Origin of the sequence: Streptomyces sp. 4N124 (assembly GCF_052245395.1) — a bacterium.
In the GTDB taxonomy this organism is placed as follows: Bacteria; Actinomycetota; Actinomycetes; order Streptomycetales; family Streptomycetaceae; genus Streptomyces.
The window spans coordinates 57,672-115,342 of the sequence record NZ_JBQQBS010000030.1; the positions used below are offsets into that span (position 1 = coordinate 57,672).

Annotated in this window: 51 protein-coding genes (2 of these 51 cut by a window edge); 32 read left to right on the forward strand and 19 right to left on the reverse strand. The window is 70.5% G+C overall.

Features of this window, described 5'->3' with window-relative positions:
• The 6 genes from ACTWQO_RS27565 to ACTWQO_RS27590 form a co-directional block, all read left to right on the forward strand.
• Positions 1-251, forward strand: the end of a protein-coding gene (locus ACTWQO_RS27565) for a helix-hairpin-helix domain-containing protein (RefSeq protein WP_443240057.1). Its footprint begins 865 nt before the window's first position; the window shows 251 of its 1,116 coding nt (coding positions 866-1,116); its start codon lies beyond the left edge, outside the window; it ends in the stop codon at positions 249-251.
• Complete coding sequence (locus ACTWQO_RS27570) at positions 248-2,788, forward strand: ComEC/Rec2 family competence protein (protein WP_443240058.1); 2,541 nt, start codon at positions 248-250, stop codon at positions 2,786-2,788. Before ACTWQO_RS27565 ends, ACTWQO_RS27570 begins: the two co-directional genes overlap by 4 nt.
• Before the next feature lie 4 nt (positions 2,789-2,792).
• Positions 2,793-3,629, forward strand: coding sequence for an arylamine N-acetyltransferase family protein (locus ACTWQO_RS27575; RefSeq protein ID WP_443240059.1), 837 nt, complete (start codon positions 2,793-2,795; stop codon positions 3,627-3,629).
• Between the two features lie 42 nt (positions 3,630-3,671).
• Complete coding sequence (locus ACTWQO_RS27580; protein ID WP_362935445.1) at positions 3,672-3,917, forward strand: hypothetical protein; 246 nt, start codon at positions 3,672-3,674, stop codon at positions 3,915-3,917.
• 251 nt (positions 3,918-4,168) lie between these two features.
• Positions 4,169-5,158 (forward strand): DNA polymerase III subunit delta, encoded by a 990-nt coding sequence (gene holA / locus ACTWQO_RS27585; RefSeq protein WP_443240060.1) that lies wholly within the window; start codon positions 4,169-4,171, stop codon positions 5,156-5,158.
• A 67-nt stretch (positions 5,159-5,225) separates the two neighbouring features.
• Positions 5,226-5,624, forward strand: a complete 399-nt coding sequence (locus ACTWQO_RS27590; protein WP_328364585.1) for a nuclear transport factor 2 family protein — start codon at positions 5,226-5,228, stop codon at positions 5,622-5,624.
• A gap of 180 nt (positions 5,625-5,804) precedes the next feature.
• Here the strand turns inward: ACTWQO_RS27590 and rpsT are convergent, their stop codons facing one another.
• Positions 5,805-6,071: a 30S ribosomal protein S20 gene (gene rpsT / locus ACTWQO_RS27595; RefSeq protein ID WP_301980956.1), complete on the reverse strand. Its 267-nt coding sequence runs from the start codon at positions 6,069-6,071 to the stop codon at positions 5,805-5,807.
• A gap of 222 nt (positions 6,072-6,293) precedes the next feature.
• On the opposite strand from rpsT, the gene lepA reads away from it, so the two are divergent.
• Both lepA and ACTWQO_RS27605 read left to right on the forward strand, forming a co-directional pair.
• On the forward strand, positions 6,294-8,162 hold the full coding sequence (gene lepA, locus ACTWQO_RS27600) for a translation elongation factor 4 (RefSeq protein ID WP_443240061.1): 1,869 nt from the start codon (positions 6,294-6,296) through the stop codon (positions 8,160-8,162).
• Positions 8,163-8,417: 255 nt separating this feature from the next.
• Positions 8,418-10,292, forward strand: coding sequence for an AMP-dependent synthetase/ligase (locus tag ACTWQO_RS27605; RefSeq protein ID WP_443240062.1), 1,875 nt, complete (start codon positions 8,418-8,420; stop codon positions 10,290-10,292).
• Positions 10,293-10,376: 84 nt separating this feature from the next.
• Here ACTWQO_RS27605 and ACTWQO_RS27610 read toward each other — a convergent pair whose 3' ends face one another.
• Complete coding sequence (locus ACTWQO_RS27610; protein WP_443240063.1) at positions 10,377-10,931, reverse strand: response regulator; 555 nt, start codon at positions 10,929-10,931, stop codon at positions 10,377-10,379.
• A gap of 12 nt (positions 10,932-10,943) precedes the next feature.
• Positions 10,944-15,038: a HAMP domain-containing protein gene (locus ACTWQO_RS27615; RefSeq protein WP_443240064.1), complete on the reverse strand. Its 4,095-nt coding sequence runs from the start codon at positions 15,036-15,038 to the stop codon at positions 10,944-10,946.
• 180 nt (positions 15,039-15,218) lie between these two features.
• Here ACTWQO_RS27615 and ACTWQO_RS27620 point away from each other — a divergent pair, with 180 nt between their 5' ends.
• Both ACTWQO_RS27620 and hemW read left to right on the forward strand, forming a co-directional pair.
• Entirely contained in the window at positions 15,219-17,096 is a 1,878-nt protein-coding gene (locus ACTWQO_RS27620; RefSeq protein ID WP_443240065.1) for a SpoIIE family protein phosphatase, read from the forward strand.
• Between the two features lie 28 nt (positions 17,097-17,124).
• The gene (gene hemW / locus ACTWQO_RS27625; protein ID WP_443240066.1) at positions 17,125-18,357 is read left to right on the forward strand and encodes a radical SAM family heme chaperone HemW; all 1,233 of its coding nucleotides are present in this window, start codon (positions 17,125-17,127) and stop codon (positions 18,355-18,357) included.
• 12 nt (positions 18,358-18,369) lie between these two features.
• On the opposite strand, the gene ACTWQO_RS27630 is transcribed toward hemW, so the two are convergent.
• Positions 18,370-19,173 (reverse strand): DUF3097 domain-containing protein, encoded by an 804-nt coding sequence (locus ACTWQO_RS27630; protein WP_443240067.1) that lies wholly within the window; start codon positions 19,171-19,173, stop codon positions 18,370-18,372.
• A 34-nt stretch (positions 19,174-19,207) separates the two neighbouring features.
• The gene (locus ACTWQO_RS27635; RefSeq protein WP_443240068.1) at positions 19,208-19,933 is read right to left on the reverse strand and encodes an MBL fold metallo-hydrolase; all 726 of its coding nucleotides are present in this window, start codon (positions 19,931-19,933) and stop codon (positions 19,208-19,210) included.
• Between the two features lie 139 nt (positions 19,934-20,072).
• On the opposite strand from ACTWQO_RS27635, the gene hrcA reads away from it, so the two are divergent.
• From hrcA to ACTWQO_RS27695, 12 genes are all read left to right on the forward strand, one after another.
• Positions 20,073-21,089 (forward strand): heat-inducible transcriptional repressor HrcA, encoded by a 1,017-nt coding sequence (hrcA, locus tag ACTWQO_RS27640; protein ID WP_443240069.1) that lies wholly within the window; start codon positions 20,073-20,075, stop codon positions 21,087-21,089.
• The gene (gene dnaJ / locus ACTWQO_RS27645; RefSeq protein WP_443240070.1) at positions 21,090-22,229 is read left to right on the forward strand and encodes a molecular chaperone DnaJ; all 1,140 of its coding nucleotides are present in this window, start codon (positions 21,090-21,092) and stop codon (positions 22,227-22,229) included. It begins immediately after the preceding gene.
• A 76-nt stretch (positions 22,230-22,305) separates the two neighbouring features.
• On the forward strand, positions 22,306-23,391 hold the full coding sequence (locus tag ACTWQO_RS27650; protein WP_443240071.1) for a nitronate monooxygenase: 1,086 nt from the start codon (positions 22,306-22,308) through the stop codon (positions 23,389-23,391).
• Complete coding sequence (locus ACTWQO_RS27655) at positions 23,391-24,131, forward strand: 16S rRNA (uracil(1498)-N(3))-methyltransferase (RefSeq protein WP_443240072.1); 741 nt, start codon at positions 23,391-23,393, stop codon at positions 24,129-24,131. Before ACTWQO_RS27650 ends, ACTWQO_RS27655 begins: the two co-directional genes overlap by 1 nt.
• A gap of 16 nt (positions 24,132-24,147) precedes the next feature.
• Complete coding sequence (locus tag ACTWQO_RS27660) at positions 24,148-24,540, forward strand: VOC family protein (protein WP_443240073.1); 393 nt, start codon at positions 24,148-24,150, stop codon at positions 24,538-24,540.
• A 90-nt stretch (positions 24,541-24,630) separates the two neighbouring features.
• Positions 24,631-25,164 (forward strand): hypothetical protein, encoded by a 534-nt coding sequence (locus ACTWQO_RS27665; protein WP_443240074.1) that lies wholly within the window; start codon positions 24,631-24,633, stop codon positions 25,162-25,164.
• 74 nt (positions 25,165-25,238) lie between these two features.
• Complete coding sequence (locus ACTWQO_RS27670; RefSeq protein ID WP_443240075.1) at positions 25,239-28,454, forward strand: S41 family peptidase; 3,216 nt, start codon at positions 25,239-25,241, stop codon at positions 28,452-28,454.
• A 92-nt stretch (positions 28,455-28,546) separates the two neighbouring features.
• A complete protein-coding gene (locus ACTWQO_RS27675; protein ID WP_443240076.1) occupies positions 28,547-28,900 on the forward strand; it encodes a histidine triad nucleotide-binding protein in 354 nt (117 codons plus the stop codon).
• Positions 28,901-28,906: 6 nt separating this feature from the next.
• Entirely contained in the window at positions 28,907-29,812 is a 906-nt protein-coding gene (locus ACTWQO_RS27680; RefSeq protein ID WP_443240077.1) for a ribonuclease Z, read from the forward strand.
• 20 nt (positions 29,813-29,832) lie between these two features.
• On the forward strand, positions 29,833-30,825 hold the full coding sequence (locus ACTWQO_RS27685) for an adenosine deaminase (RefSeq protein ID WP_443240078.1): 993 nt from the start codon (positions 29,833-29,835) through the stop codon (positions 30,823-30,825).
• 126 nt (positions 30,826-30,951) lie between these two features.
• The gene (locus ACTWQO_RS27690; protein WP_443240079.1) at positions 30,952-32,241 is read left to right on the forward strand and encodes a glucarate dehydratase family protein; all 1,290 of its coding nucleotides are present in this window, start codon (positions 30,952-30,954) and stop codon (positions 32,239-32,241) included.
• A gap of 200 nt (positions 32,242-32,441) precedes the next feature.
• On the forward strand, positions 32,442-33,554 hold the full coding sequence (locus ACTWQO_RS27695; protein ID WP_443240080.1) for a carbohydrate kinase family protein: 1,113 nt from the start codon (positions 32,442-32,444) through the stop codon (positions 33,552-33,554).
• A gap of 4 nt (positions 33,555-33,558) precedes the next feature.
• On the opposite strand, the gene era is transcribed toward ACTWQO_RS27695, so the two are convergent.
• Positions 33,559-34,509, reverse strand: coding sequence for a GTPase Era (gene era, locus ACTWQO_RS27700; protein WP_443240081.1), 951 nt, complete (start codon positions 34,507-34,509; stop codon positions 33,559-33,561).
• A gap of 159 nt (positions 34,510-34,668) precedes the next feature.
• Between era and ACTWQO_RS27705 the strand changes: the two genes are divergently transcribed.
• Positions 34,669-35,007 (forward strand): P-II family nitrogen regulator, encoded by a 339-nt coding sequence (locus ACTWQO_RS27705; protein WP_443240082.1) that lies wholly within the window; start codon positions 34,669-34,671, stop codon positions 35,005-35,007.
• On the opposite strand, the gene ACTWQO_RS27710 is transcribed toward ACTWQO_RS27705, so the two are convergent.
• From ACTWQO_RS27710 to ACTWQO_RS27750, 9 genes are all read right to left on the reverse strand, one after another.
• Positions 34,901-35,911: a WxL protein peptidoglycan domain-containing protein gene (locus tag ACTWQO_RS27710; RefSeq protein WP_443240083.1), complete on the reverse strand. Its 1,011-nt coding sequence runs from the start codon at positions 35,909-35,911 to the stop codon at positions 34,901-34,903. The genes ACTWQO_RS27705 and ACTWQO_RS27710 overlap by 107 nt on opposite strands.
• 55 nt (positions 35,912-35,966) lie before the next feature.
• A complete protein-coding gene (locus ACTWQO_RS27715; protein ID WP_443240084.1) occupies positions 35,967-37,286 on the reverse strand; it encodes a beta-xylosidase in 1,320 nt (439 codons plus the stop codon).
• Positions 37,287-37,469: 183 nt separating this feature from the next.
• Positions 37,470-37,940, reverse strand: coding sequence for a hypothetical protein (locus ACTWQO_RS27720; RefSeq protein ID WP_443240085.1), 471 nt, complete (start codon positions 37,938-37,940; stop codon positions 37,470-37,472).
• Positions 37,941-38,151: 211 nt separating this feature from the next.
• Positions 38,152-38,505, reverse strand: a complete 354-nt coding sequence (locus ACTWQO_RS27725) for a cytidine deaminase (RefSeq protein WP_210574471.1) — start codon at positions 38,503-38,505, stop codon at positions 38,152-38,154.
• 23 nt (positions 38,506-38,528) lie between these two features.
• Positions 38,529-38,888, reverse strand: coding sequence for an MmcQ/YjbR family DNA-binding protein (locus ACTWQO_RS27730; protein WP_443240086.1), 360 nt, complete (start codon positions 38,886-38,888; stop codon positions 38,529-38,531).
• Positions 38,885-40,183, reverse strand: coding sequence for a hemolysin family protein (locus ACTWQO_RS27735; RefSeq protein ID WP_443240087.1), 1,299 nt, complete (start codon positions 40,181-40,183; stop codon positions 38,885-38,887). Before ACTWQO_RS27735 ends, ACTWQO_RS27730 begins: the two co-directional genes overlap by 4 nt.
• The gene (gene ybeY, locus ACTWQO_RS27740) at positions 40,180-40,677 is read right to left on the reverse strand and encodes an rRNA maturation RNase YbeY (protein ID WP_443240088.1); all 498 of its coding nucleotides are present in this window, start codon (positions 40,675-40,677) and stop codon (positions 40,180-40,182) included. Before ybeY ends, ACTWQO_RS27735 begins: the two co-directional genes overlap by 4 nt.
• A gap of 13 nt (positions 40,678-40,690) precedes the next feature.
• Complete coding sequence (locus ACTWQO_RS27745) at positions 40,691-41,761, reverse strand: PhoH family protein (protein WP_443240089.1); 1,071 nt, start codon at positions 41,759-41,761, stop codon at positions 40,691-40,693.
• A gap of 193 nt (positions 41,762-41,954) precedes the next feature.
• Entirely contained in the window at positions 41,955-42,803 is an 849-nt protein-coding gene (locus ACTWQO_RS27750) for a helix-turn-helix transcriptional regulator (protein ID WP_443240090.1), read from the reverse strand.
• Between the two features lie 132 nt (positions 42,804-42,935).
• Between ACTWQO_RS27750 and ACTWQO_RS27755 the strand changes: the two genes are divergently transcribed.
• Complete coding sequence (locus ACTWQO_RS27755; RefSeq protein WP_443240091.1) at positions 42,936-43,790, forward strand: NAD-dependent epimerase/dehydratase family protein; 855 nt, start codon at positions 42,936-42,938, stop codon at positions 43,788-43,790.
• 82 nt (positions 43,791-43,872) lie between these two features.
• Here the strand turns inward: ACTWQO_RS27755 and ACTWQO_RS27760 are convergent, their stop codons facing one another.
• From ACTWQO_RS27760 to ACTWQO_RS27775, 4 genes are all read right to left on the reverse strand, one after another.
• On the reverse strand, positions 43,873-45,114 hold the full coding sequence (locus tag ACTWQO_RS27760; protein WP_443240092.1) for an MFS transporter: 1,242 nt from the start codon (positions 45,112-45,114) through the stop codon (positions 43,873-43,875).
• Positions 45,111-46,427, reverse strand: coding sequence for a GH1 family beta-glucosidase (locus ACTWQO_RS27765; protein WP_443240093.1), 1,317 nt, complete (start codon positions 46,425-46,427; stop codon positions 45,111-45,113). The genes ACTWQO_RS27760 and ACTWQO_RS27765 overlap by 4 nt, the downstream gene beginning before the upstream one ends.
• A gap of 68 nt (positions 46,428-46,495) precedes the next feature.
• Positions 46,496-46,762, reverse strand: a complete 267-nt coding sequence (locus ACTWQO_RS27770; RefSeq protein WP_301980906.1) for a protealysin inhibitor emfourin — start codon at positions 46,760-46,762, stop codon at positions 46,496-46,498.
• A gap of 20 nt (positions 46,763-46,782) precedes the next feature.
• Positions 46,783-47,856 (reverse strand): M4 family metallopeptidase, encoded by a 1,074-nt coding sequence (locus ACTWQO_RS27775; protein ID WP_443240094.1) that lies wholly within the window; start codon positions 47,854-47,856, stop codon positions 46,783-46,785.
• Positions 47,857-48,206: 350 nt separating this feature from the next.
• On the opposite strand from ACTWQO_RS27775, the gene leuA reads away from it, so the two are divergent.
• The 8 genes from leuA to ACTWQO_RS27815 form a co-directional block, all read left to right on the forward strand.
• Entirely contained in the window at positions 48,207-49,928 is a 1,722-nt protein-coding gene (gene leuA / locus ACTWQO_RS27780) for a 2-isopropylmalate synthase (protein ID WP_443240095.1), read from the forward strand.
• A 208-nt stretch (positions 49,929-50,136) separates the two neighbouring features.
• A complete protein-coding gene (locus tag ACTWQO_RS27785; RefSeq protein ID WP_362935334.1) occupies positions 50,137-50,832 on the forward strand; it encodes a tellurite resistance TerB family protein in 696 nt (231 codons plus the stop codon).
• A 143-nt stretch (positions 50,833-50,975) separates the two neighbouring features.
• Entirely contained in the window at positions 50,976-53,063 is a 2,088-nt protein-coding gene (locus ACTWQO_RS27790; RefSeq protein WP_443240096.1) for an MMPL family transporter, read from the forward strand.
• Entirely contained in the window at positions 53,060-54,343 is a 1,284-nt protein-coding gene (locus ACTWQO_RS27795) for a sensor histidine kinase (RefSeq protein WP_443240102.1), read from the forward strand. The genes ACTWQO_RS27790 and ACTWQO_RS27795 overlap by 4 nt, the downstream gene beginning before the upstream one ends.
• Positions 54,340-55,005, forward strand: a complete 666-nt coding sequence (locus ACTWQO_RS27800) for a response regulator transcription factor (protein WP_443240097.1) — start codon at positions 54,340-54,342, stop codon at positions 55,003-55,005. Before ACTWQO_RS27795 ends, ACTWQO_RS27800 begins: the two co-directional genes overlap by 4 nt.
• 33 nt (positions 55,006-55,038) lie before the next feature.
• Entirely contained in the window at positions 55,039-56,217 is a 1,179-nt protein-coding gene (locus ACTWQO_RS27805; protein ID WP_443240098.1) for a sialidase family protein, read from the forward strand.
• Positions 56,218-56,449: 232 nt separating this feature from the next.
• Positions 56,450-56,959: a sigma-70 family RNA polymerase sigma factor gene (locus tag ACTWQO_RS27810; RefSeq protein WP_443240099.1), complete on the forward strand. Its 510-nt coding sequence runs from the start codon at positions 56,450-56,452 to the stop codon at positions 56,957-56,959.
• On the forward strand, positions 56,956-57,671 hold the 5' portion of the coding sequence (locus ACTWQO_RS27815; RefSeq protein WP_443240100.1) for a hypothetical protein. Its footprint extends 505 nt past the window's final position; 716 of the gene's 1,221 nt are visible here — the first part of the coding sequence; the start codon lies at positions 56,956-56,958; its stop codon lies off the right edge, out of view. The genes ACTWQO_RS27810 and ACTWQO_RS27815 overlap by 4 nt, the downstream gene beginning before the upstream one ends.

The window sequence follows — 57,671 nt, forward strand, 5'->3', positions numbered from 1 at the left end:
TCTCGGGCGGTACGGCGGCCGGCGGCACGATCGGCTCGGTGGCGGGGGCGGCTCCCGTGGCTCCGGTCTCGCTCAACACCGCAACCGTGGAGCAGCTCGACACCCTGCCGGGCGTGGGACCGGTGCTGGCGCAGCACATCATCGACTACCGCACCCAGCACGGCGGCTTCCGCTCGGTGGACCAGCTGCGCGAGGTGAACGGCATCGGTGACCGCCGCTTCGCCGATCTACGGGATCTCGTACAGCCATGAGTGCCACCCGTGGCCGCAGTGTGGCCGCCCCCGATATCTCCGGCGAGGCCGGCGCTGCCGGTCCCCGCGCCTCGGTGCACACCGCCTCCGGCAACCGGCTCGGCGCTGCCCACCCCCGCCAGGAAGGACCGACGGACCTACGACTTGTTCCGCCCGCGCTCGCTGCCTGGGCGACGGCCGCGCTGGCGCTGGACGCGCCGCCGGAGTGGATCATCGGCATCACGGGAGTGTGCCTGGTCGCGGCGGGTGTGCTGTTGGGGATGCGGCGACGGTGGTCACGTGTCTCGGTCGGCGCGGTCCTCCTCTGTGTCGCGGCGGGCGCGGCCTCCGCCGGGCTGCACGGGGCCGATCTGCGGCGCGGGCCGGTGCCAGGGCTGGCGCGGGAGTACGCGACCGTGACGGCCGAGGTCGAGGTGACCGCCGATCCCCGGCTCACCCGGCCCCGGATCAGAGGGAACCACGCGGCGCCGAGTGCCGTGCTGATCGGCGCGGACGTGCGGCACGTCGAGAAGGTGGACGGGACGGCGGTGGAGACGCGGGCGCCGGTGCTGTTGATCGTCGACGCGGGGCCACGCCCCACCGCCGAGGGACCGAAGGCCTCGCCGTGGCTCCGGCTGCTGCCCTCCACGCGGCTGCGCGTCACCGCACGGCTGGCCCCTGCTCTGGTGGGCGGGGACCGGGTCGCCGCCGTGGTGCGGGTGCGGGACCAGGCGGTGCCGCGGGTCGTGGGGGAGCCGTCGGCGGCGCAGCGGTTCGCGGGGCGGTTGCGGGCCGGGCTGCGGGAGGCCACGGACGGGTTGCCGGCGGATGCGCGGGCCCTGTTGCCGGGGCTGGTCGTCGGGGACACCGCACGGATCACTCCGGAGCTGGACGAGGCCTTCAAGGAGACCGACCTCGCGCACACGCTCGCCGTCTCCGGAAGCAACCTCACGATCATCCTTGCCCTGCTCATCGGACCGCCCGGTCTGGCCCAGCGCGTCGAGCGGCGCGGACTCGCGCCCCGCCTCGGCATCCCGCTGCGGACGACCGCGCTGTTCGGCGGCGTACTCACGCTCGGGTTCGTGGTGGTGTGCCGGCCTGACCCGAGCGTGCTGCGGGCCGCGGCCTGCGGGGCGGTCGTGTTGCTCGCCCTCGCGACCGGACGCCGCAGATCACTGATCCCGGCGCTGGCGACGGCCGTCCTGCTGCTGGTGCTGTACGACCCATGGCTGGCCAGGAGTTACGGCTTCCTGCTGTCCGTGCTGGCCACCGGCGCCCTGCTCATACTCGCGCCCCGCTGGAGCACCGCGCTGCGGCGCCGCCGAGTGCCGCCGCGGCTCGCCGAGGCGCTGGCCGCCGCTGCCGCCGCTCAAGCGCTCTGCGCGCCGGTCGTCGCGGTGCTGTCGGCACGGGTGAGCCTGGTGGCGGTGCCGTGCAACCTGCTGGTGGAGTTCGCGGTCGCACCCGCCACGGTGCTGGGCTTCGCCGCGCTGGCGACGGCTCCGGTGGCGATGCCGGTGGCCGAGGCGCTGGCGTGGTGCGCGAGCTGGCCGGCCGGGTGGATCGCGGACGTGGCCCGTACCGGGGCGGCGCTGCCCGGGGCGGGCGTGGACTGGCCGGGCAGCTGGACCGGGGCGGCGCTGCTGGCGCTCGTCACGGTGGTGGCCTTGCTGGTCGGTCGCCGGCTGCTGCGGCATCCCTGGTGGTGCGGGGCCTGCGGGGTGCTGCTTCTGCTGGTGGTCGTGCAGCCGCCGCCGCTGGCCAGGGTGATCACGGGGTGGCCGCCGCCGGGCTGGCGGCTGGCGATGTGCGATGTGGGACAAGGGGACGCACTGGTGCTCGCGGCGGGTGAGGGCGCCGGTGTGGTCGTGGACGCCGGGCCGGATCCCCGGCTGGCCGACCGCTGTCTGCGCACACTCGGCATCACCCGGGTCCCGCTGGTGATCCTGACCCATTTCCACGCGGATCATGTGGCCGGTCTGCCCGGGGTGCTGCACGGGCGCGCGGTCGGTGCGATCCAGACGACGGGGCTCGAAGAACCGGAGGACCAGGCGGAGTTCGTACGGAGAGAGGCAGCGGCGCGGCACATTCCGATGACGAGAGCCGTCGCCGGGGAACAGCGGCGCAGCGGGGCGCTCAGCTGGCAGGTGGTCTGGCCGCCACCGCATGCTGCGACGGTGCCGGACACGGAGGGGCCGAACGACGCCAGTGTCAGCCTGCTCGTCCGGTCGGCGGGGCTGCGGCTCCTGCTGCTCGGGGACCTCGAACCCCCGGCCCAGCAGGCGCTGCTGAGGTCACCGGCGGGGGCGTGGCTGGGCGGCGTGGACGTGCTCAAGGTGGCCCACCATGGCTCCGCCTATCAGGACCCGGAGCTGATACGCCGGGTCGCGCCCTGGCTGGCATTGATCTCCTGCGGTGCGGACAACCCGTACGGGCACCCCGCACCCGGTACGGTCGCGGCGCTGCGGGCGCAGGGAGCGGTGGTGCTGCGGACGGACCAGGACGGGGCCCTGGCTGTCGCGGGTACGGGCGGAGAGCTGCTCGTGGCGCGAGACTGAGGGCATGAATTCCGCAGAGGTTGATGCCTATCTCCGTCGCCTGGGAGTGGAGCAGCCGGCGTGGCCCACCGTCGACGTCCTGCGCGAGCTGCATCTGCGGCACCTGCAGAGCGTTCCGTTCGAGAACCTGTCGATCCATCTCGGCGAGGAGATCGTGCTGGAGGAGAAGCGGCTGCTGGACAAGGTGGTGGGGGCGCGGCGGGGCGGGTTCTGCTACGAACTCAACGGGATGTTCGGGGCGTTGCTGACCGCGCTGGGCTACGACGTCACGCTGCTGGCGGCCCGGGTGTACGGCGAAGAGGGGCGGCCGGGGATCCCGTACGACCATCTCGCGCTGAAGGTGCGCACGGTGGACGGGGGTGAGTGGCTGGCCGACGTCGGGTTCGGGGCGAACAGTCACTATCCGCTGGCGTTCGAGGCGCGGGCGGAGCAGAGGGATCCCGGGGGAGTCTTCCGGATCGTCGAGGCGGGGCCGGATGCGGCCGGGGTGCGGGGTGATTCGGCCGAGGCGCTCGATCTGGACGTCGTCGGCGACGGCAGCCCGCAGTATCGGCTGGAGATGCGGCCGCGGGTGCTCGGTGACTTCGTGGCCGGGGCGTGGTGGCACAGCACGTCTGCGGCTTCGCACTTCGTGCGGTCGCTGGTGTGCTCGCGGCTCACGGAGGACGGAGGGAGGGTCACGCTCAGCGGGCGGGCGCTCACGGTGACGGCGGCGGACGGGGCGCGGGAGGTGCGGGAGCTGGGGTCGGATGCGGAGGTTCTCGCGGCGTATCGGGAGAGGTTCGGGATCGGGCTGGCGGCTGTGCCGGTGGTTGGGGGGCTGGTCGGGAGGGCTGGCTGACCTGGTGCTTCGGGGGTGGGGTGGGTGCCGGAAAATGGGGGCGTGAGTGATGTGAGACATGTGCTGGTGCTGCCTGATCGGGATGCCGCGGAAGAGGTGGTGGAGGCGCTGGGGGAGCGGTTCGGGGTGCGTGAGGAGCCGCAGGTGGTGCGGGATGCGTTGGCCGGTGAGGACGATGCGGAGGATGCGCAGTGGCTTGTGGTTCTGCGGGATGAGGAGGGGCGGTTGGATGCGGGGGAGTTGGATGCGTTTGTGGGGGAGTGGGAGGGGTGGCGGGAGGAGCCGTGATGCTTCGCTGCGTTGCCGGGTAGTGCTGGGCTCGCTTTGAGGGTGCGCGGCGTGGGGGCTGGGCGGGGGTGGGTCGCGCGGCCCGGCGCTGACGGGGTGCCGCCTGCGCCCACCCGTGCCGCCCTAGGCGGCACGAATGCCCGCAGCTTTGCGGCGCGTGGTGCCTCGCAGCTGGGCGGCACGTGGTGCCCGCAGCTGGGCGGGACGAGGTCTCGGCCCCGTTGTCAGTGGCCCATGACATGCTTGTCGCAATGGCCAGGAAGAGTGTTGATGATGACCCGCTCGTGCCTGTCACGCTTGCTGTCGGGCAGGAGGATCTGCTGCTTGACCGGGCTGTGCGGGAGGTGGTGGCTGCGGCCAGGGCGGCTGATGCCGATACGGATGTGCGGGATCTGACGCCGGAGCAGTTGCAGCCGGGGACGTTGGCGGAGTTGACGAGTCCGTCGCTGTTCGCGGAGCGGAAGGTCGTGGTCGTGCGGAATGCGCAGGATCTGTCCGCGGACACGGTCAAGGATGTGAAGGCGTATCTCGGGGCGCCCGCCGAGGAGATCACGCTGGTGTTGTTGCACGCGGGCGGAGCCAAGGGCAAGGGGCTGCTCGACGCCGCGCGGAAGGCCGGGGCGCGGGAGGTCGCGTGTCCCAAGATGACGAAGCCGGCGGATCGGCTGGCCTTTGTCAGAGGTGAATTCCGGGGGCTCGGGCGGTCGGCCACACCCGAGGCCTGCCAGGCGCTCGTCGACTCCATCGGGAGTGACCTGCGGGAGCTGGCCTCGGCGGTCTCCCAGCTGGTCGCCGATGTCGAGGGGACCATCGACGAGGCGGTCGTCGGGCGGTACTACACCGGGCGGGCCGAGGCTTCCAGCTTCACCGTCGCCGATCGCGCCGTGGAGGGGCGGGCCGCGGAGGCGCTGGAGGCGCTGCGGTGGTCGTTGGCGACCGGCGTGGCTCCGGTGCTGATCACCAGTGCGCTCGCCCAGGGCGTACGGGCGATCGGAAAGCTGTCCTCGGCGCGCGGTGGGCGGCCGGCCGATCTGGCGCGTGAGTTGGGCATGCCGCCGTGGAAGATCGACCGGGTGCGCCAGCAGATGCGGGGATGGACTCCGGACGGAGTGGCCGTGGCGCTGCGGGCCGTCGCGGAAGCCGACGCCGGGGTGAAGGGCGGCGGGGACGATCCCGAGTACGCGCTCGAGAAGGCGGTTGTCACGATCGCGCGGGCCGCTCGGTCCAGGGGGCGTGCGTAGCCCGAAGAGAGGAGAATCGGGCGTATCGGCCGTAGATCGCCGATATGACGGAAAGGTGGCGACTGTCATGGCTGAACACCCGCACGCGGCTCTCGTCCGCAAGGGCTACGAAGCCTTCCAGCGCGGAGACATGGACACCCTGCGCGGCTTGATGACCGGCGACTGCACGCACCACGTACCCGGCTCGCACCCGCTCTCGGGGGACTTCAAGGGGATCGACTCGATCCTCGACGGGTACTACGCCCGGCTCTACTCGGAGACGGGCGGGTCGTTCCAGGTCGAGCTGCGCAACATATTCGTGGACGGCCGCGGGCACGCCATCACCGTGCACCGCTTCACCGCCGACCGGGGCGACAAGCACATCGACGAGGACGGGGGCATCGTCTTCCGGATCGTCGGCGACAAGATCACCGATCTCGACGAGTGCCTCGCGGACCTCGACAAGTCCAACGACTTCTGGACCTGACGCAGGCAGACCGAAGGCCCCGGCTCCCGCCCTGGGGAAGGGCGAGGCGCCGGGGCCTTCGGTTCAAGACGGTGAGCCCGTACCCGCGTGGCGAACGCAGGCCGCGTACAGGCTCGGGGGGCCGGACGGGAGCGGATGAGAGAGGGCCCGCTCGATTCCCTCCGGCGATCAAATCAAGTGTCAGCCCTTGAGGGAAGCGACCTTCGAAGCCAGCGCCGACTTCTTGTTGGCGGCCTGGTTCTTGTGGATGACGCCCTTGGAGACGGCCTTGTCGAGCTCACGCGCAGCAGCGCGCTGGTACTCGGTGGCCTTCTCGACGTCACCCGCGGCAGCTGCCTCACGGGCCTTGCGGATCGCGGTCTTCAGGGAGGACTTGACGGCCTTGTTGCGCAGCCGGGCCTTCTCGTTGGTCTTGATCCGCTTGATCTGGGACTTGATGTTCGCCACGAATGAGCCTCTACAGGTTCTGGCACGGGGCCGCACGGGTCCCGCACCGGTGATTTTTCTTGGGGTGTGCCTCGCGCTGAGAGGGCATGAGACACAGCCACCCAGACTACCAGTGGCCGGGCCCACGGCCCAAAACGGTGTCCGGTCGCCGCCCGTGGGACCATGGAGCCTACGTATCGATCCGACCCGAGGCATAAGGCGCCTCAAGAGACAGGACCCTGCGTGCCCGCGACCCCTAACAATGTGCCCGAGCCGAGCCGTACCGCCCCGGCTCTGATCCGCAATTTCTGCATCATCGCGCACATCGACCACGGCAAGTCCACGCTCGCCGACCGGATGCTCCAGCTGACCGGGGTGGTCGAGCAGCGGCAGATGCGCGCTCAGTACCTCGACCGTATGGACATCGAGCGCGAGCGCGGCATCACGATCAAGTCCCAGGCGGTGCGGCTGCCGTGGGCCCCCACCCACGACAAGAGCAACACGCACATCCTCAACATGATCGACACCCCGGGGCACGTCGACTTCACCTACGAGGTCTCGCGGTCGCTCGCCGCCTGCGAGGGCACCGTCCTCCTCGTCGACGCCGCCCAGGGCATCGAGGCCCAGACCCTCGCCAACCTCTACCTGGCGATGGAGAACGACCTCAAGATCATCCCCGTACTGAACAAGATCGACCTGCCGGCCGCCCAGCCGGAGAAGTTCTCCGAGGAGCTCGCCAACCTCATCGGCTGCGACCCGGACGACGTCCTCAAGGTCTCCGCCAAGACCGGTGTCGGCGTCGACGCGCTGCTCGACCGGGTCGTCCGTGAGATCCCGGCGCCGGTCGGTGTCAAGGACGCTCCCGCCCGCGCGATGATCTTCGACTCGGTCTACGACTCCTACCGCGGCGTCGTGACGTACGTGCGTGTCATCGACGGTCAGCTCAGCAAGCGCGAGCGCATCAAGATGATGTCGACGGGCGCCACGCACGAGCTGCTGGAGATCGGGACGAACTCGCCGGAGATGCTGTCCGCCGACGGCCTCGGTGTCGGCGAGGTGGGTTACCTGATCACCGGTGTGAAGGACGTCCGCCAGTCCAAGGTCGGTGACACCGTCACCAGCCAGCAGAAGGGGGCGACGGAGGCCCTCGGCGGCTACAAGGACCCGAAGCCGATGGTCTTCTCCGGTCTGTATCCGCTGGACGGCTCCGACTATCCCGAGCTGCGCGAGGCCCTGGACAAGCTGCAGCTCAACGACGCCGCCCTCGTCTACGAGCCGGAGACCTCCGCCGCCCTCGGCTTCGGTTTCCGCGTCGGCTTCCTCGGTCTGCTGCACCTCGACGTGATCCGCGAGCGCCTTGAGCGCGAGTTCGGGCTCGACCTGATCGCCACCGCGCCGAACGTGGTCTACCGGGTGGTGATGGAGGACGGCACCGAGCACACCGTCACCAACCCGAGCGAGTTCCCCGAGGGCAAGATCAACGAGGTGTACGAGCCCGTCGTACGCGCCACGATCCTCGCTCCGACCGAGTTCATCGGCTCGATCATGGAGCTGTGCCAGACCAGGCGCGGCACCCTCCTCGGCATGGACTACCTGTCCGAGGACCGCGTCGAGATCCGCTACACGCTGCCGCTCGCCGAGATCGTCTTCGACTTCTTCGACCAGCTGAAGTCGAAGACGCGTGGCTACGCGTCGCTGGACTACGAGCCCACCGGCGAGCAGACCTCCAGCCTGGTCAAGGTCGACATCCTGCTGCACGGCGACAAGGTGGACGCCTTCTCGGCGATCACCCACAAGGACGCGGCCTACGCGTACGGCGTGCGGCTCGTCGCCAAGCTGCGCGAGCTGATTCCCAGGCAGGCCTTCGAGGTGCCGATCCAGGCCGCCATCGGCTCCCGGGTCATCGCCCGCGAGACCATCCGCGCCATCCGCAAGGACGTCCTCGCCAAGTGCTACGGCGGTGACATCTCCCGTAAGCGGAAGCTGCTGGAGAAGCAGAAGGAGGGCAAGAAGCGGATGAAGATGGTGGGTTCCGTGGAGGTTCCTCAGGAGGCATTCATCGCCGTCCTGTCCAGTGACGAGAACGCGGGATCGGGCAAGGGCAAGAAATAGCCACCTGTCACCCGCGAAAATTGGGGCTCGTCGCGTCACAGCGCGACGGGCCCCTGCGCGTCCGTACGGTCGCCCGATCGGGGAAGTGACAGGCCGCAGCCCCTTACGCACCGGCCGGTCGCGCTCTACTCTGATCTCTGCTCGGTAGTTACTCGCGAGTTAAACAACCGATCGGCAACCGCTCGTGAGTGAAACAGCAGCAGTGAAAACAGCCGCAATGAGCCAGCCGCGCAGCCGCGGGCCCCGGAGGATGTCGTGAGCGACACACAGACTTTGATCGAGAACCGTCCGCCGTCCGTGGCGGGCCTCTTCCTGGACCGCGTGGCCGCCACGCCGGATGCCGAGGCCTACCGATACCCGGTACCGGCCGCGTCCGGGCAGGGCCCGGACGACTGGAAGTCGCTGAGCTGGGCGCAGACCGCCGAGCGGGTCAACGCGATCGCCGCCGGGCTGATCGAACTGGGTGTGCAGCCCGAGCAGCGCGTCGCGCTCGCCTCCGCCACCAGGATCGAGTGGATCCTCGCCGACCTGGGCATCATGTGCGCGGGCGCCGCCACCACCACGGTCTACCCGCAGACCAACGCCGAGGAGTCGGCGTTCATCCTCGCCGACTCCGGCAGCCGGGTGCTCGTCGCGGAGAACGCCGAGCAGCTGGCCAAGGCGCGGGAGAAGCGCGCCGAGCTGCCCGAGCTCACCCACGTCGTGGTCATCGACCCGGAGGGTGTGGAGACCGGCGACTGGGTGCTCACCCTCGCCGAGCTGGAGAGCCGGGGCGCCGCGTATCTGGAGAAGAACCCCGACGTGGTCAAGGAACGGGTCGGCGCGATCACCAAGGACCAGCTCGCCACCCTCATCTACACCTCCGGCACCACCGGCCGGCCCAAAGGCGTCCGCCTCCCGCACGACAACTGGTCGTACATGGCGAAGGCGATCGCCGCGACCGGGCTGATCAACGCCGAGGACGTGCAGTACCTGTGGCTGCCGCTCGCGCACGTCTTCGGCAAGGTGCTCACGTCCGGCCATATCGAGGTCGGGCACGTCACCGCCGTCGACGGCCGGGTCGACAAGATCATCGAGAATCTGCCGGTGGTGCAGCCGACGTACATGGCGGCGGTGCCGCGGATCTTCGAGAAGGTCTACAACGGGGTCGTGGCCAAGGCCCGTGCGGGCGGTCCCGCCAAGTACAAGATCTTCCAGTGGGCCGCCGGGGTCGCCCGCGAGTACGCCAAGGTCACCCAGGACAACTTCCGCCGCACCGGCAACCACTCCGCGCCGTTCGGGCTCGCCGCCAAGCACAAGGTCGCCGACGCGCTCGTCTACGCCAAGCTGCGGGAGGCCTTCGGCGGCAATCTGCGGGCCTGTGTCTCCGGCTCGGTCGCCCTGGCGCCGGAGATCGGGTACTTCTTCGCCGGCGCCGGCATTCACATCCTCGAGGGCTACGGCCTCACCGAGTCCTCCGCCGCGTCCTTCGTGAACCCCGGCGAGGCGTACCGCACCGGCACGGTCGGCAAGCCGCTGCCCGGCACGGAGGTCCGGATCGCCGACGACGGCGAGATCCTGCTGCGCGGCCCCGGCATCATGGAGGGCTACCACGGGCTGCCCGAGAAGACCGCCGAGGTGCTGGAGGCGGACGGCTGGTTCCACACCGGCGACATCGGCGAGCTGTCGCCCGACGGGTACCTGCGGATCACCGACCGCAAGAAGGACCTGTTCAAGACGTCCGGTGGCAAGTACGTCGCGCCGACCGAGGTCGAGGGCAGCTTCAAGGCGGTGTGCCCGTACACCTCGAACATCGTGCTGATCGGCGCGGACCGGAACTTCTGCAGTGCCCTCATCGCCCTCGACGAGCCGTCGATCATGGCCTGGGCGAAGGACAACGGCCTGGAGGGCAAGTCGTACGAGGAAGTCGTCGCCGCGCCCGCCACGGTGGCCCTCATCGACGGGTACGTGAAGGAGCTCAACGAGGGGCTTCAGCGGTGGCAGACCGTGAAGAAGTTCCGGCTGCTGCCGCGGGATCTCGACGTCGAGCACGGTGAGCTGACGCCGAGCCTGAAGCTGAAGCGGCCGGTTGTCGAGCGGGAGTACAAGTACCTCATCGAGGAGATGTACGAAGGCTCTCGCGAGGCGTAGCGCGGGAGCGGAGGGGTTGTGGGGGACTGCTTGCGGCTGCGGGTTCGTTGTGGCTGGTCGCGCAGTTCCCCGCGCCCCTTTAGGTCAGTTCGCGCGGCCTCTGTTCACCAGTTGGCGTAGCTCCACTACCTGCCTCAGGAGCGCTGCCTTGTCTAGTGGGTTGGCCCCCGTCAGATGTTCCTCCAGTACGGCCAGTCTTGTGCTCATCTCCCCGCTCAGGCGCTCCAGTTGCCGGTTCTTTCGGTGCAGGTCCAGGAAGACGCTCACCTTGGCCCGTAGCACCCAAGGATCGAACGGCTTCGTCAGGTAGTCCGCGGCGCCGGTCGCGTAGCCGCGGAAGGCGTAGCCGGAGTCGTCCTCCGCGCCGGTGAGGAAGATGATGGGGACGTCCTTGGTCTGGTCGAGCCGTTTGATGTTCGCGGCGGTCTCGAAGCCGTCCATGCCCGGCATACGGACGTCGAGGAGGACGAGGGCGAACTGCTGCCGTAGCAGTGCCTTCATCGCTTCCTCGCCCGAACGTGCCCGCACGAGCGGTTCGTTGAGGGACCCCAGGACGGCCTCCAGCGCTATCAGGTTGTCCTCCATGTCGTCCACCAGGAGGATGTTCGCGCGCTCGTCGGTCGTTGCCTCAGCGCTCATGATGACTGTGCCTCACTCAGTGGTAGGCGGAACCGCGGCCTCCCCTGCCGGGTCCGGTTCCGGTACTGCTGTCTCCGTGTCGCCGTCGGTGTGCTCCGCGCCCGCGCCCTCCGGATCCAGGAGGGCGCAGACGACGGTCAGTAGCTGGTCGACGTCGACGGGCTTGGGTACGTAGCCGTTGGCGCCCCGGGCGATGGACTTCTCACGGTCTCCCGGCATCGCCTTCGCGGTCAGCGCGACGATGGGCAGGCCTGTCCAGCGGGGGGTGCGGCGGATGACGGCGATGGTCTCGTAGCCGTCCATCTCCGGCATCATGATGTCCATCAGGACGAGTTCGACGTCCGGGTTGCGCTCCAGGGTCTCGATGCCCTCGCGGCCGTTCTCCGCGTACAGCACCGGCATTCCGACCCGGCCCAGGACATGGGTGAGGGCGAAGACGTTGCGGATGTCGTCGTCCACGATCAACACCCGTCGTCCGGGCAGGACTTGACCCGCGCGACCGGATTTCCACTCCTCCAGTTTGGTGGGTGCCGGCCAGCTGTCGTCGGGCTCGTGCGCGGTGTAGGGCTCGGCCGACAGCTGCTCGGGCACCGGCAGCGGGCGCTGCTCGGGCACCGGGCCGGTCGCCGAGTGGCCGGGGCTGACGACCGGGACGTACAGGGTGAAGGTGGACCCCTTGCCGGGTTCGCTCTCGGCGGCGATACGGCCGCCCAGCAGGCCGGCGATCTCGCGGCTGATCGACAGTCCCAGTCCCGTGCCGCCGTACTTGCGGTTGGTGGTGCCGTCGGCCTGCTGGAACGCCTCGAAGATCACCGGGAGTTTCTCCGGCGCGATGCCGATGCCGGTGTCCGAGACGGTGAAGGCGATCACTTCGTCGGTGTCGCGGACGTAGTGGTGCTGGGGGTCCTTGACCCGGCTGACGCGGAGTTCGACCCGGCCCGACGCGGTGAACTTGATCGCGTTGGAGAGCAGGTTGCGCAGGATCTGCTGCAGCCGCTGCTCGTCCGAGTACATCTCGCGCGGCACGTCCTCGCCGACCGCCACCTCGAAGGCGAGCCCCCGGTCGAGGGTGAGTGGCCGGAAGGTGGCGTGGACGTAGTCGAGGAGCTTGATGAGCGGGAGCTTCTTCGGGCGTACGTCCATCCTGCCCGCCTCGATCTTCGACAGGTCCAGGATGTCGTTGATCAGCTGGAGCAGGTCCGAGCCCGAGCGGTGGATCGTCGTCGCGAACTGCACCTCCTGGTCGGAGAGATGGCCGTCGGGGTTGTCCGACAGCAGCCTCGCCAGGATCAGCAGGGAGTTCAGCGGGGTGCGCAGCTCGTGCGACATGTTGGCCAGGAACTCCGACTTGTACTGCGAGGAGGTGGCCAGCAGGGCGGCCTTCTCCTCCAGTTCGGCGTTCGAGCGCTGCAACTCCGCCTGCTGCTCCTGGAGTTCGTCCGAGCGTTCCTGGAGCTGCATCGCCAGCCGCTGGGACTCGCCGAGCAGGGACTCGGTGCGGGAGTTGGCGATGATGGTGTTGATGGCGACGCCGATGGTGTTCACGAACTGGTCGAAGAACGCCAGGTGGACGTCGGAGAAGCGGGAGAACGAGGCCAGCTCGATCACGCCGAGGAGCTTGTCCTCGAAGGGGATCGGGATGATGACGACGCTGGTGGGCGCCGCCTCGCCGAGCCCGCTGTTGATCTTGATGTAGTCCGGCGGGGCCTCCTCCACCAGGATCCGCTTCTTCTCGCGGGCCGCCTGCCGCACCAGGCCGTGTGTGGGGAGGCCGCCGGTCTCGACGGTCGCGCCCTGTGCGGCGCCGTATCCGGCGATGAACGCCAGGCCCTTCGACGGGATGGTGGTGCGCAGCGCGGCGCCGTCCTCGTCCGGATCGGCCAGGTAGAAGGCGCCGTACTGGGCGTTCACCAGCGGGGTCAGCTCGCGCAGGATCAGGTCGGCGACCTCCATCAGGTCGCGGTGGCCCTGCATCAGCGCGGCGAGGCGGGCCAGGTTGGACTCCAGCCAGTCCTTGGCCCGGGTGGTCTCGCGGAGGTTGGCCACCATCAGGTTGATGTTGTCCTTCAGCTCGGCGACCTCGCCCTGGGTCTCCACGGTGATCGAGCGGGACATGTCGCCCTGGGCCACCGCCGAGGCGACCTCGGCGATCGCGCGGACCTGGGTGGTCAGGTTCGAGGCGAGTTCGTTCACGTTCGTCGTCAGGCGCTTCCAGGTGCCGTAGACGCCCTCCACCCGTGCCTGGCCGCCGAGTTGGCCCTCGGAGCCGACCTCGCGGGCCACCCGGGTGACCTCGGAGGAGAAGGAGGACAGCGTGTCCACCATGGTGTTGATGGTGGTCTTCAGCTCCAGGATCTCGCCGCGCGCGTCCACGTCGATCTTCTTCGACAGGTCGCCCTGCGCCACCGCCGTCGCCACCTGCGCGATATTGCGGACCTGCGAAGTGAGGTTGTCGGCCATGTAGTTGACGTTGTCCGTCAGGTCCCGCCAGACGCCGGAGACGCCCAGCACCTGCGCCCGTCCGCCGAGCCGGCCGTCGGTGCCGACCTCCCGGGCCACGCGGGTCACCTCGTCGGCGAAGGCGCGCAGCTGCTCCACCATCGTGTTGACGGTGTCCTTCAGTTCGAGGATCTCGCCGCGGGCGTCGACGGTGATCTTCTTCGACAGGTCGCCGTTGGCGACGGCGGTGGTCACCTGGGCGATGTTCCGCACCTGCGAAGTCAGGTTCAGCGCCATGAAGTTGACGTTGTCGGTGAGGTCTTTCCAGACGCCGCTCACACCCCGTACCTGCGCCTGCCCGCCGAGGTTTCCTTCGGTGCCGACCTCGCGGGCCACGCGGGTGACCTCGTCGGCGAAGGCCGAGAGCTGGTCGACCATGGTGTTGAAGGTGGTCTTGAGCTCCAGGATCTCGCCCTTGGCCTCGACCGTGATCTTCTTGGACAGGTCGCCCTGGGCGACGGCGGTGGACACCAGCGCGATGTTGCGGACCTGCGAAGTGAGGTTGTCCGCCATGAAGTTGACGTTCTCGGTGAGGTCCTTCCAGACGCCACTGACACCCCGTACCTGCGCCCGGCCGCCGAGGTCTCCTTCGGTGCCGACCTCGCGGGCCACGCGGGTGACCTCGTCGGCGAACGCGGACAGCTGGTCGACCATCGTGTTCACGGTCGACTTCAGCTCCAGGATCTCGCCCCGGGCGTCGACGGTGATCTTCTGACTCAGGTCGCCGTTGGCGACGGCGGTGGTGACCTGGGCGATATTGCGGACCTGCGACGTCAGGTTCGAGGCCATGAAGTTGACGTTGTCGGTGAGGTCCTTCCAGACCCCGGACACGCCACGCACCTGTGCCCGCCCGCCCAACTGCCCTTCCGTGCCGACCTCGCGGGCCACGCGGGTGACCTCGTCGGCGAAGGCGGAGAGCTGGTCGACCATCGTGTTCACGGTGAGCTTCAGCTCCAGCAGCTCACCGGTCGCCTCCACCGTGACCGTGCGGGTCAGATCGCCGCGGGCCACCGCCGTGGTCACCAGGGCGATGTCGCGCACCTGAGCGGTGAGCCGGGACGCCATCGTGTTGACCGCCTCGGTGACATCCCGCCAACTGCCGGACAGGCCCGTCACTTTGGCCCGTCCGCCGAGCCGTCCCTCCGTGCCGACCTCACGGGCGACCCGGGTCACCTCGCCGGTGAACAGCGAGAGTTGGTCCACCATCTTGTTCACGGCCCGACCCAGCCGCCGTAGGTCACCGCGCAGCTGCCGGTTCCCGTCGTGCAGGTCGACCCGCTGGGTCAAGTCGCCGCCCGCCACGGCATCGAGCACGCGCGTGGCGTTCGCGGCCGGGGCGACCAGGGCGTCGAGCAGTTGGTTCACATCGTTGACACGGGACGTCCAGTCGCCCTGGCCGGGGCTGGCCGAGAGGCGTTCGTCGAGCCGGCCGTGCCGGACCAGCTCGCGTCGTACGCGCTGCACCTCCGTGTTGAAGTGGTTGCTGCGGTCCATGATCTGGTTGAAGACGGCGGCGAGTTCGGCCACCAGGCCGTGGCCGTCGCCATGACCGGACCCCTGGCGGGATTCCGCCACCCTGGAAAAGTCCCCGTCGCGGGCTGCGGTCATCGCGGCGAGCAGAGGGCGCAAATCCGATGCTCGAATCTGTCCGTCTTCGAGCACACGTGTAGCACTGTTCTCACTCATGGCGGCCCACTTCGGTAACTCGGCGCTTATGGGCGTGGCCAGTCTGTCACTCTGTCCGCATCGACCGAGGTGTATTCGTCCGATCTGCTCGGGGAGCTGGACATGGGGGCCATTCCGATGCAACGGGAGACCGATCCCCGTGCCTCTGGTGCACCTGCGCACGAGAGCGGGCACCGGAGCGCGGAGGTGAGTACGACCCTCTGCGGAAGCCCCCTCGCGCCCGGATCCGCCCGCGCGCTCCTGCACGCCGCACTCGCCGAATGGACCGAACTGGCCCTGCCCGGCACCGAACACGTCACGGAGCGGCTTGCCGACGACGCGCTGGTGGTCGTCAGCGAACTCGTCACCAACGCCGTCGTGCACGCGGGCACCGACGTCGGGCTGGTGTGCCGACTGGAGGCGCCCAACGGCGACCTGGTCGTCGAGGTGACGGACCAGCACCCCTCGCGCGCCCCGCGCGACAGCGACAGCGAACCGCCGTACGAGACACCGGAGTACGGCCGCGGCCTGCGCCTCGTCGCCACGCTCGCGGAGGACTGGGGTGTCACCTACCGCCGGGGCGCCAAGACGCTGTGGGCGCGACTGCCCGCCGAGGCGCCCGGCGCGTACGCCGCGGAGTGCAGCCTCCGCGTCGCCGACTTCCTCGCCCCCGAACCGCAGCAGGCCGAGCGGGACCGGGAATGGCTCAATCGCGGCGCCCTGTCCTTCCTCGCCGAGGCCTCCGACCTGCTCGCCGGACAGCTCGACGAGGATCTCGTCGCCGCGCTCACCGGACAGCTGATCGTGCCGCGTCTCGCCGAATGGTGCGCGGTGTGGCTGGAGGACGAGGTCATGGGCCGCGGAGGCTGGTCCGAGGGCGTCGCCGGAACCGGGCCCCGGCTCGCCCGCGTCTGGCACAGCAGCGAGAACCGCATCGAGGAGCTGCGCCGGGCCCTGGAGAAGGACCCACCGCGCGCCCCCGACCCGGTCCGCTCGGGCCCCGTCCCCTACCCCTGGCCCGGCGACGCCCTCGGCCCGCGCGCGGAGCACGGCTCGGCACTGGCGTACCGGCTGATCGCGGGCGGCCGTCCGCTGGGCACCCTCGTCATCGGACGATCCGGGCTGCTCCGCTTCCCCGACGAGATCACCGGGCTCATCGAAGACCTCGGCCGCCGGGTGGCGCTCGCCATCGGCGCGGCCCGCCAGTACGCCCGCCAGGCCACCATCAGCGCCGTACTCCAGCGCGGACTGCTGCCCGGCGCGGTCGCCGAGATCCCCGGCGTGCACAGCGCCCTCGTCTACGAGCCCTGCGACAAGGGCGGACCCAGCGGCGACTTCTACGACCTCTTCCCGGCCGGCGACGGCCGCTGGTGCTTCGCGCTCGGCGACGTACAGGGCAAGGGCCCCGAGGCCGCCGTAGTGATCGGCCTCGCCCGCCCGTGGCTGCGGCTGCTGGCCCGCGAGGGCTACCGCGTCGCCGACGTCCTCGACCGTCTCAACCAGCTCCTCCTCGACGACGCCACCGAGGCTGCGGACGCGGCGGCGCGCGTGCTGGTCGCGGCGGGCGGCCGGCCCGGCGACGGCCCGCAGACCCGCTTCCTCTCCCTCCTGTACGGCGAGCTGGCCCCCTTCGACGGCGGCGTACGCTGCACGCTCGCGTCCGCGGGCCACCCGCTGCCCCTGCTGCTCGGCCCGGACGGTTCCGTCCGCACGTCCGCCCGGCCGCAGACCCTCCTCGGCGTGGTCGAGGACGAGACGTACACCAGCGAAACCTTTGAGCTGCTCCCCGGCGACACGTTGCTGTGCGTGACGGACGGGGTGACGGAGCGGCGCTCGGGCTCCCGCCAGTTCGACGACGGCGACGGGCTGGCGGAGGCTCTGGCGGGGTGCGCGGGGCTGAGCGCGGAGCTGATCGCGGAGCGGATCCGCAGGCTGGTGCACGAGTTCGGCGGGAGGCCGCCGGAGGACGACCTGGCGCTGCTGGTGCTGCAGGCGGAGTGATCCCTACGGGTGCTGGACAATGGAAGGCATGCCTTCCGCACTCCCCGACGGCGAGCCCGTCCCCGACGACGGCGCGCTCCCCGCACCCGCGCTCGCCGACGCGGCCACCCGCCCCCTCGGGTTCTATCTGCACGTCCCGTACTGCGCCACCCGCTGCGGCTACTGCGACTTCAACACCTACACCGCGACCGAGCTGCGTGGCACGGGCGGCGTGCTGGCGTCCCGTGACAACTACGCGGACACGCTGATCGACGAGGTCCGCCTGGCCCGCAAGGTCCTCGGCGACGACCCGCGTGCCGTACGGACGGTCTTCGTCGGAGGCGGTACGCCGACACTGCTGGCCGCGGACGATCTCGTCCGCATGCTGGGGGCGATCCGCGACGAGTTCGGCCTGGCACCCGACGCCGAGATCACGACCGAGGCGAACCCGGAGTCGGTGGATCCGGCGTATCTGGCCACGCTCCGCGAGGGCGGCTTCAACCGGGTGTCCTTCGGCATGCAGAGCGCGAAGCAGCATGTACTGCGCGTGCTGGACCGTACGCACACGCCGGGACGGCCTGAGGCCTGCGTCGCGGAGGCCCGGGCGGCGGGCTTCGAGCACGTCAACCTGGATCTGATCTACGGCACGCCGGGGGAGTCGGACGACGACTGGCGGGCCTCGCTGGAGTCGGCGATCGGCGCCGGGCCGGACCATGTCTCGGCCTACGCCCTGATCGTCGAGGAGGGCACACAGCTGGCCCGGCGCATCCGCCGGGGCGAGGTTCCGATGACCGACGACGACGTCCATGCGGACCGGTATCTGATCGCGGAGTCGGTGCTGTCGGGGGCCGGCTTCGAGTGGTACGAGGTGTCGAACTGGGCGACGTCTGATGCGGGGCGGTGCCTGCACAACGAGCTGTACTGGCGAGGGGCCGACTGGTGGGGGGCCGGGCCGGGAGCGCACTCGCACGTGGGCGGGGTGCGGTGGTGGAACGTGAAGCATCCGGGCGCTTATGCGGCGGCGCTGGCCGCTGGGCGCTCACCTGGGGCGGGGCGGGAGATCCTGACGGACGAGGACCGTCGGGTGGAGCGGGTTCTGCTGGAGCTGCGGTTGCGCGAGGGCGTGCCGCTGGCTCTGCTCCGGGAGGAGGGCCTCAAGGCGTCCCGGCGGGCGCTGGGAGAGGGGCTGCTTCAGGAACGGCCGTATGAGGAGGGGCACGCGGTGCTCACGCTTCGGGGGCGGTTGCTGGCGGATGCGGTGGTGCGGGACCTGGTGGACTGAGGCGACGCCGCGCTACGCCGGTGTCGTGACGAAGTCGATCAGTTCCTCGACCCGCCCCAACAACTCCGGCTCCAGATCCCGGTAGGACCGCACCCGCCCCAGAATCCCCTGCCAGGCCGCACCGGTGTTTTCCGGCCAGCCCAGCGCCCGGCACACGCCCGTCTTCCAGTCCTGCCCGCGCGGCACCCGCGGCCACCCCGCGATCCCCAGCGAGGACGGTTTCACGGCCTCCCAGATGTCGATGTACGGGTGGCCGACCACCAGGGCATGCTCACTCGTCACCGCCTCCGCGATGCGCCACTCCTTCGTGCCCGGCACCAAGTGGTCGACCAGCACCCCCAGCCGCGCGTCCGGACCGGGTGCGAATTCGGCCACGATGGACGGCAGGTCGTCGACGCCCTCCAGGTACTCCACGACCACGCCCTCGATGCGCAGGTCGTCGCCCCAGACCTTCTCGACGAGTTCCGCGTCGTGCCGGCCCTCGACATAGATGCGCCCGGCGCGGGCGACACGCGCGCGTGCGCCGGGGACGGCGACGGAACCGGATGCGGTACGGGTGGGACGTACAGGACCGGCGGCAGGCTTCACCAGGGTCACCACTCGGCCCTCCAGGAGGAAGCCCCGTGGTTCCAGGGGAAACACGCGGTGCTTGCCGAAGCGGTCCTCCAGGGTCACCGTGCCCGCCTCGCAGCGGATCACCGCGCCGCAGAAACCGGTGCCGGTTTCCTCGACCACCAGGCCGGGGTCCGCCGGGACCTCGGGGACGGGCTTGGGCTTCTTCCACGGCGGGGTCAGGTCCGGAGAGTACTGGCGCATTCGGATGACGATAGGAGAAGGCGGAGGGGTGTGGTCACGACACGCCGAATTCGCGCGCGAGCGCGTTCCGCTGCGCGCGGACGAACGCCGCGTCGACCACCGCTCCGTGACCGGGCACATACAGTGCGTCCTCGCCGCCGAGGTCCAGCAGACGATCAAGTGCCGCGGGCCAGTGGGTCGGTACGGCGTCGGCGCCCGCCTGCGGCTCTCCGGACTCCTCGACCAGATCGCCGCAGAACACGACCTCCGGATCGCCGGGGACGAGGACCGCGAGGTCGTGGGCGGTGTGGCCCGGGCCCACGTTGGCGAGGAGAACCTGCCGGCCGCCGCCCAGGTCGAGGGTCCACTCGCCGGAGACGTGATGGCGGGGCGGGGCGAGTGCCGCCACCGCCTCGTCCGCCAGGCCGGCGTCCAGACCGTGGCGTACCGCGTCCGTACGCAGTTCCTCGCGCCCGGTGTGCGCGTACGCCGTGTCGATTCCCACCGCGCCGTACAACTCCGCGCCCGCGAAGGCTCCCGCCCCGAAGACGTGGTCGAAGTGCGGGTGGGTGAGCGCGAGATGAGTCACACGGTGGCCGGCGAGCTCCTGCGCCCCGGCACGCACGCGTGCGCCCTCGGGGAGGCTCGACCCGGCGTCGATCACCAGGGCCGCGCCGGCCCCGACGACCAGCCCCACCGTGCAGTCCCACACCGGCAGCCGGCACCGCCCCACCCCGGCCGCCAGCGGCTCCCACCCCAGCTCTTCCCAAGTCACGCTCATACGGCGACGCTAGCCGTACGACCCCGTCCTTGCCCCGTGAGTACCTCACCGCCGTACACTGGGCCGGGGAACTCTGGCACTCGGAAGTGAAGAGTGCCAGGCGAGGCGCCGAGAGGACGACTTCTGGAGGTGTGCGCGGATGCTGAGTGAACGCAGGCTTCAGGTGCTGCGCGCCATCGTCCAGGACTACGTCGGCACGGAGGAGCCGGTCGGCTCCAAGGCGCTCACCGAGCGGCACAACCTCGGTGTCTCCCCGGCGACCGTGCGCAACGACATGGCAGCCCTGGAGGACGAGGGGTTCATCGCCCAGCCGCACACCAGTGCCGGGCGCATCCCCACGGACAAGGGCTACCGCCTCTTCGTCGACAAGCTGGCCGGCGTCAAGCCGATGAGCGCGCCCGAGCGGCGTGCCATTCAGAACTTCCTCGACGGGGCCGTCGATCTCGACGATGTGGTGGCGCGGACCGTGCGGCTGCTCGCGCAGCTGACACGGCAGGTCGCCGTCGTGCAGTACCCCTCGCTCACCCGCTCCACCGTGCGGCACGTGGAACTGCTCTCGCTCGCACCCGCGCGCGTGATGCTCGTGCTGATCACGGACACCGGGCGGGTCGAGCAGCGGATGGTCGACTGTCCGGCGCCGTTCGGCGAGGCCTCTCTCGCCGATCTGCGCGCGCGGCTCAACAGCCGGGTCGCCGGACGCCGGTTCACCGATGTCCCGCTGTTGGTCGAGGACCTGCCCGAGGGCTTCGACCACGAGGACCGCGGCACGGTCTCGACGGTGCTCTCCACGCTTCTGGAGACCCTCGTCGAGGAGAACGAAGAGCGGCTGATGATCGGCGGCACCGCCAATCTCACCCGCTTCGGGCATGACTTTCCCCTCACGATCCGGCCGGTGCTCGAGGCGCTGGAGGAGCAGGTCGTGCTCCTCAAGTTGCTTGGTGAGGCCGGGGATTCGGGCATGACCGTACGCATCGGTCATGAGAACGCCTACGAGGGACTCAACTCCACGTCCGTCGTGTCGGTCGGCTACGGTTCGGGCGGCGAGGCAGTCGCCAAGCTCGGCGTGGTCGGACCGACCCGCATGGATTACCCGGGAACGATGGGAGCGGTACGCGCAGTGGCACGGTACGTCGGACAGATCCTGGCGGAGTCGTAAGTGGCCACGGACTACTACGCCGTTCTCGGCGTGCGCCGCGACGCGTCGCAGGAAGAGATCAAGAAGGCCTTCCGGCGGCTCGCACGCGAGCTGCACCCGGACGTCAATCCGGATCCGAAGACCCAGGAGCGGTTCAAGGAGATCAACGCCGCTTACGAGGTGCTGTCGGACCCGCAGAAGAAGCAGGTCTACGACCTCGGCGGCGACCCGCTGTCCCAGGCCGGCGGCGCCGGTGGCGCGGGCGGCTTCGGCGCGGGTGGCTTCGGGAACTTCTCGGACATCATGGACGCGTTCTTCGGTACGGCGTCCCAGCGCGGCCCGCGGTCGCGTACGCGGCGCGGCCAGGACGCGATGATCCGGCTGGACGTCGAGCTGGACGAGGCGGCCTTCGGCACGACCAAGGACATCCAGGTCGACACGGCGATCGTCTGCTCGACCTGTAACGGCGAGGGCGCCGCGCCGGGGACGAGTGCCCAGACGTGTGACATGTGCCGCGGTCGCGGTGAGGTGTCGCAGGTCACCCGGTCCTTCCTGGGCCAGGTCATGACGTCCCGGCCCTGCCCCCAGTGCCAGGGCTTCGGCACGGTCGTGCCGACGCCGTGCCCGGAGTGCGCCGGTGACGGCCGGGTCCGCTCCCGTCGCACCCTCACGGTCAAGATCCCGGCCGGTGTCGACAACGGCACGCGGATCCAGCTCGCGGGTGAGGGTGAGGTCGGCCCCGGTGGCGGTCCCGCCGGTGACCTGTACGTCGAGATCCACGAGCTGCCGCACTCGCAGTTCCAGCGGCGCGGCGACGACCTGCACTGCACGGTCACGCTTCCGATGACGGCGGCCGCCCTCGGCACCAAGGTTCCGCTGGAGACCCTGGACGGCCTGGAAGAGGTCGACATCCGCCCGGGCACCCAGTCCGGCCAGTCGATCCCGCTGCACGGCCGCGGCGTCACGCACCTGCGCGGCGGCGGACGCGGTGACCTCATCGTCCACGTCGAGGTCCAGACCCCGAACAAGCTCGACCCCGAGCAGGAGCGACTGCTGCGCGAGCTGGCGAAGCTACGCGGCGAGGAACGGCCTACGGGGCAGTTCCAGCCGGGGCAGCAGGGGCTGTTTTCTCGGCTGAAGGATGCCTTCAACGGGCGTTAGCTCTGCCATGCCGGTGGCCTATGCCAAGGGGAAGGCCGGATTCGGACTTGTTCGGAGGACGTGACAACATGCCGTCATGTCCTCCGCACTGACCGATCTCTTCCCTCATCCGATCGTGCAGGCCCCCATGGCGGGCGGAGTCTCCGTCCCGCATCTCGCTGCCGCCGTGTCCGAGGCCGGCGGGCTCGGGTTTCTGGCCGCCGGGTACAAGACCGCCGACGGCATGTACCAGGAGATCAAACAGCTGCGGGGGATCACGAGCCGCCCCTTCGGCGTGAACCTGTTCATGCCGCAGCCGGAGTACGCGGACGCCGCAGCGGTCGATGTCTACGCCCATCAGCTCGCCGGTGAGGCCGCCTGGTACGAGACCGAGCTGGGCGACCCCGACAGCGGCCGCGACGACGGCTACGACGCCAAGCTCGCCGTCCTGCTCGACAACCCGGTGCCGGTGGTCTCGTTCCACTTCGGCGTGCCCAGCCGGGACGTGCTGGACTCGCTGCGCCGCGTCGGCACCCTCACGCTGGTCACCGCGACCACCGCCGAGGAGGCCCTCGCCGTGCAGCGGGCCGGTGCCGACGGAGTGATCGTGCAGGGCATCGAGGCGGGCGGCCATCAGGGCACGCACCGGGACGTCCAGGAGACGGACGGCGGCGGCATCGGCCTGCTGTCGCTGATCGCGCAGGTCCGCGAGACCGTGTCGCTCCCGCTCGTCGCCGCCGGCGGCATCATGCGCGGCAGCCAGATCGCCGCCGCCCTCGCCGCCGGCGCCGGCGCGGCCCAGCTCGGCACGGCGTTCCTCGCCACCCCCGAGTCCGGCGCCAACGCCCTGCACAAGCGGGCGCTCACCAACCCCCTGTTCGTCCGTACGGAGTTGACGCGCGCGTTCTCCGGCCGCCCGGCCCGCGGCCTGGTCAACCGCTTCCTGCGCGAGCACGGCCCGTACGCGCCCGCCGCCTACCCGGAGATCCACCACCTCACCTCGCCGCTGCGCAAGGCGGCGGCCGAGGCGGGCGACGCGCAGGGCATGGCGCTGTGGGCGGGACAGGGCCACCGGATGGCCCGCGAACTGCCCGCCGGACAGCTGGTGGAGGTGCTGGCCGCGGAGATCGCCGCGGCGAAGACAGCGTTGTCGGCCGCTCCGTCCATGGGAGGCGGTGCCTGATGACCGCCCCGGTCTTCGTGGTCGAGCACCTCGACGCGGACAGCGGCGGGCGGTACGTCCTCGACGGCCCCGAGGGGCGGCACGCGGTCTCGGTGAAGCGGCTGCGGCCCGGCGAGGACGTGGTGCTCACCGACGGGGCGGGCCGCTGGGCGGACTGCGTGGTGCTGGACACCGAGGGCAAGGACCGGCTGATCGTCCGGCTGGACTCGGTGGCCGAGCAGCCGCAGGCCGAACCCCGCATCACGATCGTCCAGGCGCTCCCCAAGGGCGACCGCGGCGAACTCGCCGTCGAGACGATGACCGAGGTCGGCGTGGACGCGATCGTGCCGTGGGCCGCCTCCCGCTGCATCACGCAGTGGAAGGGCGACCGCGGACTGAAGGCGCTGGCCAAGTGGCGGGCCACGGCGCGTGAGGCGGGCAAGCAGTCCCGCCGGGTGCGCTTCCCCGACGTCGCGGACGCCGCAACCTCCAAGCAGGTCGCGGCACTTCTCGCGAAGGCCGACTTCGCCGCCGTACTGCATGAAAGCGGTGCGGAACCCCTCGCCGGTGTCGAACTGCCCGCCGAGGGTGAGATCGTGCTGGTCGTCGGGCCCGAAGGGGGCGTCTCTCCCGAGGAGTTGACGCTGTTCGCGGAGGCCGGTGCGCAGGCGTACCGGCTCGGGCCCAGTGTGCTGCGTACCTCCACCGCCGGTACCGCGGCGGCGGCGCTTCTTCTCGGCCGCACCGGCCGGTGGTCCTGAACACCCGGGAGTGGTCATGGAACTCGCCCAAGTACGGCTGCTCGTCACCGACTTCGCCGCCTGCTACCGCTTCTACTCCGAGGTCCTCGGCCTCAAGCCGCAGTCGGGGGCGGCCGAGGGGCCGTACGAGAAGTTCAGTCCCGCCACCGGCTCGGCGGGGATCGCCCTCCAGGACCGGGCGATGATGGCGGAGGTGCTGGGTGAGCTGGGCGACGCGGCGACTGGTCACCGTTCCCTGGTCGTCCTGCGCGTCGACGACCTGGACTCCTACTGCGAGCAGATCGCCGCGCGCGGCGCCACGCTGATGCACGGGCCGACCCATATGGCGGCCCGTATGCGTGTCGCCCACCTCAAGGATCCGGAGGGCAACCTCGTCGAGCTCCAGGAGTGGCTGCTGCTGCGAACCTGAGCCGGGCTTCACTCGGCTTCGACTTGAGGGAGGCGTGAGTGGCCGTATGCGCTCTTCCGCGTCGGGCGGGACAGTGGGAGGCTGCCGTCCATGGGGGCATTACGGTGGGTTTGGGATCGCCCGCGCGGGGCGAGGGTGGTTGCCGTGCTCGGAGTCGTCGGGCTGGCCGTCGCCTGTGATCCGGCCGGGCTGAGTTCGGCGACGGTGGCGTATACCACCGACCAGACCGTCACCAAGGAACTGGAACGGCAGAACGCGAAGGTGAGCTGGCTCAGCTGCACGGCGTCCTTCGGTGACGGCAACAAGGCCTCTACGCCGGGGAGTTCGAGCCCGACCGAGAACGCCGTCGCCGATGTCGACTGCCAGGGCCGCACCGACCAGGGTCAGGACATCACCGTCACCGGCAAGGTGACCCGTGCGGTCAACGGCAAGTGTGTACGCGGGGACCTCACCGCCAAGATCGACGGCAAGGAGTGGTTCCACGTCGAGGGTCTCGGCGACTGCGACGCGGCGAACACCCCGCCGGTCGACAACCCGCAGCAGCCCGGGGCCACGGTCACGGTCACCGAGACGAAGACCCTGTGGTGCAAGGAGCAGCCGAACTGCTGGCCCGAGGGCAAGTGAGCCATGGTCCCCGCAGAGCGGGCAAGTGATCCAAAGGCCTGTCCAGCGGCGCCGCGCCTGCATAGGGTGATCGGGTGACAGAGCCCGTATCCGCCGCGTATCTCCGCTTCCCGCACCTGCACGGCGACCTGGTCGCCTTCACCGCCGAGGACGACGTCTGGCTCGCGCCTCTCGACGGCGGCCGGGCCTGGCGGGTCAGCGCCGACAATGTGCCGGTCACCCTGCCGCGCATCTCGCCCGACGGTACGACGGTGGCGTGGACCTCCACCCGCGACGGCGCCCCCGAGGTGCACATCGCCCCCATCGACGGCGGACCCGCCAAGCGCCTGACGCACTGGGGCAGTTCACGCACCCAGGTGCGCGGCTGGACCCCCGACGGCCAGGTCCTCGCCATCACGACCTACGGCCAGGCCAACCTCCGCCGCAGCTGGGCCCACGCCGTCCCGCTCGACGGCGGACCGTCGACCGTCCTGCCGTACGGCTGGGTCGGCCATGTCGCCTACGGCCCGAGCGCGGTGCTGCTCTCCTCGCCGATGGGGCGCGAGGCGGCGTGGTGGAAGCGGTACCGGGGCGGTACGGCGGGCAAGTTGTGGATCGATCGTGGCGCCGAAGGTGAAGAAGGTGCCGGGGAGTTCGTACGGCTGCATGAAGAGCTGGACGGCAACATCGAGTACCCCGTGTGGGCGGGGGAGCGGATCGCGTTCCTGTCCGATCACGAAGGGGTCGGGGCGCTGTACTCCTCCCTCGGCGACGGGTCGGATCTACGGCGGCACACTCCCGTCGAGGGCTTCTACGCCCGGCACGCCTCCGGCGACGGCACCCGCGTCGTGTACTCCTCCGCCGGTGAACTCTGGATCCTGGACGACCTCGACGGCGCCGAGCCGCGCAAGCTCGACATCCGGCTCGGCGGGCAGCGCACCGACCGGCAGCCGTACCCGGTGAACGCCTCCCGCTGGTTCGGGTCGGCGTCCCCCGACCACACCGCGCGCGGCAGTGCGGTCGCTGTGCGCGGCGCCGTGCACTGGGTCACCCACCGCTCGGGACCCGCCCGCGCGCTCGCCGCCGAGCCCGGTGTACGGGCCCGGCTGCCGCGCACGTTCCGCGCGGAGGGCGAGGAGTGGGTGGTGTGGGTGACGGACGCCGAGGGCGACGACGCCCTGGAGTTCGCGCCGGCGACCGGTCTGGCTCCGGGGGCGACTCCGCGCCGGCTCGCCGCCGGGCAGCTCGGCCGCGTGCTCGGGCTCGCGATGGCGCCCGACGGGAGCAGGGCCGCCGTGGCCTCGCACGACGGACGTGTGCTGCTCGTGGAGCGCGAGACGGGCGAGGTGCGCGAGGTCGACCGCAGCGAGGACGGTGACGCCTCCGGGCTGGTCTTCTCGCCCGACTCGGCATGGCTGGCCTGGTCGCATCCCGGCCCGCGCCCGCTGTGCCATCTCAAACTCGCCAACACCACCGACCTGTCGGTGACCGAGGCGACCCCGCTGCGTTTCCAGGACTACGCGCCCGCGTTCACCCTCGACGGCAAGCACCTCGCCTTCCTGTCGACGCGGGCCTTCGACCCGGTCTACGACGAGCACGTCTTCGACCTGGCCTTCGTCGTCGGCTCCCGCCCGCACCTGATCACGCTGGCCGCGACGACCCCGTCCCCGTTCGGGCCGCAGCGGCACGGCCGCCCCTTCGACGCGCCGGACAAGGACGAGACCCCGGACAGCGAGGGCGCCCCGACCACCCGCGTCGACCTGGAGGGTCTCGCCGACCGGATCGTGCCGTTCCCGGTCGAGGCCGCCCGCTACTCCGGGCTGCGCGCGGCGAAGGACGGCGTGCTGTGGCTGCGCCACCCGGTGCGCGGGGCGCTGGGCGCCACCCGGGCCAACCCGGACGACCCCGACCCCAAGTCCGAGCTGGAACGGTACGACCTCGTCCAGCGGCGCGTCGAGCATCTCGCGGACGACGCCGACCACTTCCGGGTCAGCGGCGACGGCAAGCGGGTCCTGCTGTGGACCGACGGCCGGCTCAAGGTCGTCCCCAGCGACCGGCGGGCCGCCAACGACGACGAGAGCGACACCAACATCACCGTCGACCTCGGCCGGATCCGCCAGACCGTCGACCCGGCGGCCGAGTGGCGGCAGATGTACGAGGAGAACGGCCGCATCATGCGGGACAACTTCTGGCGTCCCGACCTGGGCGGCACGGACTGGAACGGTGTCCTCGACCGTTACCGCCCCCTCCTCGACCGCGTCGCCACCCACGACGACCTCGTCGACCTGCTGTGGGAGGTGCACGGAGAGCTGGGCACCTCCCACGCGTACGTCATGCCGCGCGGCGGCCACGGCAGTGGGGACCGGCAAGGGCTGCTCGGCGCGGACATCTCCCGGCACGCGGACGGCAGCTGGCGCATCGACCGGATCCTGCCCTCCGAGACGTCCGACCCGGATGCCCGTGCCCCGCTCGCCGCGCCCGGCGTGGCGGTTCGCGCGGGCGACGCGATCGTGGCGGTGAACGGCGTCCCGGTCGACCCGGTGACCGGGCCCGGCCCCCTCCTCGTCGGTACGGCGGGCAAGCCGGTCGAGCTGACCGTGTCGCCCTCCGGCGGCGGCGAGCCCCGGCACGCCGTCGTCGTCCCCGTCGCCGACGAGGAGCCGCTGCGCTACCACGCCTGGGTCGCCGACCGGCGCGCGTACGTCCACGAACGCTCCGGCGGCCGTCTCGGCTACCTCCACGTCCCCGACATGCAGGCGCCGGGCTGGGCCCAGATCCACCGCGACCTGCGCGTGGAAGTCGCCCGGGAGGGGCTCGTCGTCGACGTCCGGGAGAACCGGGGCGGCCACACGTCCCAGTTGGTCGTCGAGAAGCTGGCCCGCCGCATCGTCGGCTGGGCCTCCCCGCGCGGGATGCGGCCGTACAGCTATCCCGAGGACGCCCCCCGCGGTCCCGTCGTCGCCGTCGCCAACGAGTTCTCCGGGTCCGACGGGGACATCGTCAACGCGGCGATCAAGGCGTTGGGGATCGGGCCGGTGGTGGGCACGCGTACGTGGGGTGGCGTGATCGGCATCGACAACCGGTACCGGTTGGTCGACGGCACGCTCGTCACTCAACCCAAGTACGCGTTCTGGCTGGAGAACTACGGCTGGGGTGTGGAGAACCACGGGGTGGATCCGGATGTGGAGGTCGTGCAGCGCCCGCAGGATTACGCGGCGGGGAGGGATGTCCAGTTGGACGAGGCGGTGAGGATCGCTTTGGAGGCGTTGGAGAACAGTCCCGCGAAAACGCCGCCGACTCTGCCGACCTAGGGGCGCGGGGAACTGCGCGACCAGCCACGATGCACCCGCAGCCGACGACGATACGATGCACCGTGTAAACCGCCGCGCACCCCGGAGGGACCATGGCAGGGGAACCGCAGGACGACTGTCTGTTCTGCAAGATCGTCGAGGGGCACATCCCGGCGACGATCGTCCGAGAGACGGAGACGACCGTCGCGTTCCGTGACATCAACCCCCAGGCACCCGTTCACGTCCTGGTGATCCCCAAGGCCCACTACGCGAACGCCGCCGAACTGGCCACCGAGGCCCCGGAACTCGCCGCGGACATACTGCGCGAGACGAAGGCGGTCGCCGACGAGGACAAGCTGGAGAGCTACCGCATCGTCTTCAACACGGGACCCGGCGCCGGTCAGACCGTTTTCCACGCGCACGCCCATGTCATGGGTGGTCGCGGCATGCAGTGGCCGCCCGGCTAACTCACCGTGTCCGTACGTGAATTGGTGGTCCTCGGCACGGCCAGCCAGGTCCCGACCCGGCACCGCAACCACAATGGCTATCTGCTCCGCTGGGACGGCGAGGGCATCCTGTTCGACCCGGGCGAGGGCACACAGCGCCAGATGCTGCGCGCCGGGGTCGCCGCGCACGACCTGAACCGGATCTGCGTCACCCACTTCCATGGGGATCACTCCCTGGGCCTCGCCGGTGTCATCCAGCGCATCAACCTCGACCAGGTGCCGCACGAGATCACCGCCCACTACCCGAAGTCGGGCCAGCGCTTCTTCGACCGGCTGCGGTACGCCACCGCCTACCGGGAGACGGTCCAGCTCACGCAGGCACCCGTGACCGCCGACGGGGAGCTCGCCACCACGCCCGCCTACACGCTGGAAGCCCGCAAGCTCTCCCACTCCGTCGAGTCGTACGGCTACCGTCTCGTCGAGCCCGACGGGCGGCGGATGCTCCCCGAACGACTCGCCGCGCATGGCATCAAGGGCCCGGACGTGGGCCGCATCCAGCGCGAGGGCGCTCTTGGCGGCGTCACGCTGGAGGACGTCAGTGAGGTCCGGCGCGGACAGCGGTTCGCGTTCGTCATGGACACCCGGCTGTGCGACGGGGCGTACGCCCTCGCCGAAGGCTGCGACATGCTCGTCATCGAGTCCACGTTCCTCGACGAGGACGAGGAACTCGCCGTGGAACACGGTCACTTGACGGCCGGTCAGGCGGCGCGGGTGGCGAAGGAGGGGGGCGTACGGCATCTCGTGCTCACCCACTTCAGCCAGCGGTACACCGAGCCCGACGAGTTCGAGCGGCAGGCGCGGGCCGCGGGGTTCGAGGGGGAGCTGACCGTGGCGCACGATCTGCTGAGGGTGCCGGTTCCGAAACGGCGGTAAAGCGACCGTACGATATTTCGATGCCCCTCCCCACAGCAGAACTGCACCTCCATATCGAAGGCACGCTGGAGCCCGAGCTGGCCTTCGAGCTCGCCGCGCGCAACGGCGCCGAGCTGCCGTACGCCGACACGGACCAGCTCCGCAAGGCGTACCAGTTCGAGGACCTCCAGTCCTTTCTGAACCTGTACTACGAGCTCATGGCCGTTCTGCGCACCGAGCGGGACTTCGAGGATCTCGCCAACGCCTACCTCGCGCGTGCCGCCTCGCAGGGTGTGCGGCATGCGGAGATCTTCTTCGACCCGCAGGCGCACATCGCGCGGGGCGTGGGCATGGGCACGGTCGTCGAAGGGCTGTCCCGCGCGCTCGACCGCAGTGTGGAGGCGCATGGCATCTCCACGCAGCTGATCATGTGCTTCCTGCGCGACGAGTCCGCCGAGTCGGCGATGGCGACGCTGGAGGCCGCGAAGCCGTATCTCGACCGGATCGTGGGCATCGGGCTGGACTCCGCCGAGGTCGGGCATCCGCCGGCGAAGTTCCGCGAGGTGTATGAGGCGGCGGCGGAGCTGGGACTGCGGCGTGTCGCGCATGCGGGGGAGGAGGGGCCGCCGGAGTACATCACCGAGGCGCTGGACGTGCTGGGCGTCGAGCGGATAGACCATGGGCTGCGGTGCGTGGAGGACCCGGCTCTCGTCGAGCGGCTGGTCCGTGAGCGTGTGTCGCTGACTCTGTGTCCGCTCTCCAACGTCCGGTTGCGCACGGTGGATGTCCTCGCTGACCATCCGCTGCCGGCGATGCTCGATGCGGGGTTGCTGTGCACGGTCAACTCTGACGATCCGGCGTACTTCGGCGGGTATGTGGGGGACAACTACGACGCGGTTCGGTCGGCGCTGGGGCTTGGGGAGGATCGGCTGCGGGAGTTGGCGCGTAACTCGTTCCTCGCGGCTTTCCTGGAGCACGATGAGGAGCGGCGGGCGGGGTATTTGGCTGAGGTGGAGGCGTACGAGTTCGGCTGAGCAGGTGGGTTTGCTGCGGGCCCGGTGGGGGCTGGTCGCGCAGTTCCCCGCGCCCCTAAAGGGGCGCTGCAGTGCCGCGCCCGTCGCCTGGATGCTCACCCGACTCGATCTCGTAGGAGCCGCCCCGTGAACCTCGTCATCACCGATGTGCGCCTCACCCCGATCCTCGTCGCCGACCCGCCCCTGCTGAACACCCAGGGCGTCCACCAGCCGTACACGCCCCGGCTGATCGTCGAGGTCGTGACCGCCGACGGGATCACGGGAGTCGGCGAGACGTACGGCGACACGAAGTACCTGGAGCTGGCGCGGCCCTTCGCCGAGAAGTTGATGGGTCGTCAAGTCTCCGAGCTGAACGGCCTGTTCACGATTGCCGACGAGGTCGCCGTCGACCAGTCACGGGTCTTGGGCCAGGCCGATGTCGGTGGGCTGCGGGGTGTCCAGACCGCCGACAAGCTGCGGCTGTCCGTCGTCTCCGGCTTCGAGGTGGCCTGTCTGGACGCGCTCGGCAAGGCGCTCGGGCTGCCGGTTCATGCGCTGCTCGGCGGCAAGGTGCGGGACGCGGTCGAGTACAGCGCGTACCTGTTCTACAAGTGGGCCGATCATCCGGAGGGTGTGGTCTGCGAGAAGGACGAATGGGGTGCCGCCGTCGATCCGGCCGGGGTCGTCGCGCAGGCAAGGCTGTTCAAGGAGCGGTACGGGTTTACGTCGTTCAAGCTCAAGGGGGGTGTCTTTCCGCCGGGGGAGGAGATCGCCGCCGTACGGGCGCTGGCGGAGGCGTTTCCCGGGCATCCGCTCCGTCTCGACCCCAACGGGGCCTGGTCCGTGGCGACTTCGCTGAAGGTGGCGGAGGAGGTGGGGGACGTCCTGGAGTATCTGGAGGATCCCGCGCTGGGGACGTCCGCGATGGCCGAGGTCTCCGCCGGGACGGAAGTCCCGCTCGCCACCAACATGTGTGTGACGACGTTCGGTGAGATCAAGGAGGCGTTCGCGAAGGACGCCGTGCAGGTCGTCCTCTCCGATCACCACTACTGGGGCGGGCTGCGGAACACGCAGCAACTCGCCGCGATCTGCCGGACGTTCGGCGTCGGTGTGTCCATGCACTCCAACACCCACCTGGGGATCAGCCTCGCCGCGATGACCCATGTGGCCTCGACGGTCCCGAACCTTCACCACGCCTGCGACTCCCACTACCCCTGGCAGTCCGAGGACGTCCTCACCGAGCGGCTGACCTTCGAGGGCGGCAAGGTCGCCGTCCGTGACGCCCCCGGCCTCGGCGTCGAGCTCGACCGCGACAAGCTGCGGTTCCTGCACCAGCGGTGGCTGGACGACGACGGTGCGCTGCGCGAGCGTGACGACGCGGCCGCCATGCGCGTCGCCGACCCGGGCTGGGTCACCCCGGCGGTGCCTCGCTGGTGATGCGCAATGACCGGATCCGTACGCGGTCGGCGAAGGCTCCCACGGTGACCGCGCCCGAGGTGGCGCCGGGGTGGCGCCCGCACCGTACGGCCGGGACGTGCGGCGGGCTGACGCGGGGCGGTGGCTGCCGGTGAGCGACGGCGCGCTGTCAGTGGTGTGAGGCACACTGGCCTGATCCGCACCATGCCAGGGAGCTCACCGTGATCGTGTTCAACGGAGAGGGACACCGCTGCCAGGCCCAGGTCGACCCCCTGGGCCCCCTGCGCAGGTCCGACGACCCGCCCTGGGACGTGTACCTCACCGGCACCGTCTTCCTCGACATCATCTTCACCGGCCTCGACTCGGCGCCCGTGCGGGGCACCGAGTCCTGGGCCCGCGGGATGGGCTCCAGCCCCGGCGGCGTGGCCAACATGGCGACCGCGCTGGCCCGGCTGGGCCTGAGGACGTCCCTCGCGGCGGCCTTCGGCGACGACCACTACGGCGAGTACTGCTGGGACGCCCTGGCGCACGGCGAGGGCATCGACCTCTCCCTGGCCCGCACCGTGCCCGGCTGGCACTCGCCGGTCACCGTCTCCATGGCGTACGAAGGGGAGCGCACGATGGTCTCCCACGGCCACGAGCCCCCGCCGGAGGAGCCCGCGCCGGACTGCCCGCCCCGCGCGCGTGCCGCCATCGCCTCGCTCACCCCCGGCAAACCCGCCCACTGGGTCGCCCAGGCCGCGGGCAAGGGCGCCCGGATCTTCGCCGACGTCGGGTGGGACGACACCGGTGCCTGGGACCTGGCGGGGCTGACCGACCTCCAGTACTGCGAGGCGTTCCTGCCGAACGCCGAGGAGGCCATGCGCTACACCGGAGCCACCTGCCCGCGCGCCGCCGCCCACGCCCTCACCGAGCATGTGCCGGTCGCCGTCGTCACCCTCGGCAAGGAGGGCGCGTACGCCGTGGACCGGCGCACCGGTGAGACCGCCGAGGTGCCCGCGATCGCCGTGGAGGCCCTCGACCCGACCGGTGCCGGGGACGTCTTCGTGGCCGGCTTCGTCACCGGCACCCTGGCCGGGTGGCCCCTCGCCGACCGCCTCGCCTTCGCCGGCCTCACCGCCGCCCTCTCCGTCCAGGAATTCGGCGGCTCCCTCTCGGCCCCCGGCTGGGCCGAGATCGCCACCTGGTGGCGCGAGGTGCAGTCCCTGGAGGGCCAGGACCAGGCGGCGCTCCAGCGTTACGCGTTCCTTCAGTCCCTGGTCCCGGAGGCGTCGACCCGCCCTTGGCCGTTGGCCCGGGCGGTGCCGACGATCGGCTTCCGCAGGTCGGCCTGAAGGCTCAGAAGCCGAGCTTCCGCAGCTGCTTCGGATCCCGCTGCCAGTCCTTCGCCACCTTCACATGCAGGTCCAGGAACACCGGAGTACCCAGCAGCGCCTCGATCTGCTTGCGGCTCTTGATGCCGACCTCCTTCAGGCGCTTGCCCTTCGGGCCGATGATGATGCCCTTCTGGCTGGGGCGCTCGATGTAGACGAAGGCGTGGATGTCGAGAAGGGGCTTGTCGGCGGGGCGGTCTTCGCGGGGGAGCATCTCCTCGACGACGACCGCGATGGAGTGCGGGAGCTCGTCGCGGACGCCCTCCAGTGCGGCCTCGCGGATCAGTTCCGCGATCATGACCTGCTCGGGCTCGTCGGTGAGGTCACCCTCGGGGTAGAGGGCGGGACCCTCCGGCAGCAGCGGGACGAGCAGGTCGGCCAGCAGGTCCACCTGCTTGTCCTTGACCGCGGACACCGGCACGATCTCCGCCCACTCGAAGCCGAGCTCCTTGCCGAGCTGGTCGATCGCGATCAGCTGCTCGGCCAGGGTCTTGGAGTCGACGAGGTCCGTCTTCGTGACGATGGCGACCTTCGGTGTCTTCTTGATCCCGGCCAGCTCCTTGGCGATGAAGCGGTCACCGGGGCCGAGCTTCTCGTTCGCCGGCAGACAGAAGCCGATCACGTCGACCTCGGCCCAAGTGGTGCGTACGACATCGTTGAGCCGCTGGCCGAGCAGCGTGCGCGGCTTGTGCAGCCCAGGGGTGTCGACCAGGATCAGCTGGGCGTCCTCCCGGTGCACGATGCCCCGCACCGTGTGCCGCGTCGTCTGCGGCTGGTTCGCGGTGATCGCCACCTTCTGGCCGACCAGAGCGTTCGTAAGGGTGGACTTGCCCGCGTTGGGGCGGCCCACGAAGCAGGCGAAGCCGGCGCGATGGGTGGCCTCGGACGGCTCGGATGACTGGATACGCACGCTCATGGCGCCCATTCTCCCTGATCCACAAGCCCCCGCCGCACCAGCGCCCGCCCGCCTCCCTTACGGTGCGCGCCGGGACCGCATACGATCGCGGCGTCCCGGGCCATGGCGCCCCGGTCAGAGCGTCCCCCGTCCCCTCCGCCCAGAAGGTCAAGCCCCGGCATGAAGCTCATCACCGCGATCGTCAAGCCGTACCGCCTCGACGAGGTCAAGAACGCGCTCCAGGAGCTGGGCGTGCACGGTCTGACCGTCACCGAGGCCAGCGGCTACGGCCGGCAGCGCGGCCACACCGAGGTGTACCGCGGCGCCGAGTACCAGGTCGACCTGGTGCCGAAGGTCCGTATCGAGATCGTCGTCGAGGACGCCGCCTCGGACGACGTCGTCGACGCGATCGTCAAGGCCGCGCAGACGGGGAAGATCGGGGACGGGAAGGTGTGGGTGCTGCCGGTGGAGACGGTCGTACGCGTGCGGACCGGCGAGCGCGGTCCCGACGCGCTCTGACACCGAGCACCACCCCGACGACCACCACGACCAGCAGCACCACGCCGATCAGCCACGGCAGCGCGAAGAACGACGCGCTGCCCGATTCGCGCGTGTCCTGCGCACTCGCCGTCAACGTCACGTCGCCCCAGTCGAGTTGGGGCGCGCCGCGCCAGGGCTCGGTGAGGCGGACGCGCTGGCGGGGCAGCAGTTCCGTGGGGACGCGCGACAGATCGCGGGCCAGCAGCGTACGGCCGAACAGGCCCTTCGCGCGCAGTTCCACCTTCGGGTTCAGGGTGACGTTGCCGGTGTTGTGCAGCGTGTAGGAGATCGTCGCCGTGCTGTCGCCGAGGCCCGGGACGAGGGGCTGGTGGTGGGTGACGCGGACGTCCTCGACGGCGATCGCGGGGAGCGTCGGACCGCCGACACGGAGGTAGATCCGGGCGGCGACGGCCCGCTGCACCCCGAGCGCGAGTGAGCCGTCGCCCCGGTCCACGCGTTCGTCGAGCGCGACCAACCCGCCCGGGTGGTCGCCGGGTTCGGCGCCTTCGGGCACGCGGAGCGTGAAGGGGACGGTGACCTTGCCGTGCGCGGGGACGGTCACCCGGGACTTGGCGGGCCTGGCCCACGCTCCGATTCCGCGCTGCTTCTCCTTCACCGTCCGCACCGCGAACCCGCCGTCGCGCGCGGTGTTGTAGGCATCGGCGGCGTACAGCCGGAAGGTCAGCGGCCGACCCGTCTTGTTGGCGACGACGACCTTGTCCTCGACGGTCGTCCCGGGATCGGCGGAGAGGTAGAAGTACGGGCGTGCGGCGACCTTCGAGGCGGCCGGGTAGACGGACCAGCTGCCGTTGTCGGCGGCGTGCGCGGGTGCGGCGACGGCGGTGAGAAGCAGGCCCAGGAGGAGGACGTACAGCTTGCGCATGGGTGCGGACCCCCACGTGGATGAGGTGAACGGGCGGGTGCGGACGCCCGTGCGGTCAGCTGAGCGTGAGGGTGAGCACTCCGGCGTACGAGCCCGGAGGCGTGAACGCCGGTACGTCCAGGGAGAGCCCGGCGTCGACGGTGAACTCACCGCCGGTGAGCGTGCCGTTGGGGGTGGACGCCAGGGTGGCGCCCGCGCTGCCGACCACGCCGGACGAACCGGTCTGGCACGTGCTCGGGCTGCCCGCCTTGGTGGCGCACGCGGGGGTCCACTTCAGCTTCCCGGCGTCGATCTTGGCGCCGGGCCCGGTGAAGTCGGTGACCTTGCCGGTGAGGGACCAGCCTGCGGGCCCGCCCCGGAAGTCCTCGACGGTGACGGTCCGCAGGGCGCCCGTGGAGGCCCCGCCCTCGCCGAAGTCCACCGCCGACAACTGCACGGCGTCCCCGGCCTGGGACATGGACAGCGTCCCCGCCTTCACGGTCGTCGTCACCTTCTGACTGCCGTCGGGCACGGGCGTGTCGTCATTGACGACGTACGCGGCGGGCCCGGCGCCCTTCTCCGCGTTCCAGGCGCTCCCCTCGTACGCCACCACACCGGTCGTGGTCTTGTCGTTGACGACGAGCGAACCGCTGAAGGAGCCGTTCGCTCCGGCGGTGACGGTGGCCTTGTCCGCGGTCTGGGTGGAGCCGGACCGCCCGGCCAGCGTGACCGTCGCACCCGGTGTGAAGTCGCTGCCGCTGACGGTGACGCTGTCGCCCGGGGCGCCGGAGGCCGAACTCAGTGCGATGGCACGGTTGTTGGTGGGGTTGCCGTCCGTCGCGGTGATGGTCTCGGAGACCGGCGCGGGCGGGGTGATCACCGTGCACGGGGTGTCCAGTTCGAGGATGTAGCTGGTGTGGATGTTGTAGTCGCCGGGCGAGAGCGTGATCGATCCCGGCGCGGTGACCCGGAACGTGCCGGTCATGGAGAACGACGGGAAGGGGCCGTTGCCCGGCACCGGGTCGTTCTTCTTCGGCCCGGCGACGGTCACGTCACCGGTCTGCGCCCCGCCGAGGGTGACCTTGCCGGTGGGCGTCATGATGTCGGCCGGCAGGGCGATGGCGGTGGGGTTGTTGGCGGCCGGCTTGACGACCGTGTACGTGACGGTGACGGTGTCGCCGACCTTCGGACTGGCGTTGTCCACCGCGACACTGGCCGTGGTGGTGCCGTCGATCGGCGGGATGCCCGCGATGTCGGGCGGGATGCAGTGCGTGGCGAAGTCCACGTTCGTGGGCGCGGCTTCGGCCGGACAGGCCAGTGCGCCACCCCCGGTGACCGCGAGCGCGGTCGCCCCGATCAGCGATGACCAGCGGTGTCTTCGGGCTCTCGTAGCCATGGGTGCCCCTCCTGAGCTATGGCTGAGGATGCGGGTCGCGGCTGCTGACTCCCGCGCCCGCTTGGGGCATTGATGTGGGGATCGCGTGAGAAGTCAATGGAGATGCCGAAAACAGCTGATGGATCGTCAGTTGCCTTGTGGCTCCAAGGAACTGACGACCCATCGGCTATATGACTGTGACCGTCAGTCGAACACGAACGGACCCGGCGACTGCGGTCCCGTCGCCGTGCAGGTGATGGTGATGCCGAGGACCGTCATCTTCAGCGATCCGCCGAACGCCTCCAGGCTGTCGCCGGAGGCCACGGTCCCGGGAAGCGGACCGACCTGGACGTCGTCGCCGGCCGCCATGGCCGGGTTCTCCGTGGCGGTGAACGTGGTGGTGCCGCCGCCCGCCTTCACGAGGGTGAGGGTGGACTGGATCGAGTCCTCACCCAGCGCGATCGGCGCGGTGACGGCGGACGACTTGAGGGTCATGGTCGCCGCGGTGCCGTCCTGCGTGGCCGTGAGCGTGGCCTCGCCGCCGCCGAAGCTGCCGCAGTCGGCGGTGAGCGTCGCCGTCTCCGGTGTGACGGCGAGGGCGGCTGGGGCGAAGGCCAGGCCGGCGACCGCGAGGGCCCCGACCGTCAGTGCCGCACCCGTTGCTATGCGTTTCATGGGGAATCCGGCTCCCTTCCCTGTGTGGGAATTGCCATGTGGGGATGGATTGGGAGAGCCCGGCGGGGCCGTCGACGCGCGCGGTGCGGGACGCTCGGTGGGGGGTGGGGGGAATGAATCTGACGGTCCGTCGGAACTACCGGACCCATTGATGCGTGTGGGACGCGGGTCGGCAAGGCTGAATTCCGGACGACTCTGAAAAGGGCGGTTTTCAGCCTGCGGGCACAGTCATCCGTACCGTGCCGTCGGGCCCTGCCACCAGCACCGGCGTCCCCGGACCGCCCAGATCCGCGACCGCCGCCCGGTCCTCGGCCGACGCCGACTCGGCCTCCGTGACCACGGCCGCCGCCTCCAGCGACGTCGCCCCGGACGCCACCGCCATCGCCACGGCCGTCCGCAACGCGCTCAGTTTCAGCGAGTCGAGGGCAACGGTCCCGGCGACATAGGTACGCCCGGTGTCGTCCCGTACGGCCGCCCCCTCGGGCACACCGTTGCGGGCCCGCGCGGAACGGGCCAGGGTGACGATCTTGCGGTCCTCGGGGTCAAGCGCGCTGCTGTCGGTCATGCCCTGAGCATACGAAGTGGCCGTCAGGGCCGGTCCAGGCGGAGTCGTTCGGCGCGCGGAAGTCCGGCGACGACGAGGTCGTAGGAGTCCTCGATCAGTTCCCGGACCAGCTGGTCCGGGAGTCCGCCGTCCACAGTGACCGTGTTCCAGTGGCGCTTGTTCATGTGGTAGCCGGGGTTGATCAGGCCTTCGTACTCGCCGCGGAGCCGGATGGCGTCCTCCGGGTCGCACTTGAGGTTGACGGTGAGCGGGCGGGAGTCCAGCCAGCTCAGGGCGAACATCTTGCCCAGGACCTTGAAGACCGAGATGTCCGGGGCGAAGGGGAAGTCCTCCACCGCCGCGTTGAAGGACAGGCAGAAGCCGCGCAACTCCTCGGGGCTCACTCCTCTTCCTCCCCTTCCTTCGTGGCCCCCACCGGCTCCGCCAGCACGGTCACGATCTTGTTCCGGCGTCCCGCGGCGGCCTCCGCGGTCAGCCGCAGCTCACGGCCGTCGGGGAGTTCGACGACGGACGACGCCCCGGCGATCGGTACGCGGCCCAGCGCCTTCGCCAGCAGCCCGCCGACGGTCTCCACGTCCTCGTCGTCGTACGCCTCCAGGCCGTACAGGTCGCCGAGGTCGCCGATGTCGAGGCGGGCGGTGACGCGGTAGCGGTCCTCGCCCAGCTCCTCGACGGGCGGCAGCTCACGGTCGTACTCGTCGGTGATCTCGCCGACGATCTCCTCGAGGATGTCCTCGATGGTGACGATGCCGGCCGTGCCGCCGTACTCGTCGATGACGACGGCGACGTGGTTGCGGTCCTGCTGCATCTCGCGGAGCAGATCGCCGGCGTTCTTGGTGTCGGGCACGAAGGCGGCGGGCCGCATGGCCGTGGAGACCAGCTCGGACTCGGCGTCCCGGCTGATGTGTGTCTTGCGGGCCAGGTCCTTCAGATACACGATCCCGACGACATCGTCCTCGCTCTCGCCGGTCACCGGAATCCGCGAGAAACCGGAGCGCAGCGCCAGCGTCAGGGCCTGCCGGATGGTCTTGTAGCGCTCGATGACGACCAGGTCGGTGCGCGGGACCATGACCTCCCGTACGAGGGTGTCGCCCAGCTCGAAGACGGAGTGCACCATGCGGCGCTCCTCGTCCTCGATCAGCGACTCCTTCTCGGCGAGGTCGACCAGCGCACGCAGCTCCGCCTCGGAGGCGAAGGGGCCGCGGCGGAAGCCCTTGCCGGGGGTGAGCGCGTTGCCGATGAGGATCAGCAGGGGCGGGATGGGGCCCATCACCCGGGCGAGCGGCAGCAGGACGTACGCCGCCGCCGTCGCGGTGTTCAGCGGGTGCTGGCGGCCGATGGTGCGCGGGGAGACGCCGACGGCGACATACGACACCAGGACCATGACGCCGATGGCGGCGAGCAGGGCCCGGGTGGTGCCCTCGATCTCGTTCAGACAGGCGTACGTCACCATCGCCGCGGCGGCCATCTCGCAGGCCACGCGCACCAGCAGTGCGACATTGAGATAGCGGGTCGGGTCGGCGGCGACCTGGGCGAGTTTCTCGCTGCCGCGGCGGCCGGACTTGACGGCCTCCTCGGCGCGGAAGCTGGAGACTCGGGCGAGACCGGCCTCCGCGCACGCGGCGAGCCAGGCGACGACGACCAGGGCGACGGCGCCGGAGATCAGCGGGAGGCTCATGACACGGTCGGGGCCGGGGACGGGCCGGTGAGACCCTTCTCCGCCCGCCAGCCGTCCACGATCGCCGCCTGGAGCCCGAACATCTCGGCCTTCTCGTCCGCTTCCTCGTGGTCGTAGCCGAGCAGGTGCAGCACTCCATGGACGGTCAGGAGCTGGAGCTCCTCGTCCATGGAGTGCTGCGTCTCGGCTTCCTTGCCCTGCTTCTCGGCGACCTCGGGGCACAGCACGATGTCGCCGAGCAGGCCCTGCGGCGGCTCGTCCTCGTCCTTCGCCGGCGGACGCAGCTCGTCCATCGGGAAGGACATGACATCCGTCGGGCCCGGCAGGTCCATCCACTGGATGTGCAGCTGCTCCATGGCTTCGGTGTCCACGACGATCACCGAGAGCTCGGAGAGCGGGTGGATGCGCATCCGCGCGAGCGCGTAGCGGGCGATGTCGAGGATCGCCTGCTCGTCGACCTCGGTTCCTGACTCGTTGTTGACGTCGATCGACATGGTGCTGCTCGGTCTACTTCCCCTTGTGCCCGGACCTGCTCCGGCCGCCCTTGTGGGAGCCGTTCTGGGTGCCGTGCTTGTTGTCGTACTCCTCGTACGCGTCGACGATACGGCCGACGAGCTTGTGTCGTACGACATCGTGGGACGAGAGCCGGGAGAAGTGCACGTCCGGGACGCCGTCCAGGATGTCCTGGACCTGGCGCAGACCGGACTTGGTGCCGTCCGGGAGGTCGACCTGCGTGACGTCACCCGTGATCACGATCTTCGATTCGAAGCCGAGGCGGGTGAGGAACATCTTCATCTGCTCGGGGCTCGTGTTCTGGGCCTCGTCCAGGATGATGAAGGCGTCGTTCAAAGTACGCCCACGCATGTACGCCAGCGGCGCGACCTCGATCGTGCCCGCCGCCATGAGCCGCGGGATGGAGTCGGGGTCGAGCATGTCGTGCAGCGCGTCGTACAGCGGGCGCAGATACGGGTCGATCTTCTCGTACAGCGTGCCCGGCAGGAAGCCGAGACGCTCGCCCGCTTCCACCGCGGGCCTGGTCAGGATGATGCGGTTGACCTGCTTGGACTGCAGGGCCTGCACCGCCTTGGCCATGGCGAGATAGGTCTTGCCGGTACCGGCGGGTCCGATGCCGAAGACGATCGTGTGCTTGTCGATCGCGTCGACGTACCGCTTCTGGTTGAGGGTCTTGGGGCGGATCGTGCGGCCACGGGAGGAGAGGATGTTCTGTGTGAGGACTTCGGCGGGGGTCTCCTCGCCGTCGCTCTCCCCGTTCTCACTCGCCCGGAGCATGGCGATCGAGCGTTCCACTGCGTCCTCCGTCATCGGCTGTCCGGTGCGGAGCACCAGCATCATCTCGTCGAACAGGCGCTGGATGAGGGCGACTTCTGCGGCGTCGCCGACCGCGCTGATCTCATTGCCCCGGACGTGGATGTCGGCCGCCGGGAAGGCCTTCTCGATCACGCGCAGGAGGGCGTCGCCGGATCCCAGGACGGTGACCATGGGGTGCTGGGCGGGGACGGTGAACTGTGCTCGTGCCTGCCCCTGCGCAGGGGTGTGAGCTGTGGGTGTCTGAGTCATGGGCCGGCTCTGTAGGCCTGCACGTCCTCCTCCATACGACTCGCCTGCCACAAGGGCGGCCTGGCGATTTCAAGGGTACGCCGGGAGACTGACATCGCCGTAGGTCTTTTCATCGGCCCGGTTCATGGCCCGGTTCATGGCCCGGTACAGGGGCCGGTTCATGGGCCTCACCCTCCGTGACCGTCCGGTGCGGTCAGGGCTGCCCGACCGACATGTCCTGAAGGCCCAGCACACGCAGCAGCTGCAGGCGCTCGTGGGACTCCGTGCCCGGGCGGGCGGTGTGGATGACCAGGAGCTGGCGGTGTTCGTGGCTGAGCAGGACCTCGCAGTCGAGGTCCAGCAGGCCGACCAGAGGGTGCAGGAAACGTTTGGTCGCCCGGTGGCGCAGCGACACCTCGTGTTCGTCCCACAGACGCGCGAACTCCTCGCTCGACGCACGCAGTTCGGCGACCAGCGCGGCGGGCTCCGGGTCGTCGGGACGGGCGGCGGCCACCGCACGCAGATTGGCCACATGGGCGCGTGCGTGCTCGGCCCGGTCCTCCTCCGGGAACAGGATCCGCGCCCGAGGGTCCAGGAAGTAGAGGCGGAGGAGGTTGCGCTCGGCCGGGGGGCGGGACATCACATCGCGGGTCAGCGCCCTCGCCATGGTGTTCTGGGCCAGCACCTCGCCACAGTCGGTCACCACCTGCGCCGGTGTGTCGTGCAGCCGGTCCAGGATCAGCATCAGGCCGGGCGCGACGTGCGCCGACGCCGGCTCGCGGCGCGGTGGCTCCTCGCCGGCCAGGTGGAACAGATGGTCGCGCTCGTCGGCGGTCAGGCGCAGGGCACGGGCCAGCGCCGCCAGCATCTGCCGGGACGGGCGGGGACCGCGGGACTGCTCCAGGCGCGTGTAGTAGTCCACCGACATGCCCGCCAGCTGCGCCACCTCCTCGCGCCGCAGACCGGCCGTACGGCGCCGGGCGCCCGGCGTCAGGCCCACGTCCGACGGGGTCAGGCGGGCGCGGCCCCGGCGCAGGAAGTCCGCGAGTTCGGCTCGGTTCACGCATCCAGCCTGCGGCACTCCGCCCGCGTTATCCAGGGACTGCCGATCCCCTGATCGACGGGTCTCTCCCGGCCGGCGTGAGTCTCTCCGAGGGTGGTGGCAGCAGAGCATCCGATTCGTGAGGAGCAGATCATGTTGACACTGGTGACGGGTACGACGGGGCAGGTCGGCCGGCGCTTCGTACCGAGGCTGCTGGCGCAGGCGCGGCCGGGCGAGCGGGTGCGGGTGCTGGTGCGTGACGCGGCGCGGGGCGAGCCCTTCGCCGAGCGGGGCGCCGAGGTCGTGGTCGGCGACCTGCGGGATGCCGAGGTGCTCGGCAAGGCGGTCGCCGGGGTGGACGCGGTCGTGAACGTCGCGGCGTCCTTCCGCGGGGTGCCGGACGAGGAGGCGTGGGCGGTCAACCGGGATGCGGCCGTGGAACTGGGGCGTGCCGCGCAGGCTGCCGGTGTGCGGCGGTTCGTGCAGGTCAGCACGGGGCTGGTGTACGGCGTCGGACGCGGGCGCCCGCTCACCGAGGACGACGAGAGCCGGCCCGGCGGGTCGATGTGGGGCGCCTATCCCGAGTCCAAGGCGCAGGCCGAGCGGGAGTTGCTCGCGCTGGAGGGCTTGGACGTACGTATCGGTCGGCTTCCCTTCGTCTACGGCGAGGGCGATCCGCATCTTGCCCAGTCCCTGATGTGGGCCGGCACGTGGGCGGCGGCCCAGCGGTTGCACATGGGCCATCACGCGGACGTTGCGCAAGGGCTGCTGCGGATCCTGTACGCGCCGGGGATTGCCGGCCGTATCTACAACATCGCCGAAGACGCCCCCGTCACGGCGGTCGAGCTGCACCAGCTCAACGGCGTCGAGGTGCCTGCCGAGCTGTACACCCGCACTGATCCCGACCCGTGGCTGGTGATCATGTCCACGGAACGGATCCGCCGGGAGCTGGGGTACCGGCCGTTGTTCCCGAGTGTCTATGCGGCTCGGGACGCGGGGGCGCTCTAACGGGGTGCCTCGATGGGTGGCTGGGCGGCTGCGGGTCTGTTGTGGCCGGTCGCGCAGTTCCCCGCGCCCCTGTCGGGGCGCTCTAGTCCACGCCCTTGATACGTCCAACCAGCACCGCCCCCGCCAACCCCACCCCCGCCGCCACCGCGTACAGCACCCGGTACCCGCCCAGGTGCGTCACGATCGGGGCGGCCAGGGCGGGCGCCGCGACCTGGGGCAGGGCGTTGGCGACGTTGATGACGCCGAGGTCCTTGCCCCGGTCCCGTGCCTCTGGCAGGACGTCCGTCATCAGCGCGAAGTCGACGGACATGAACACCCCGAGGCCCACGCCCAGCAGGGCCGCCACGACGATTGCGCTCGGCCAGGTCTGCCAGGCGGCCAGTAGGGCCGTGGCCGCGGCCATCAGTACCCCGGACCAGCGCACGAAGGGCTTGCGGCGGCCCACGCGGTCCGACCAGGCGCCGCCCACGACGACCGTGGCCAGCAGTGTCACGCTGTTCACGGCGGTGAGGATCAGGACGCCGGACTCGGGGTCGTCGTGGTGCAGGCGGTCCCGCAGGTAGTAGAGCAGGTAGAGGATCACGAGGGCGTTGCTGAGGTTGATCAGGAAGCGGGTCAGCCAGGCCCAGCCGAAGTCCGGGTAGCGGCGCGGGCTCAGCCAGAAGCCCCTGAGGAAGGCGCTCGCGGACCACGTCGGCCGGTCCGCGACCGGCAGCCTGAGATCCCCGTATCGCAGGACGTACGGCAGCACACCCGCCAGAGAGAAAAGCGCGCACGCCGCGTACCCGGCCGCGATCCCGCCCGCCGCCGTCGCCAGCCCTGTCCCGACCACCGCCCCCAGGATCTGCGCCGCCCCCAACCACCCGCCCACCGACCCCCGTTGCAGCCGCGGCACCCGGTCCGGCACCGCTGCCGTGACCGCCGCGAAGGCCGCGTTCAGGGTCAGCTGGACCAGGCACCAGCCCACCGCCATCGTCCACAGCCCGCCCGCGCCCGCGAGCAGCAGCAACGACAGCGCACCGCCCGCCGCGCCGGCCACGATCCACGGTGTACGGCGGCCCCAGCGGGCCGTGGTCCGGTCCGACAGCGCGCCGAAGAACGGGTTGGCCGCGAGCGACACCACCGCGCCCACGCCCGTCACCCACGCGAGCAGCGTCTCCTTCGACATGCCCGTGCCGGGCGCGAAGTCCTCCGCCTGCCGGGCCAGCAGGATCTGCAGCGGGCCGTACCAGCCCACCCAGATCGCCACGTTGGCCAGTGACAGGGCGGACGTCCAGCCGCGGCCGACCCGCTCGACGGGCTCCGCGAGGGCGACCCCGGTCATCTCTGGGCCCGCAGCACATCCCGGAACCAGGCGTACGACGCCTTCGGGGTCCTGGTGAGGGTCTCGAAGTCCACGTGGACCAGCCCGAAGCGGCGCGCGTACCCCTCCGCCCACTCGAAGTTGTCCAGCAGCGACCACACGAAGTAGCCGCGTACGTCCACGCCCGCCTCCACCGCCCGGTGCAGCGCGCGCACATGAGCGTCCAGGTAGGCGATCCGGTCCTGGTCGTCGATCCCCTCGTACGAGCAGCCGTTCTCGGTGATGACGACGGGTGGGAGCCGGTCGCCGTAGCGCTCGTGGAAGCCGGTGAGCAGTTCGGTCAGGCCCTCCGGGACCACCGGCCAGCCGAAGTCGGTGACCGGGACGCCGTCGATCTCGTGGACGGAGAAGGGGAGTTCGGCGGGGATCGTCAGCCCGCCGAACTCGATGTCGGTGCCCTGCGGGGCGCCCACCCGTGTCGGCGAGTAGTAGTTGACGCCGTAGAAGTCCAGCGGTTCACCGATGACCTTGAGGTCGGCCGGGACGTCCCCTGGCATCAACTCGCTGATTCCCTCGGGGTACTCGCCGCGCAGGACGGGGTCGGCGAAGAGGCGATTGAGCAGGAGGTCGTAGAAGTCGGCCGCCTCCACGTCCGCCTGGTCGCGGGAGGCCGGCCAGGTCGGGCCGTGCGAGTTGGCGATGCCGATGTCGGTGGCGCCGGAGGCGCGCAGTGCCTGTACGGCCAGGCCGTGGGCCAGGAGCTGGTGGTGGGCGGCCGGAAGAGCGTCGAACATCAGCTGCTTGCCCGGTGCGTGGGCGCCGAGCGCGTGGCCGAACAGGGTGTGTTCGGCGGGCTCGTTGAGGGTGATCCACTTCGAGACGCGGTCGCCCAGGCGGCCGGCCACCGTCGACACGTACTCCGCGAAGTGCGAAGCCGTGTCCCGCTTCAGCCAGTCGAGGGACACCGGCAGGTCCCAGTGGAAGAGGGTCGGGACGGGACGCACGCCCGCCGCGCACAGCTCGTCGACCAGACGGTCGTAGAAGTCCATTCCGCCGTCGGACCGGACCCGCGGCCACGAGATCGAGAAGCGGTACGCGTCCACCCCCAGCCCGGCCAGGAGCGCCACGTCCTCGCGGTAGCGGTGGTAGTGGTCGCAGGCCACCGCCGCCGTCGAGCCGTCCTTCACCCGTCCCGGCTCGGCCGTGAAGGCGTCCCAGATTGAGGGTTCGCGTTGGTCGGCCGCGCCCTCGATCTGGTGGGCGGACGTCGAGACGCCCCACAGGAAGCCGGAGGGGAACTGCGGTATCGGGTCAGTCGCCATGCGCCGGATCATCCGTACCGCCGGTAACGGAAGTCAACGGGCAGGCGTGAACAAGCAGTTACGCGTCGTTCCCCGACCGGCTACGCGCCTTCCTTGAGCACCCTGGAGATCAGTTTCCGCTGCTCCTCCGTCAGCCGGGGGTCCGAGCAGTACACCGTCTTGCCGTCCACGGTGATCTGGTAGCTGAAGCCGTCCGGAACCCCGACGGGGGGCACGCCCCGGCCGGACGCGACCGCGCTCTCGGCCAGGGAGTGCCACTCCTGGGCATCGGGCCGCCCCGAGGTCTCCACCTCGGCGTGCCGCTCGATGCCCGCGAATCCACCCGTGCGCCGCACCTGAATACGCATGGGTCCTGTCTAGTACGGAACTAGAGGGTGCGCACCCCGACCTGCTCCCAGGCCTTGAGTACGGCCTGAAGCTCCTCGCTGCTGTCGCCGTACCGTGCCTTCGCGGCAGCGACCGTCAGCGTGGCGAAGTCGACGAAGAGGGCCTGTTCCTTCAGCTCGCCCCCGGTCAGCACGTCGTACCAGATCTGCCCGGCCCGCTCCCAGGCGTGACCGCCGAGCGTGGTCGCGGCGAGGTAGAAGGCGTGGTTGGGGATGCCCGAGTTGATGTGCACGCCGCCGTTGTCGCGGCCGGTGCGGACGTAGTCGTCCATCGTGCCGGGCTGCGGGTCCTTGCCGAGGACGTCGTCGTCGTACGCCGTGCCCGGCTCCTTCATGGAGCGCAGCGCCTTGCCGGTCACGCGCGGGGCGAGCAGGCCCGCGCCGATCAGCCAGTCGGCCTCGGCGGCGGTCTGGCCGAGGGTGTACTGCTTGATCAGCGAGCCGAAGACGTCGGACATCGACTCGTTCAGGGCGCCCGGCTGGCCGAAGTAGGTCAGGTTCGCCGTGTACTGGGTGACGCCGTGCGCCAGCTCGTGGCCGATGACGTCGATCGGGATGGTGAAGTCGAGGAAGACCTCGCTGTCGCCGTCACCGAACACCATCTGCTCGCCGTTCCAGAAGGCGTTGCCGTAGTCCTCGTCGTAGTGCACGGTCGCGTCGAGCGGCAGTCCGTCGCCGTCGATCGAGTCGCGCCCGTACGCCTTCAGGAACAGCTCGAACGTCGCGCCCAGGCCGGCGTAGGCGCGGTTGACGGTGGCGTCCTTGCCGGGCTCGTCGCCCTCGCCGCGGACCTTCTTGCCGGGCAGGTCGGTCTTGTGCTCGGCGTCGTAGATCGTGCGGTGCGGTTTGCCTGCGGCGGCTTCGGCGGGTGGGGCGACGGTGGGTGCGCCGAGGACTGTGGTCAGGCGGCGGTGGGTGCGCTGGTAGGCGTCGCGCTCGAGGGTCCTGCGAGCGGGGCCGGCCAGCGCGGGGTCCTCGGCCTGGGCGAGCTTGTCGAGGATGTGGGGTGGTACGACGGTGCAGAAGACGGGCGTGTAGCCCCCGTTTGTCGTCATGGTCCGCACACTTGCACTCCGTGATGCCGGTGTCACTATCGGCGACCTTGATTGGTGAAATGTGGGGATGTTTGGGGCGTGGGCTGGTTGCGCTGTGTTATTGGCTGCAGGCCGTGTGTGGCTGATCGCGCAGTTCCCCGCGCCCCTTGGGCGCGCGTTGCAGTCCCGCATACTGATACAGCCCCGTGCATTCGGGAACGGTCCGCTAGCATGCTGCGCATCATGCGTTTCGGGCTGCTCCTCCTTAGCTGCCGCGGCGAGGGCCTGTAGTACAGGTCGACTCCCTCCCCGCGGAGCTTGGTGTTGCGTCGTCGGCCGTCCTTTCCGGACATCCTGAGGAGCCCCGCACCATGGCAAATCGCCAGCAGCCCAGTTCTATGCCGATTCAGAAGTACGGCCGGTACGAGCAGGTCGACATCGCCGACCGCACCTGGCCCGAGAAGCGGATCACCACCGCCCCCCGCTGGCTCTCCACCGACCTGCGTGACGGCAACCAGGCGCTGATCGACCCCATGTCGCCCGTGCGCAAGCGCGCGATGTTCGACCTGCTGGTCAAGATGGGCTACAAGGAGATCGAGGTCGGCTTCCCGGCCTCCGGTCAGACCGACTTCGACTTCGTGCGCTCCATCGTCGAGGAAGAGGGGGCGATCCCCGACGATGTCACCATCTCCGTACTGACCCAGGCCCGCGAGGACCTGATCGAGCGGACGGTGGAGTCCATCAAGGGCGCCAAGCGCGCGACCGTGCACCTCTACAACGCCACCGCCCCGGTCTTCCGGCGGGTCGTCTTCCGTGGCTCCAAGGACGACATCAAGCAGATCGCCGTCGACGGTACGCGGCTGGTGATGGAGTACGCGGAGAAGCTGCTGGGGCCGGAGACCGAGTTCGGGTACCAGTACAGCCCGGAGATCTTCACCGACACCGAGCTGGACTTCGCGCTGGAGGTCTGCGAGGCGGTGATGGATGTGTGGCAGCCCGGTCCGGGGCGCGAGATCATCCTCAACCTGCCCGCGACCGTGGAGCGCTCCACGCCGTCCACGCACGCGGACCGCTTCGAGTGGATGGGCCGCAACCTCTCCCGCCGTGAGCACGTCTGCCTGTCGATCCACCCGCACAACGACCGCGGTACGGCGGTGGCGGCGGCCGAGCTGGCGCTGATGGCCGGCGCCGACCGCGTCGAGGGCTGCCTGTTCGGACAGGGCGAGCGCACCGGCAACGTCGACCTGGTCACCCTGGGCATGAACCTGTTCTCGCAGGGCGTCGACCCGCAGATCGACTTCTCCGACATCGACGAGATCCGTCGTACGTGGGAGTACTGCAACCAGATGGAGGTCCACCCGCGCCACCCGTACGTGGGCGACCTGGTCTACACGTCCTTCTCCGGCTCCCACCAGGACGCCATCAAGAAGGGCTTCGACGCGATGGAGGCCGACGCGGCGGCGAAGGGTGTCACCGTCGATGACATCGAGTGGGCCGTGCCGTACCTGCCGATCGACCCGAAGGACGTCGGGCGGTCGTACGAGGCGGTCATCCGCGTCAACTCGCAGTCCGGCAAGGGCGGGGTGGCGTACGTCCTGAAGAACGAGCACAAGCTGGACCTGCCGCGCCGGATGCAGATCGAGTTCTCGAAGATCATCCAGGCGAAGACGGACGCCGAGGGCGGCGAGGTCACGCCGAAGGACATCTGGACGGTCTTCCAGGACGAGTACCTGCCGAACCCCGGGAATCCGTGGGGTCGGATCCAGGTCAAGAACGGCCAGTCGACGACCGACACGGACGGTGTGGACACGCTCCATGTCGAGGCGGAGGTGGACGGCGTCGAGACGACGCTGGTCGGCACGGGCAACGGTCCGATCTCGGCCTTCTTCCATGCGCTGCAGGGCATCGGCGTCGATGCGCGGCTGCTGGACTATCAGGAGCACACGATGAGCGAGGGGGCGTCCGCGCAGGCCGCGTCGTACATCGAGGTCGCGATTGAGGACAAGGTGCTGTGGGGCATTGGCATCGATGCGAATACGACGCGGGCGTCGCTGAAGGCGGTTGTCTCCGCGGTCAACCGGGCGGGTCGTTGACGGCTTGCTGTTGTCGGATCGGCTGACGCGCCGTTGTGGCTTGTCGCGCAGTTCCCCGCGCCCCTTTGGGGCGCGGGGTCTGTCGTTTTCCGGCCAATCCCTGTGCAGGTCACGGGTAGGTCTCGTCCGGGGTACTGACTCTGCCTCAACAATGTGGCTAACATCACGCGAGCGCGGCGATGTTGCCGTGGGGTTACGGAGGTGCGACGTGCTGCCAGGACGGGGACGAGACGGCCGTGCTGCCAGGCGTGCGCGCATTCTGGGCACCCGTACCTCGTGGAGTGCCGTCGGGGACGGTGAGTTCTTCTGTCCGGGGTGTGGGGGAGACCGGAATTATCAGCGGCTGACCGGGCGTCGCCGGTTCACGATGCTGGGTGTGCCGGTGCTGCCGCGGGGTGAGTCGGGGCCGGTCGTGGAGTGTGCGGCCTGCCGTCGGCACTTCGGCACGGATGTGCTGGATCACCCGACGACCACGCGGTTCTCCGCGATGCTCCGCGACGCCGTGCACACCGTCGCCCTCGCGGTCCTCGCCGCGGGTGGCACGTGCAGTCGTACGTCCCTGGAGGCGGCGGCGACCGAGGTGCGTGCCGCCGGGTTCGACGACTGCACGGAGGACCAGCTGAACGCTCTCGTGGAGGCGCTGGCCGCGGACACCGGCCGGGTCTACGGCGAGCCGTGCGGGGCGGGTCTGGCCATAGAGCTGCACGAGGCCCTCGATCCGCTGGCCCCGCACCTCGCCGCGGCGGGCCGGGAGTCGATCCTGCTGCAGGGCGCGCGGATCGCCCTCGCGGACGGGCCGTACACCCCGGCCGAGCGGGATGTGCTCAGCACGGTGGGGGCGGCGCTCACGATCTGCGGGGACGATGTGAGCCGGTTGCTGGCGGCGGCGCGTACACCGTCGTAGCCGTACTCCCCGGGGAGTAACGCGGCCTGTGTGCCGCCCCTGGCAGTACCCCTCAACTCGCCCTCACGCGCGACGAATCACCCTCCTCCCGCCGGGAGTCTGGAGAACGACCCAGACACCCCGACCGGAGGGAGGCCCGTCATATGGGGGCCGCAAAGACATCCGTACGGCGGCGGCGAGCCGTGCCCTGGCTGGTGCTCGGGCTGTGGATCGCCGTACTGGCGATCGCCTCGCCGTTCGCCTCGAAACTCGGCGACGTCCAGCGTGACCGTGCCGTCGACTATCTGCCGGCCAGCGCCGACTCCACCCAGGCCGCCAAGATCGAGGAGCGGCTGCCCGGTGGTGAGGCCACCGAAATGGTCGTCGTCTACCACCGCGACGGCGGACTGACCGCCGCCGACAAGGCCACCGCCGCCGGCCAGATCGACCGGATCGCCGACGCGCACACCCTGACCGAGGAACCGGCCGGAGTGCCGTCCCGGGACGGCACCACCCTGATCTACCCGGTGGCCAGCACCGAGCCCGGCATGGACGAGAAGGCCCGGGAGGAGATGGTCATCGATGTACGGGACATCGCGCAGGGCGGCGACGGGCTGAGCGTCGACGTCGGCGGTCCGGAGGCGCTCGACACGGACGCCTCCGAGGTCTACGACTCGCTCGACGGACCGCTGCTCTACACCGCCCTCGCGGTCGTCGCGCTGCTGCTGATCATCATCTACCGCAGCCCGTTCCTGTGGCTGCTGCCGCTCTTCGTCGCCGGTTTGGCCGACTATCTGTCGATGGGCCTCGCCTACGGGCTCAACCAGTGGTTCGGGACGTCCGTGTCCGGCCAGAGTTCCGGCATCATGACGATCCTCGTGATCGGCGCGGGGACCGACTACGCGTTGCTGCTCGTCTCCCGGTACCGGGAGGAACTGCGGCGCATCGAGCGGCCGTACGACGCCATGGTCACCGCCCTGCGCGGCTGCGGGCCCGCCGTGCTCGCCTCCTCGGGCACCGTCGCCGCCGGACTGCTGTGCCTGCTCGCCGCCGACCTCAACTCCAGCCGGGGCATGGGCCCGCTCGGCGCCCTCGGCGTGCTGTGCGCGCTGGTGGCCATGCTGACCCTGCTGCCCGCGCTGCTGGTGCTGCTGGGCCGGCGGGTGTTCTGGCCGCTGGTGCCGCGCTACGGCAGTACACCCAAAGTCCGCCGGTCGCTGTTCTCCGCGATGGGCAGCTCCGCCGGGCGACGCCCGCTGACCGTGCTCGCCGGTGGCGCCGTCCTGCTCGGGGCGCTCGCGCTGGGCACGCTGAACCTGCCCGGCACCATCAAGCAGGAGGACTCCTTCACCAACAAGCCCGAAGCCGTGGCCGCCATGGAGACCCTGGCCAAGGCCTACCCCGAGCAGGGCACGCAGCCCATCAGCGTCATCGCGCCCACCGACCGGGCCGACGCCGCCCTGGCCGACATCCGCGACACGGGCGGCGTGGAGAGCGCCGAACGCGGTCGCAGCGGCGACGGCTGGACCGAGATCTCCGTACTCGCCGCCGCCCCGCCACAGTCCCCGGGCGAGACCCGCACCATCGAGGATCTGCGCGACCGGCTCGACGGCTCCTACGTCGGCGGAGTGAGCGCCGAGCAGATCGACCTGAAGGACACCAATGCGAGCGACACGAAGGTCGTCGTGCCGCTCGTCCTCGCCTCCGTACTGCTGATCCTGATCGCGCTGCTGCGCAGCATCGTCGCGCCGCTGCTGCTGGTGGCCGCCGTGGTCGCGGTGTGGGGGGCGGCGCTCGGCATCGGCGGGCTGGTCTTCGGGCCGGTGTTCGGCTTCGAGGGCACCGACCCCGGACTCGGGCTGCTGTCCTTCGTGTTCCTCGTCGCCCTCGGTGTCGACTACGGCATCTTCCTGATGCACCGGATGCGGGAGGAGGCGTTGAAGGGCGCCGAGCCCGTGGCGGCCGCCCTCACCGCGCTGCGGACGACGGGCGGGGTCATCGCCTCCGCGGGACTGGTCCTCGCGGCCACCTTCGCGGTGCTCATCAACATGCCGCTCGTCCAACTCGTCGAGCTGGGCTTCGTCATCGCGGTGGGCGTCCTGCTCGACACCTTCCTCGTCCGCACCTACCTGGTCACCAGCGCGAGCGTCGCGCTGCGCCGCAGGGTGTGGTGGCCGGGCCGCCTCTCCCGCGAGCCCGAACCACCAATGCCGCCGAAGGAACCCGAGCTGGTGACCGCGTCCGCCCACTGACCCGAACAGGCGCCCCTCCCTCCCGGAGGGGCGCCCTCCGCACGGAAGATGACCCTGTGCAGACATCCACCACCACGGCATCTCCCCGCCTCGGCGAGCGGGTCATGGCGGCGATCAACCGCGACCCCCGCACCGCCCCGCACGGCATGCGCAACGACGCGCTGCTGGCCGGGGCGCTCGCCGTCGTCGCCACGGCCCTCGCCCTGCTCGTCAACGACGGGCTGCGGCCCGACGCGCTCGGCTGGACCCTGTTGCTCGCCGCGCATGTGCCGCTCGTGTGGCGGCGCCGCCACCCCGTGCCGGTGCTGCTCGTGGCGCTGGCCTGCATCGCTCCGTACCACGCCCTCGACAACAACCACACCGCGCCCATTCCGGCGACCATGGTGGTGCTGTACACGATCGCGGCGACCGGCACGGTGCGCCGTACGCTGCTCACCGGCACCACGGTCCTCGGCGTGACGCTGATCATGAACGCCCTCACCAACCCCGACGGGGTGGTGGAGCTCCTGCGGATCTCCGGCTGGGTCGTCGCCGTCCTCTTCATCGGCATCGACGTCCGCTACTACCGCCAGTACGTCGCCGCCATCGTCGAACGCGCGGTACGCGCCGAACGCACCCGGGAGGAGGAGGCCCGCCGCCGGGTCGCCGAGGAGCGCCTCCGGATCGCCCGTGACCTGCACGACCTGCTCGCGCACAGCATCACCCTCATCGGCGTGCAGACCTCCGTCGCCGCGCACGTCCTCGCCGCCGACCCCGAGCGCCTGGACCGGGAGACGGTCGCCAAGGCCCTCGACGACATCGCCGAGACGTGCCGGACGGCACGCGGCGAGGTGCGTACGACGCTGGAGGTGCTGCGGGAGCACGGCTCGCCCGACGCGCGTGGCGCGCTGCCCGGCCTGGACGGACTGCGCGACCTCGTGGAGACCGCCCGGCTCGCGGGCGCGCGCGTGGAGCAGACGGTACGGATACGGCACGCCCCGCCAGCCGTCGGCGCCGCCGCCTACCGCATCGTCCAGGAGGCGCTGACCAACGCCGTACGGCACGCGGGACCCGAACCGTCCGTCCGCGTCGACCTGCGCGAGCGGGACGGTGCCCTGCACCTCACGGTCACCGACGACGGCACCGGAGCCAGGGATGCGGCGCGGCCCGGCTTCGGGCTGGTCGGCATGCGCGAGCGGGCCCGCAGTGTGGGCGGCACCCTCGTCGCCGGGCCGCGTGCGCAGGGCGGCTTCGAGGTGGCCGCCGTACTGCCCATGGACGTGATGGAAGGGACCCGATGACCATCCGAGTGCTGCTGGCGGACGACCAGACCCTCGTGCGCGCCGCGTTCGCCATGCTCATCGAGTCGGCCCCGGACATGGAGGTCGTCGGCCAGGCGGGCACCGGCCGCGAGGCCGTGCGGCTGGCCCGCAGCGAACGCGCCGACCTCGTCGTGATGGACATCCGCATGCCCGACCTGGACGGCATCGAGGCGACACGCCAGATCGCCGCCGACGAGGACCTGGCCGGCGTCAAGGTTCTCGTCCTCACCACCTACGACACCGACGAGCACATCATCGACGCGCTGCGGGCCGGCGCCTCCGGGTTCCTGGTGAAGGACACCCGTCCGGCCGAACTGCTGGACGCGATCCGTACGGTGGCGGCCGGGGAGGCGCTGCTGTCACCGGGGCCGACGGCACGGCTGATCGAGCGACTTCTGCGCAGCCCTTCGGCTCCACCGGCGGCGGGCGGGCCCGAATGCCTGTCCGAACGGGAGCGCCAGGTGCTCACCCTGGTGGCGCGCGGGCTCAACAACACCGAGATCGCCGAGGCGTTGGGCCTGAGCCCGCTGACGGCGAAGACGCACGTCAGCCGGATCATGGGGAAGCTGGGGGCGAGGGACCGGGCGCAATTGGTCATCGTGGCGTACGAGTCGGGGATGGTCAGACCGGGGACCATGTGACGGACAGCATCCGACGATCCGTCAGGGAGAGGGATGAGACTCCTGATCCGCACCCTCCTCGTCACCGCCGTACTCCTCAGTCCCCTGGCCGCTCCCACGGCCACCGCCTCGGCAGCCGCCTGCACCACCTCACTGCCGTACGTCTCCGGAAAGGGCGGCTACGACACCTACCGCATCCCCGCCACCGTCAGGACCGGCGAGGGCACGATCCTCGCCTTCGCCGAGGGCCGGCGCGACGGCGCCGGCGACACCGGCAACATCGATGTCGTCCTGCGCCGCTCCGGCGACGGCGGCTGCACCTGGGGCCCGCTCCGGGTCGTCGCGGCCGGCGGTGGGAACACCCGGGGCAACCCGGCACCCGTGTACGACCCGCGCGCCCAGGCGGTCATCCTGGTCACCTCCTACAACAGCGGGAACGTGACGGAGGGTCAGATCATGCGCGGCGAGGTCACGCCCCAGCAGAGCCGCCGGGTGTTCGTGCAGCGCAGCTGGGACGACGGCCTCAGCTTCACGTCCCCGCGCGACATCACCACCCGCGTCAAGCCGCGGAACTGGCGCTGGTACGCGACCGGCCCTGGCCACGCCGTCGCCCTGACCCGCGGCCCGCACGCCGGACGCCTGGTGGTCCCGGCCAACCACTCAACGGCCCCGCCCGCCGGCTCCGCCGACACCGGCCAGGAGCCCAAGTACTACGGCGGCCACGCCCTCTACAGCGACAACGGCGGCCAGACCTGGAACCTGGGCTTCGTCGACACGACCTACAACGGCTACAACAACGCCAACGAATCCACCGCCACCCAGCTCCCCGACGGCCGCCTCTACTTCAACTCCCGTGACCACAACGGCACGAGCACCGGCAACCGGCTCGACAGCCATTCGAGCAGCGGCGCGCGGAAGCTGGACCGCCCCTACCGGGTGCAGCCCACCCTCAATGACGTGCCCGTGGTGGAGGCCAGCGTCCTCCAGGTCCAGTCGGGCCCGCTGCTGTTCTCCGGCCCGTCCGTGCCCACCGCCCGGCGGTCCATGGCGATCTGGCGCAGCAAGGACGCCGGAAAGACGTTCAAGAAGGTCCGCACCCTGGACGGGCGCCGGGCCGCCTACTCCGACCTGGTGCAGGTGAACCGGGACACGGTCGGAATCCTGTACGAGACGGGGACGAAGGGGACGTACGAGACGATCGAGTTCCGCCGGCTTCCGGTCGGCGGGCTCTGACTGAAGGTCACGGCATTCCTTCCTGATTGGGCAACTTGCCTGTTGCTGTTGCCCATTGGAGGGAGAACTCTGAGCTATATCTGAGGTGACTCTGCTCTCTTTTGTCGTTATTGGGCAAAAGCTGACACAGGAAAAATCCGCAGGATGTCAATAGCCTCGGAGTTCCACCACGGCCCCCAGTGGGCCCGGTGCCCCCATGTCGCCTCACAGAGAGCGTCGTTGGAGCCAAACCATGTCTCACGCTCAATTACCCGGCTCTCCCCCAACCGCTGAGCGCTACCGGTCCCGCCTGCTCCGCCACGCGTACCGACTCACCTCCGGAGACCGGCACCGCGCCGAGGACATCGTGCAGGAGACGATGTTGAGGGCCTGGCTCGCGGCCGCCGACCTCGACCGGTACGACGAAGACCGCCGGATCGCCTGGCTCTACCGCGTCGCCCGCAATCTTGCGGTCGATGCCCGCCGACGCGACCGGACCGTCCCGGTCGGCGTGATTCCGGACGACATGATGCACCGGCCGGACACTGTCGGCGACCTGGCCGACAGCGTCGCCGACCGTCAGGTCGTCCGGCTGGCCCTGGCGGGACTCTCGCCCGAGCATCGCGAGGTGCTGTTCCACATCCACTTGCGCGACCACACCCGGGCGCAGGCCGCGCGGACCATCGGGGTCCCGCAGGGGACCGTCAAGTCGCGTAACCACTATGCCCTGTTGGCGCTACGAGACCAGATCCAGGCGGCATGAGGAACACCGATCCCTTTGTCTTCTTCCGGCAGCACAGCGACACCATCTACCGGGTGCTCGGCATCGCCGGGGCGCTGCTGCTGGTCTTCCTGCTGCTGCGCGTGTGGGCGATGCGCTGGGGTGGCTGGCGCGCGGCCTGGGCGCGGCTGCGCCGTGAAGTCGCCGTCACGCGTTACGCGTTCACCGCGCCCGTGCGGGCCTGGTACCGCCACCGGAGCAGTCTGCGGCTGCTCGTACGGCAGTTGGGCGCCCCCGCGACGTGGCGGGACGCGGAACGGGCCCTGGCCGCAGCCCGGTTGGCCGCCGCGCCGGCCCGGCCGTACGCCGTGCTGGTGGCCTCCGACTCGGTCGCCGTGTTCCTCGCCGGGACCGAACTCCCGCAGCCCGACCCCGACGGGGCGTGGTGGACGGAGCCGGACCAGCCGGAGCGATGGCTCGTCGCCCGCGCGGACCTGCCCTCGGTGACACCGGAGGCGGCCGACGTCCGCCCGATCATCGTCGCCGTCGGTGAGGCGGACCGGTCGGTGGCCTTCCTCGACCTGGCCGTCGGCCCGCCCGTGCTCTCCGTCACCGGGAACGACCGGGCGGCCACGGCCCTGGTCCAGGCGGTCGCCGCGCAGCTCGACGTACGGCTGCCGAGCCCGCTGGTCGTCGTCGCCGAGGGCGTGCACCGGGACTACGCGGGCCCCCCGGTGCGGTCCGCCTACCGGAC

Bases quoted from the DNA above. Each gene is read 5' to 3' on its own strand.
- ACTWQO_RS27775 (WP_443240094.1), bottom strand. From the start codon at position 47,856: ATGACGACAAACGGGGGCTACACGCCCGTCTTCTGCACCGTCGTACCA.
- ACTWQO_RS27735 (WP_443240087.1), bottom strand. From the start codon at position 40,183: ATGAGCCTCCCGCTGATCTCCGGCGCCGTCGCCCTGGTCGTCGTCGCC.
- leuA (WP_443240095.1), top strand. From the start codon at position 48,207: ATGGCAAATCGCCAGCAGCCCAGTTCTATGCCGATTCAGAAGTACGGC.
- hemW (WP_443240066.1), top strand. From the start codon at position 17,125: ATGCCTTCCGCACTCCCCGACGGCGAGCCCGTCCCCGACGACGGCGCG.
- ACTWQO_RS27760 (WP_443240092.1), bottom strand. From the start codon at position 45,114: ATGACCGGGGTCGCCCTCGCGGAGCCCGTCGAGCGGGTCGGCCGCGGC.
- holA (WP_443240060.1), top strand. From the start codon at position 4,169: ATGGCCAGGAAGAGTGTTGATGATGACCCGCTCGTGCCTGTCACGCTT.
- ACTWQO_RS27705 (WP_443240082.1), top strand. From the start codon at position 34,669: ATGAAGCTCATCACCGCGATCGTCAAGCCGTACCGCCTCGACGAGGTC.
- hrcA (WP_443240069.1), top strand. From the start codon at position 20,073: ATGCTGAGTGAACGCAGGCTTCAGGTGCTGCGCGCCATCGTCCAGGAC.
- ACTWQO_RS27770 (WP_301980906.1), bottom strand. From the start codon at position 46,762: ATGCGTATTCAGGTGCGGCGCACGGGTGGATTCGCGGGCATCGAGCGG.
- ACTWQO_RS27790 (WP_443240096.1), top strand. From the start codon at position 50,976: ATGGGGGCCGCAAAGACATCCGTACGGCGGCGGCGAGCCGTGCCCTGG.
- ACTWQO_RS27765 (WP_443240093.1), bottom strand. From the start codon at position 46,427: ATGATCCGGCGCATGGCGACTGACCCGATACCGCAGTTCCCCTCCGGC.
- era (WP_443240081.1), bottom strand. From the start codon at position 34,509: ATGAGCGTGCGTATCCAGTCATCCGAGCCGTCCGAGGCCACCCATCGC.
- ACTWQO_RS27755 (WP_443240091.1), top strand. From the start codon at position 42,936: ATGTTGACACTGGTGACGGGTACGACGGGGCAGGTCGGCCGGCGCTTC.
- ACTWQO_RS27630 (WP_443240067.1), bottom strand. From the start codon at position 19,173: ATGCGCCAGTACTCTCCGGACCTGACCCCGCCGTGGAAGAAGCCCAAG.
- ACTWQO_RS27720 (WP_443240085.1), bottom strand. From the start codon at position 37,940: ATGAAACGCATAGCAACGGGTGCGGCACTGACGGTCGGGGCCCTCGCG.
- ACTWQO_RS27615 (WP_443240064.1), bottom strand. From the start codon at position 15,038: ATGACCGCAGCCCGCGACGGGGACTTTTCCAGGGTGGCGGAATCCCGC.
- ACTWQO_RS27800 (WP_443240097.1), top strand. From the start codon at position 54,340: ATGACCATCCGAGTGCTGCTGGCGGACGACCAGACCCTCGTGCGCGCC.
- ACTWQO_RS27810 (WP_443240099.1), top strand. From the start codon at position 56,450: ATGTCTCACGCTCAATTACCCGGCTCTCCCCCAACCGCTGAGCGCTAC.
- ACTWQO_RS27715 (WP_443240084.1), bottom strand. From the start codon at position 37,286: ATGGCTACGAGAGCCCGAAGACACCGCTGGTCATCGCTGATCGGGGCG.
- ACTWQO_RS27710 (WP_443240083.1), bottom strand. From the start codon at position 35,911: ATGCGCAAGCTGTACGTCCTCCTCCTGGGCCTGCTTCTCACCGCCGTC.
- ACTWQO_RS27660 (WP_443240073.1), top strand. From the start codon at position 24,148: ATGGAACTCGCCCAAGTACGGCTGCTCGTCACCGACTTCGCCGCCTGC.
- ACTWQO_RS27655 (WP_443240072.1), top strand. From the start codon at position 23,391: ATGACCGCCCCGGTCTTCGTGGTCGAGCACCTCGACGCGGACAGCGGC.
- ACTWQO_RS27575 (WP_443240059.1), top strand. From the start codon at position 2,793: ATGAATTCCGCAGAGGTTGATGCCTATCTCCGTCGCCTGGGAGTGGAG.
- ACTWQO_RS27590 (WP_328364585.1), top strand. From the start codon at position 5,226: ATGGCTGAACACCCGCACGCGGCTCTCGTCCGCAAGGGCTACGAAGCC.
- ACTWQO_RS27570 (WP_443240058.1), top strand. From the start codon at position 248: ATGAGTGCCACCCGTGGCCGCAGTGTGGCCGCCCCCGATATCTCCGGC.
- ACTWQO_RS27685 (WP_443240078.1), top strand. From the start codon at position 29,833: ATGCCCCTCCCCACAGCAGAACTGCACCTCCATATCGAAGGCACGCTG.
- ACTWQO_RS27620 (WP_443240065.1), top strand. From the start codon at position 15,219: ATGGGGGCCATTCCGATGCAACGGGAGACCGATCCCCGTGCCTCTGGT.
- ACTWQO_RS27675 (WP_443240076.1), top strand. From the start codon at position 28,547: ATGGCAGGGGAACCGCAGGACGACTGTCTGTTCTGCAAGATCGTCGAG.
- ACTWQO_RS27610 (WP_443240063.1), bottom strand. From the start codon at position 10,931: ATGAGCGCTGAGGCAACGACCGACGAGCGCGCGAACATCCTCCTGGTG.
- ACTWQO_RS27745 (WP_443240089.1), bottom strand. From the start codon at position 41,761: ATGACTCAGACACCCACAGCTCACACCCCTGCGCAGGGGCAGGCACGA.
- ybeY (WP_443240088.1), bottom strand. From the start codon at position 40,677: ATGTCGATCGACGTCAACAACGAGTCAGGAACCGAGGTCGACGAGCAG.
- ACTWQO_RS27650 (WP_443240071.1), top strand. From the start codon at position 22,306: ATGTCCTCCGCACTGACCGATCTCTTCCCTCATCCGATCGTGCAGGCC.
- ACTWQO_RS27805 (WP_443240098.1), top strand. From the start codon at position 55,039: ATGAGACTCCTGATCCGCACCCTCCTCGTCACCGCCGTACTCCTCAGT.
- ACTWQO_RS27725 (WP_210574471.1), bottom strand. From the start codon at position 38,505: ATGACCGACAGCAGCGCGCTTGACCCCGAGGACCGCAAGATCGTCACC.
- ACTWQO_RS27635 (WP_443240068.1), bottom strand. From the start codon at position 19,933: ATGAGCGTGACTTGGGAAGAGCTGGGGTGGGAGCCGCTGGCGGCCGGG.
- ACTWQO_RS27665 (WP_443240074.1), top strand. From the start codon at position 24,631: ATGGGGGCATTACGGTGGGTTTGGGATCGCCCGCGCGGGGCGAGGGTG.